This window comes from Nicoletella semolina, from assembly GCF_004345745.1.
In the GTDB taxonomy this organism is placed as follows: Bacteria; Pseudomonadota; Gammaproteobacteria; order Enterobacterales; family Pasteurellaceae; genus Nicoletella; species Nicoletella semolina.
Window position 1 is genome coordinate 1 of the sequence record NZ_SLXJ01000017.1, and the last position, 44,098, is coordinate 44,098.

37 protein-coding genes, 3 tRNA genes and 3 pseudogenes are annotated in these 44,098 nt (G+C 41.2%); 26 read left to right on the forward strand and 17 right to left on the reverse strand.

Features of this window, described 5'->3' with window-relative positions:
* Positions 1-95 precede the first annotated feature (95 nt).
* The 8 genes from EV693_RS08850 to rffC form a co-directional block, all read right to left on the reverse strand.
* Positions 96-172 (reverse strand) — tRNA-Pro (locus EV693_RS08850).
* Between the two features lie 32 nt (positions 173-204).
* A tRNA-His gene (locus EV693_RS08855) sits at positions 205-280 on the reverse strand.
* 33 nt (positions 281-313) lie between these two features.
* Positions 314-390 (reverse strand) — tRNA-Arg (locus EV693_RS08860).
* A gap of 135 nt (positions 391-525) precedes the next feature.
* Positions 526-1,248, reverse strand: coding sequence for a lipopolysaccharide N-acetylmannosaminouronosyltransferase (wecG, locus tag EV693_RS08865; protein WP_132502010.1), 723 nt, complete (start codon positions 1,246-1,248; stop codon positions 526-528).
* Positions 1,241-2,551 carry an ECA oligosaccharide polymerase gene (wzyE, locus tag EV693_RS08870; protein ID WP_207906504.1) on the reverse strand — a complete coding sequence of 437 codons (1,311 nt, stop codon included), beginning with the start codon at positions 2,549-2,551 and terminating at the stop codon, positions 1,241-1,243. The genes wecG and wzyE overlap by 8 nt, the downstream gene beginning before the upstream one ends.
* A gap of 4 nt (positions 2,552-2,555) precedes the next feature.
* A complete protein-coding gene (locus tag EV693_RS08875; RefSeq protein WP_132502012.1) occupies positions 2,556-3,668 on the reverse strand; it encodes a TDP-N-acetylfucosamine:lipid II N-acetylfucosaminyltransferase family protein in 1,113 nt (370 codons plus the stop codon).
* Positions 3,665-4,798, reverse strand: a complete 1,134-nt coding sequence (gene rffA, locus EV693_RS08880; RefSeq protein ID WP_132502013.1) for a dTDP-4-amino-4,6-dideoxygalactose transaminase — start codon at positions 4,796-4,798, stop codon at positions 3,665-3,667. Before rffA ends, EV693_RS08875 begins: the two co-directional genes overlap by 4 nt.
* Positions 4,795-5,475, reverse strand: a complete 681-nt coding sequence (gene rffC / locus EV693_RS08885; RefSeq protein ID WP_132502014.1) for a dTDP-4-amino-4,6-dideoxy-D-galactose acyltransferase — start codon at positions 5,473-5,475, stop codon at positions 4,795-4,797. Before rffC ends, rffA begins: the two co-directional genes overlap by 4 nt.
* A 204-nt stretch (positions 5,476-5,679) precedes the next feature.
* Here rffC and mnmE point away from each other — a divergent pair, with 204 nt between their 5' ends.
* The 4 genes from mnmE to EV693_RS08905 all read left to right on the forward strand — a co-directional run bounded on the left by mnmE (position 5,680) and on the right by EV693_RS08905 (position 10,095).
* Positions 5,680-7,053, forward strand: coding sequence for a tRNA uridine-5-carboxymethylaminomethyl(34) synthesis GTPase MnmE (gene mnmE, locus EV693_RS08890; RefSeq protein ID WP_132502015.1), 1,374 nt, complete (start codon positions 5,680-5,682; stop codon positions 7,051-7,053).
* A gap of 79 nt (positions 7,054-7,132) precedes the next feature.
* Positions 7,133-9,046 (forward strand): HsdM family class I SAM-dependent methyltransferase, encoded by a 1,914-nt coding sequence (locus tag EV693_RS08895; RefSeq protein WP_132502016.1) that lies wholly within the window; start codon positions 7,133-7,135, stop codon positions 9,044-9,046.
* A complete protein-coding gene (locus EV693_RS08900; RefSeq protein ID WP_165904889.1) occupies positions 9,039-9,593 on the forward strand; it encodes a restriction endonuclease subunit S in 555 nt (184 codons plus the stop codon). The genes EV693_RS08895 and EV693_RS08900 overlap by 8 nt, the downstream gene beginning before the upstream one ends.
* Positions 9,550-10,095 (forward strand): restriction endonuclease subunit S, encoded by a 546-nt coding sequence (locus tag EV693_RS08905; protein WP_132502018.1) that lies wholly within the window; start codon positions 9,550-9,552, stop codon positions 10,093-10,095. The genes EV693_RS08900 and EV693_RS08905 overlap by 44 nt, the downstream gene beginning before the upstream one ends.
* 76 nt (positions 10,096-10,171) lie before the next feature.
* On the opposite strand, the gene thrC is transcribed toward EV693_RS08905, so the two are convergent.
* The gene (gene thrC, locus EV693_RS08910; protein ID WP_132502019.1) at positions 10,172-11,449 is read right to left on the reverse strand and encodes a threonine synthase; all 1,278 of its coding nucleotides are present in this window, start codon (positions 11,447-11,449) and stop codon (positions 10,172-10,174) included.
* Between the two features lie 139 nt (positions 11,450-11,588).
* On the opposite strand from thrC, the gene mgsA reads away from it, so the two are divergent.
* The 10 genes and pseudogenes from mgsA (at position 11,589) to EV693_RS08965 (ending at position 22,374) form a co-directional block, all read left to right on the forward strand.
* Entirely contained in the window at positions 11,589-12,050 is a 462-nt protein-coding gene (gene mgsA / locus EV693_RS08915; RefSeq protein ID WP_132502020.1) for a methylglyoxal synthase, read from the forward strand.
* Positions 12,051-12,097: 47 nt separating this feature from the next.
* Positions 12,098-13,018, forward strand: coding sequence for a tRNA-modifying protein YgfZ (gene ygfZ, locus EV693_RS08920; protein WP_132502021.1), 921 nt, complete (start codon positions 12,098-12,100; stop codon positions 13,016-13,018).
* A gap of 2 nt (positions 13,019-13,020) precedes the next feature.
* The gene (gene rnhB, locus EV693_RS08925) at positions 13,021-13,635 is read left to right on the forward strand and encodes a ribonuclease HII (RefSeq protein ID WP_132502045.1); all 615 of its coding nucleotides are present in this window, start codon (positions 13,021-13,023) and stop codon (positions 13,633-13,635) included.
* A 50-nt stretch (positions 13,636-13,685) separates the two neighbouring features.
* Positions 13,686-14,561, forward strand: coding sequence for a metal ABC transporter permease (locus EV693_RS08930; RefSeq protein WP_132502022.1), 876 nt, complete (start codon positions 13,686-13,688; stop codon positions 14,559-14,561).
* On the forward strand, positions 14,554-15,393 hold the full coding sequence (locus tag EV693_RS08935; protein ID WP_132502023.1) for a metal ABC transporter permease: 840 nt from the start codon (positions 14,554-14,556) through the stop codon (positions 15,391-15,393). Before EV693_RS08930 ends, EV693_RS08935 begins: the two co-directional genes overlap by 8 nt.
* On the forward strand, positions 15,380-16,648 hold the full coding sequence (locus EV693_RS08940) for a paraquat-inducible protein A (protein WP_132502024.1): 1,269 nt from the start codon (positions 15,380-15,382) through the stop codon (positions 16,646-16,648). The genes EV693_RS08935 and EV693_RS08940 overlap by 14 nt, the downstream gene beginning before the upstream one ends.
* A 158-nt stretch (positions 16,649-16,806) precedes the next feature.
* A pseudogene (locus EV693_RS08945) lies at positions 16,807-17,469 on the forward strand (site-specific DNA-methyltransferase); the annotation flags it as partial.
* Between the two features lie 90 nt (positions 17,470-17,559).
* Positions 17,560-18,456, forward strand: coding sequence for a cation efflux transmembrane domain-containing protein (locus EV693_RS08950; protein ID WP_132502025.1), 897 nt, complete (start codon positions 17,560-17,562; stop codon positions 18,454-18,456).
* Between the two features lie 108 nt (positions 18,457-18,564).
* A pseudogene (locus EV693_RS08960) lies at positions 18,565-19,604 on the forward strand (IS481 family transposase).
* Positions 19,605-19,770: 166 nt separating this feature from the next.
* Entirely contained in the window at positions 19,771-22,374 is a 2,604-nt protein-coding gene (locus EV693_RS08965; RefSeq protein WP_132502026.1) for a restriction endonuclease, read from the forward strand.
* 230 nt (positions 22,375-22,604) lie between these two features.
* Here the strand turns inward: EV693_RS08965 and EV693_RS08970 are convergent, their stop codons facing one another.
* Positions 22,605-23,687: a calcium:cation antiporter gene (locus EV693_RS08970; RefSeq protein WP_132502027.1), complete on the reverse strand. Its 1,083-nt coding sequence runs from the start codon at positions 23,685-23,687 to the stop codon at positions 22,605-22,607.
* 236 nt (positions 23,688-23,923) lie between these two features.
* On the opposite strand from EV693_RS08970, the gene rraA reads away from it, so the two are divergent.
* Positions 23,924-24,421, forward strand: coding sequence for a ribonuclease E activity regulator RraA (gene rraA / locus EV693_RS08975; protein WP_132502028.1), 498 nt, complete (start codon positions 23,924-23,926; stop codon positions 24,419-24,421).
* A gap of 23 nt (positions 24,422-24,444) precedes the next feature.
* Here the strand turns inward: rraA and EV693_RS08980 are convergent, their stop codons facing one another.
* The 3 genes from EV693_RS08980 to EV693_RS08990 all read right to left on the reverse strand — a co-directional run bounded on the left by EV693_RS08980 (position 24,445) and on the right by EV693_RS08990 (position 26,665).
* Entirely contained in the window at positions 24,445-25,215 is a 771-nt protein-coding gene (locus EV693_RS08980) for a tRNA1(Val) (adenine(37)-N6)-methyltransferase (protein ID WP_132502029.1), read from the reverse strand.
* Positions 25,216-25,263: 48 nt separating this feature from the next.
* Entirely contained in the window at positions 25,264-26,154 is an 891-nt protein-coding gene (gene asd / locus EV693_RS08985; RefSeq protein ID WP_132502030.1) for an archaetidylserine decarboxylase, read from the reverse strand.
* Positions 26,155-26,311: 157 nt separating this feature from the next.
* Positions 26,312-26,665, reverse strand: a complete 354-nt coding sequence (locus tag EV693_RS08990) for a ComEA family DNA-binding protein (RefSeq protein ID WP_132502031.1) — start codon at positions 26,663-26,665, stop codon at positions 26,312-26,314.
* A 238-nt stretch (positions 26,666-26,903) separates the two neighbouring features.
* Here EV693_RS08990 and EV693_RS08995 point away from each other — a divergent pair, with 238 nt between their 5' ends.
* The 8 genes from EV693_RS08995 to recF all read left to right on the forward strand — a co-directional run bounded on the left by EV693_RS08995 (position 26,904) and on the right by recF (position 37,277).
* On the forward strand, positions 26,904-28,274 hold the full coding sequence (locus tag EV693_RS08995; RefSeq protein WP_132502032.1) for a LysM-like peptidoglycan-binding domain-containing protein: 1,371 nt from the start codon (positions 26,904-26,906) through the stop codon (positions 28,272-28,274).
* Between the two features lie 60 nt (positions 28,275-28,334).
* Entirely contained in the window at positions 28,335-28,733 is a 399-nt protein-coding gene (locus EV693_RS09000) for an MliC family protein (protein WP_132502033.1), read from the forward strand.
* Positions 28,730-29,758, forward strand: a complete 1,029-nt coding sequence (gene waaF / locus EV693_RS09005) for a lipopolysaccharide heptosyltransferase II (RefSeq protein WP_132502034.1) — start codon at positions 28,730-28,732, stop codon at positions 29,756-29,758. Before EV693_RS09000 ends, waaF begins: the two co-directional genes overlap by 4 nt.
* 73 nt (positions 29,759-29,831) lie before the next feature.
* Complete coding sequence (locus EV693_RS09010) at positions 29,832-31,709, forward strand: SLC13 family permease (RefSeq protein ID WP_132502035.1); 1,878 nt, start codon at positions 29,832-29,834, stop codon at positions 31,707-31,709.
* A gap of 136 nt (positions 31,710-31,845) precedes the next feature.
* The gene (locus EV693_RS09015) at positions 31,846-33,345 is read left to right on the forward strand and encodes a nicotinate phosphoribosyltransferase (RefSeq protein ID WP_132502036.1); all 1,500 of its coding nucleotides are present in this window, start codon (positions 31,846-31,848) and stop codon (positions 33,343-33,345) included.
* Positions 33,346-33,625: 280 nt separating this feature from the next.
* Positions 33,626-34,969, forward strand: coding sequence for a chromosomal replication initiator protein DnaA (gene dnaA, locus EV693_RS09020; protein ID WP_132502037.1), 1,344 nt, complete (start codon positions 33,626-33,628; stop codon positions 34,967-34,969).
* A gap of 9 nt (positions 34,970-34,978) precedes the next feature.
* Positions 34,979-36,082 (forward strand): DNA polymerase III subunit beta, encoded by a 1,104-nt coding sequence (dnaN, locus tag EV693_RS09025; RefSeq protein WP_132502038.1) that lies wholly within the window; start codon positions 34,979-34,981, stop codon positions 36,080-36,082.
* A gap of 109 nt (positions 36,083-36,191) precedes the next feature.
* On the forward strand, positions 36,192-37,277 hold the full coding sequence (gene recF, locus EV693_RS09030; RefSeq protein WP_132502046.1) for a DNA replication/repair protein RecF: 1,086 nt from the start codon (positions 36,192-36,194) through the stop codon (positions 37,275-37,277).
* Positions 37,278-37,387: 110 nt separating this feature from the next.
* On the opposite strand, the gene sodC is transcribed toward recF, so the two are convergent.
* Positions 37,388-37,963, reverse strand: a complete 576-nt coding sequence (gene sodC, locus EV693_RS09035) for a superoxide dismutase family protein (protein WP_132502039.1) — start codon at positions 37,961-37,963, stop codon at positions 37,388-37,390.
* A gap of 187 nt (positions 37,964-38,150) precedes the next feature.
* Here sodC and asd (EV693_RS09040) point away from each other — a divergent pair, with 187 nt between their 5' ends.
* Complete coding sequence (gene asd / locus EV693_RS09040) at positions 38,151-39,269, forward strand: aspartate-semialdehyde dehydrogenase (RefSeq protein ID WP_132502040.1); 1,119 nt, start codon at positions 38,151-38,153, stop codon at positions 39,267-39,269.
* Positions 39,270-39,311: 42 nt separating this feature from the next.
* On the opposite strand, the gene rsmB is transcribed toward asd (EV693_RS09040), so the two are convergent.
* The 3 genes from rsmB to EV693_RS09055 are packed head-to-tail and all read right to left on the reverse strand — an operon-like array spanning position 39,312 to position 42,042.
* Complete coding sequence (gene rsmB, locus EV693_RS09045) at positions 39,312-40,625, reverse strand: 16S rRNA (cytosine(967)-C(5))-methyltransferase RsmB (RefSeq protein WP_132502041.1); 1,314 nt, start codon at positions 40,623-40,625, stop codon at positions 39,312-39,314.
* Complete coding sequence (fmt, locus tag EV693_RS09050; RefSeq protein WP_132502042.1) at positions 40,622-41,575, reverse strand: methionyl-tRNA formyltransferase; 954 nt, start codon at positions 41,573-41,575, stop codon at positions 40,622-40,624. Before fmt ends, rsmB begins: the two co-directional genes overlap by 4 nt.
* A 41-nt stretch (positions 41,576-41,616) precedes the next feature.
* A complete protein-coding gene (locus tag EV693_RS09055; RefSeq protein WP_132502043.1) occupies positions 41,617-42,042 on the reverse strand; it encodes a universal stress protein in 426 nt (141 codons plus the stop codon).
* 243 nt (positions 42,043-42,285) lie between these two features.
* Here EV693_RS09055 and EV693_RS09060 point away from each other — a divergent pair, with 243 nt between their 5' ends.
* Both EV693_RS09060 and EV693_RS09065 read left to right on the forward strand, forming a co-directional pair.
* Positions 42,286-42,510 carry an ESPR domain-containing protein gene (locus EV693_RS09060; protein ID WP_165904890.1) on the forward strand — a complete coding sequence of 75 codons (225 nt, stop codon included), beginning with the start codon at positions 42,286-42,288 and terminating at the stop codon, positions 42,508-42,510.
* Between the two features lie 116 nt (positions 42,511-42,626).
* Positions 42,627-44,098, forward strand: a pseudogene (locus tag EV693_RS09065) (hypothetical protein); the annotation flags it as partial.

A 44,098-nucleotide genomic window follows, 5' to 3' on the forward strand; every position in this document is an offset into this window, starting at 1 on the left:
CTATTAAGTTATATTCAAAATATTCAATTATATATCTAAACTAACCCAAACAAGTGCCCACACAGATTGTCTGATTCTTTGTTAAAGAGCAAAAATGGTCGGCGAGATAGGATTTGAACCTACGACCCACTGGTCCCAAACCAGTTGCGCTACCAAGCTGCGCTACTCGCCGTCAATTACTCACTAAAAATGAGTATCGTTAAATGGGGTGGCTAATGGGACTCGAACCCACGACAACTGGAATCACAATCCAGGGCTCTACCAACTGAGCTATAGCCACCACTATACCATATTGAACATTGCTTAACCTCTCTGGCGCGCTCGACAAGATTCGAACTTGCGACCTTTGGCTCCGGAGGCCAACGCTCTATCCAACTGAGCTACGAACGCGTTATTCAGTAGTGCGTCGCAACGGAGGCGTATAATAGTGATTTCAGAGATTCCTGTCTAGCACTTTTTGTAAAAATATTTACTCTTGGTGCTAATTTACACAAAATGGTGAAAAATTAAGACTACTTGGCGATTTTATAACTTATTGAACCAGTAATAATAGGCATATTTGATGAGATTTAATTGACGCTTCCAACGTCTAGGTTGGGTTATGGCACGATACAGCCATTCCACGCCATATTTTTGCCACAATTTTGGTGCTCGTTTTACTCGTCCAGTGAACACATCATAGGTTCCCCCAACCCCCATATATAAGGCAAACGGATATTTCATATAGGCACGCTGGATAAAAAGCTCCTGTTTTGGCGATCCTAAAGCGACACTGACAATTTTTGCTCCTGAATGCTGGATTGCTGCAATTAATTCATTCTCATATTCAGCAGAAAAATAACCATCGTACTGCCCAACAACATTCACCCCCATGTATTTTAATTTCTCTACCGTGTCAGCCAACACAACGGGCGAACTGCCTAATATAAAAACAGGCACCCCTTGCCTAGCTGCCTCATTCATTAAAGCAAGCCAAAGATCTGCCCCTGCTATTCTTTCCATATTAGCCAATTCTGGATACTTACGTCGGATAGACAAAATGATACTAATGCCATCAGCATAGCAAAATTCAGCATGTTGCAAACATTCTGCCAAATCTGACCGCTTACCACTCAATATTACCTTTTCTGCATTGATCGCAAACAGCCGTCCAAACTTCACCCTATTATCTTCAAGTAGGAAATCGAGCAGATTCTGCTGATGAGCAGCTGTTATGACTGCAATATTACGAATATTGACCTTATTCATTCTGGTATTTCCTTGAGATCACATAAGCAACTGCCCAACAGCCCATAAAACAAATATTAAAGAAAACAAAACGAGAGACAAAGGCATCTGCCCCCTCTCGTACCAACACAACTAAGTTGAATAATTGAGCAAAACAATATGCTTGAATAATCGCTGAACGGCTCACCTGTTGATGTCTCTTACCATATGCAAAGCAACGATCTAAAATACAGATAATCACACCACACAGCATCATACCGAAGACAATCCACATCAGCCCCCCCATAATATAGAAAGAGCCTAAAATAGTCGGTGAAATCGCCAGCCCAGACTGATTGCCTAATACAACTTTAGTAAAGTAATTGGCACTATTCCACACAATATCAGGACGATCAACCCATATACTCTGTGGAATATAGACATAAAAATCACGAATAATTGGCATCACTCCCTGATATTCAATAGGTGCGTGTAAAATTTTGACTACATTTTCCCACGGAGAAAACGTATCTCTAGTCAAATATAAAAACGTGAACCAAGCCTCTCTTCCTTGTACATTCAAGTCATAGCGAACCAATGCCAAGATGAACATTCCCACTAAGACCGTCATTACCACAGCGACTAACCACGCTAGATTAAGGTATTTTTTATACAGTCCAATCAACACAAAGAAAAACACTGCCAGTGCCAAATTTGCTCGTGTTCCGCCCACTGCTAGATAACTTAATAGACCATACCCACTAGCCAGAATCAAAAAGTACCACCACATTCTTTTGCTTGGATACAGAAAAAAAACCAGCAACAAGGCAGGTAAAAAGAAATAGAAAAATCGCTTTAGGGGAATTGCTTCGACTTGCGATGAAAAAATCTGATGGTATTTTGTCAATTTAAACAGCAGCAATCCATCATTCAAATAAATAAAACCTCCCAAGCTGAGCAGTGCCAAGCCTCCCAACAAACAAGCGGTGAGATTTCCTTCTAATTTTGCAAATTGCGGATTCACAAGGCAGGCTTGAGACGACGAGTGCCGAGAAAGCGGATAAAAACGCACAACGAAACCGTATCCGATCTCATAACACAAATAGCCCACAAAACTTACCAATAACGCCTGTAACATCTGTTCTACTGAAATCATAGGTTGTGCAAACCCCATACCTAGCGACAAAGAAAAAGGGAATCCGAAGTAAAACGTTACCACATAAATCGCACTAAACAGTAGGCGAAAAGAAAAAGCTTGGGATCGGTAGGCGACTAACATTCGCCACGCAATACCACTCAAAGAAAGCAAATAAACGCCAAATAAAACCACATACTCCATTATCATTGTCCTATTCCATGTTTTTCTGGCATTCAAGCTCAACCAGCAATGCCGTCCAACGCTGACGATACCTCTCTGGGAAAAAGGGTAAAGCAGTCAGATCTTGCTGATGTAATATGGTCTTCACCTTCTCAACTGCCGCTTTGGAAAGCATATCCGCTACCAAAAATGGCACGCCAGTCGCTTGCAGATCCAACCTAAACGGATTTTGATCATTTAGCACAACAGGAATTTGCTGCGAAAGCAACAAACATATTGTGCCTACCCCTTGCTGACGTTTAAAATTGAAATAGCCTACATCACACTGCTTTAACAATGCAAAATATTGCTCAAAACTCACCGCTTGATCCAATACCATCACCTGTTCAACAGAAAAAAAACGCCTCGCTTCAGCCTCAACTTGTGCAATATACGCTGTGTTATTTGCTGGATAGCCCATTGGCACAATAATCCTGACTGCAGAGCCTAAACATTGATAAATCTGAGAAAATGCCTCCAGATGCAAATTAGTCGGATCACCAGAATTGCCTAACAACACGGTAAATGGACGATTTGATAAATATTGCTCATCGCATTGCACACTAGCAATATGACTATGTTCGATTTTCAAACCGCCTCCCATTTTTGTGGGAAAATAAACCACTTTATCTCGCCCAATTCTTCTAGGAAAACGTTCCTTTACCGCAGCAAGATCGCCCAAAGTTGCCCATATTTCAGGCAATTTTTGCTGTGCTAAGCGACGTATCGGATAAAATAGGCGAAATGTCCAGCGACGAGATTGCTCATACCAATCCGCCCCCCAAATATGCCAGATGCAACGATTTACAGGCAGCAATCCCAGCAATATTGCTATCCAAATCCAGCCATTAAACTGTCCGTGCAACAAACAGCAAGCGGTCGCATTACGGCGAAAATCTGCAATCAATCTCATTGCAGCCGCCCTTTTAGTCGGTAGTGCCACCAAATTGAGCTTGGGAAATTCAACCTGTAATTGACAATCGCCGACTACATAAAAGTGGTGTTGTTCTAATTTGAGATGTGGCAACAACTCACATTCAAAAAACTGCAACACTCGGCGGTTATGGTGTGGAATATTTGCACCGAGAAAATGAAAAATCATCATTGTCCAAAAAACTCGTAAATGGCTAAAATCACAGCCTGTTGCTCATCATCAGTCATATTGTAAAATAGCGGTAAACGTACCAACCGTTCGCTTTCTTGTTGGGTAAAACGATCCTCTCCTGAAAAGCGTCCCCATTTTTCCCCTGCAGGACTGGTATGTAAGGGCACATAATGAAAAGCAGCCAAAATATCACGTTCAGCTAAAAATGCGATCAATGCCGTACGCTCGGTAATATTTGCCAATTTAAGATAAAACATATGTGCATTATGCTGGCAATCGACTGGCACTTGTGGCAATTCACACACGCCTCGCTCTGCAAGCGGTCGAAAAGCACGAAAATAATGCAAATATCGCTGCATTCTCACTGCAAAAATTTGCTCAAAGGCGTCAAGTTGTGCAAACAAAAAACTGGCTTGTAACTCAGAAAGCAAATAGCTTGAACCAACATCTCGCCAACCATACTTATCGACCTGCCCTCGAAAATATTGACAACGATCTGTACCTTTTTCCTGCACAATTTCCGCTCGCGCCACAAAACGAGGATCATTAATGATTAACGCTCCGCCCTCGCCACCTGCCGTAACATTCTTCGTATCGTGAAAACTCAAACAACCCAAATGTCCGATACTCCCCAATGCACCTCCCTTATAGCTCGCCCCTATCGCCTGTGCCGCATCTTCAACAACATAAAGCTGATATTTTTCTGCCAACGCCATAATCCTGTCCATCTCACACGCCACACCAGCATAATGCACCACCACGATCGCACGGGTTCTTGGCGTTATTGCCGCCTCAATCAACTGCTCATCGATATTCATCGTATCAGGGCGAATATCGACAAACACAACGCTTGCCCCTCGCAACACGAACGCATTTGCCGTCGAGACAAAAGTATAGCTCGGCATAATCACTTCATCGCCCACTTGAATATCTAACAACAGTGCTGCCATTTCTAATGCGGCCGTACAAGAAGGGGTTAAAAGCACTTTGGGACTTTTCAGCTGCTGCTCAAGCCACTGCTCACAACGACGAGAAAAATCCCCACCGCCTGCTAAATTGGTATGAGCCAGAGCCTGTTGCAGATAATGGTGTTCCGTGCCAACTCGAGGCGATTGATTAAATGGAATCATCGATAAAACCAGTCAGATCGTGTACAAATTTGACCGCCCAAATGTTGATAAAGCCTGATTGCAGCTGAATTGTTACGCTGTGTTCGCACCATTAGCTCTGTTGCCCCCTGTACTACTGCCCAACATTTTGCCTGCTCCAGCAAAAATGCCCCAATCCCCTGATTGCGATATTTTTCAACAACCGCAAGTAAACCAATTGTCGCATAATCCCCCCTAGATCTCAGGCTAACTGCCCCCTGCAATTCGCCATTTTCAGTGCGTTTCAACAAGCAAACATCATCAAATTTACCTGCCATAGCCTGAGCAATCCAATGCTGATAAAACCGCTGATGCTCCGTTTTTGAAAACCACGGCTCACGAAAACGGCTTTGCGGAAATGCTTCGCCCATCAAGGCTTGGAGTTCAGGCAGATCTGCGTCTGTTGCCTGTTCGCAAGCGGTCGGATTTCCCTCATTTTTTGCAAGTAAAAAACGCAGCTCCACCTCACTCTCCACCCATTGGAAGCCACACTGTTGCAAAAAATCTGCCTCAGCCAACCTCTCTGCCGATACCTTTGCCCACAGCAAGCCACCCTCATATTCAGGCAATCTAAACGGAGCTTGCCCCAATTCAAGGCAAAAAATCGGACGCTGAAAAAATGCCGTTTCCCACTCACAGAGTATTATTTTGCTACTCATTCACATACTGATTAAGTTGAAATACACCGATTTTCGCACATACCTACAAACAAGTACATTACAGCTCAAGCCCAAAACACTTCCGTATTATCAGCTACGATTATTTCACTATTCAAGAAATGATACAAAAACCTATTATAACAATACCCCCATTAGAGTATAATCGCACCATTTTTGACAAATAGACAAAAAATGAGATTTCAAATGAAAGAAACCATCGTGGCACAAGCCACTCCGATTGGGCGAGGTGGAATTGGTATTTTGCGTGTATCTGGACCGCTAGCAAGCACTGTCGCTCAAACTGTTCTTGGCAAATGCCCGAAACCAAGGGTAGCGGATTACCTCCCTTTCCGTGATGAAAATAATGATATTCTTGATCAAGGGATTGCCCTCTTTTTCAAGGCTCCACATTCTTTTACTGGCGAAGATGTGCTAGAGCTACAAGGACACGGCGGGCAAGTGATTTTAGATTTGTTGTTGCAACGCATTTTAAAAATCCACGGCGTACGCATTGCCCGAGCAGGTGAATTCTCCGAGCAAGCCTTTCTCAATGACAAGCTCGATCTTGCCCAAGCCGAAGCAATTGCCGATCTCATTGATGCCACTTCAGAGCAGGCTGCACGCTCAGCCTTAAAATCGCTACAAGGCGAATTCTCTCACAAAATCAACCAACTCGTTGAAGCAGTCATTTATCTACGAACCTATGTCGAGGCAGCGATTGATTTTCCTGATGAAGAAATTGATTTTCTCGCTGATGGCAAAATTGAAAGCAAATTAAATGATATCATCGCCCAAGTCGATGCTGTTCGATACCAAGCCAAACAAGGTACAATATTGCGTGAAGGAATGAAAGTCGTGATCGCAGGCAAGCCAAATGCAGGCAAATCCAGCCTGCTTAACGCTCTCGCAGGTCGTGAAGCAGCGATTGTCACCAATATCGCAGGCACAACTCGTGATGTATTACGAGAACACATTCATATTGATGGAATGCCATTGCACATCATTGACACAGCAGGCTTGCGTGAAGCCAGTGATGAGGTGGAAAAAATCGGTATTCAACGAGCGTGGAGTGAAATTGAGCAAGCTGATCATATTTTGCTGATGATCGACAGCAATCAATCACAGGCAGTAAACTTTAAAACAGAATATGCAGACTTTTTGCAAAAATTACCACCAAACTTACCGCTTACCGTAATCCGCAACAAGGTCGATTTATCAGGCGAGAATGAAGGCATTGAAGCACTATCACAAACTGACAGAGCAAATACAACCGTGATCCGCCTCTCCGCTCAAACCCAGCTTGGCGTCGATTTATTGCGTGAACATCTCAAAAAATCGATGGGCTACCAAAGCTCCACCGAAGGCGGCTTTATCGCTCGCCGCCGCCATCTTGAAGCCCTAAACCTCGCCGCCAATCATTTACAACGAGGACACGTTCAGCTTACACAATTCTTCGCAGGCGAGCTGCTCGCAGAGGAACTCCGTCTCGTGCAAAACGCCTTAAGCGAAATCACAGGACAATTCACCTCCGATGATCTGCTCGGCAATATATTTAGCTCGTTTTGTATCGGGAAGTAGAACAAGATTATTTTATTTACTAGAGACATTACGTCCCTAAATTATAGCCTAAGTGTAATATATCAATAGAAATTAAATGATGGCAAAGAAAGAAGTTAAAACCGATTTATGGGTTTATGAATTACTTAAAGAAGCTGGGATTTCACTGGATCCACAAGGCAGTTCAATTAAGGAACTAAATGGTGCACTAAAAACGGCATCTAAGTCAGGTAAAGGCAAAGTAGGCTTTCCTGAATATTGCGGTATCGTACAAGACTTTGTGCTTGTTATTGAAGACAAAGCTGATCTTAGTAAACATATCCAGCGTAATAACGACCAACTTATCTGTCTTGAAACTAAAAGTGTGACTAATTTTGCAGTCAATGGTGCGTTGCACTATGGCATTCATTTATCACAAAATACCAGTTATAAAAAAATAATTGCCATCGGCGTGTCTGGCGATGAAAAACGCCACAAAATTTCACCTTTGTTTATCAATGAACGTGGCGAGTACAAAGAATTGGAAGATGTTGAAACATTTACCCTTTTCAACACTAAAAATATCAATGAATACTACACCAAATATATTCTCAGAGAACAAACTGATGACGAGAAAACTACCGCTGAAATTTTAAAAGATGCTAAAGAACTACACGAAGATTTACGCAATTATGGCAGCATTCAGGATAAAGATAAGCCCTTGATTGTTTCTGGTATTTTATTGGCTTTGCGTGAAATGGAGTTTCAAAATTTCAGTCTAGATAATTTAAATGGTGATGATGTCAAAACCGATGGACAAAAAATCTATGAAGCGATTGAAAGCAATTTAAAACGTGCCCAAGTACAGCCTGAAGTCAAAAAAGATAAATTGCTCAGTCAATTTCTCGTGATTAAAGACACCAAGGCGATTAACGAAGTGAACGTCACTTTGGGCAAAACACCACTTAAACATTACACACAATTTATTTACGAACATATCTATAAAAACATCAGAAATATTCAATCCTCTGAAGATTATTTGGGACGTTTTTACGGCGAATTTATGTCATATTCAGGCGGCGATGGACAAACTCTGGGCATCGTTTTAACGCCACGCCATATTGTAGAATTATTTTGTGAATTGGTTGATTTACGCCCCAGCGACAAAGTGTTTGACCCTTGCTGTGGCACGGCTGGTTTTTTGATTGCCGCCATGCATCATATGTTAGAAAAAACGGATAAAGAAGCCGAAAAGCGTCATATTCGCAAACAGCAATTACATGGTATTGAACTGCAACCTTATATGTTTACTATTGCGACAACTAATATGATTTTACGTGGCGATGGCAAAAGTAATTTAGAACAGGAAGATTTTCTTAAACAAAATCCCGCCCAATTGCAACTCAAAGGCTGCAATATTGGCATGATGAACCCTCCATATTCGCAAGGCTCAAAAAGCAATCCGAATTTATACGAAATTGCCTTCACTGAGCAGCTGTTAAATTCACTGACTGCAGACGGTAAAGCGATTGTCATTGTACCGCAATCTTCTATGACGGGGAAAACCAAAGAAGAACAGGCGATTAAAGAAAATATTTTGAAAAAACACACACTCGAAGGGGTAATTACACTCAATAAAAATACCTTTTACGGTGTGGGAACCAACCCTTGTATCGCTATTTTTACGACTGGTGTACCGCACGATAAAGATAAACTCGTTAAGTTCATCAATTTTGAAAATGATGGTTTTGAGGTGAAAAAACATATTGGTTTAGTGGAAACGGTGAGTGCAAAAGACAAAAAAGAGCGTTTGTTAGATGTATGGCACGGCAGACTGCCTGCGGAAAACAAATTTTGTGTAGAAACCACGATTGAAGCAGACGATGAATGGTTGCATTCGTTTTACTATTTCAACGATGAAATTCCTAGCGAAGCAGATTTTGAGAAAGTGATTGCCGATTATTTAACTTTTGAAGTTAATATGATTACACACGGTCGTGGCTATTTATTTGGATTAGGGAAAGATGATGAGTGAGTTGAAATTGACGGATCGAGAGTGGAAAGCGTTTAAAATTGGAGATTTATTTGACGTTAATATAAGGGGAAGAAGGCTTGTAGCTTCTAATAGACAACAGGGCAAAATACCTTTTGTTACAGCGGGAGAAAGTCAAAATGGAATATCATCATTTATCAACAATGAGGAACAAATCACATATTCTAATGCTATCACTTTGGATATGTTTGGTAATGCGTTTTATCAAAAATTTGATTTTAAGTGTGATGATAATATAACAGTATTGATAAATGAGAATATTAATAAGTATAGTGCCTTTTTTATTGTAACTCTTTTAAATAGGCTAAGAGAAAAATATTCTTATGGTAATCAAGTAAGACCCAATCGTCTCAAAAATGATAAAATATTACTGCCCATAAACCAAAGCGAAACCCCAGATTGGCAATTTATGGAAGATTTTATGCGTCAATTTGAAAAAGACAAAATAAAAACCATCCTAAATTACTATAACCCATTGAATAATAATGAAATTATGCGGGGGGGGGGGGGTAAAACAGAATCTGAATAAAGTCAAGTGGTCTGAATTTAAAATTGAAGATATTTGTGAAATTTTATCGGGTGTACGTTTAACGAAACAAGATATGATAAATGGCAAAATACCATTTATTGGAGCAAGTGATAGCAATAATGGCATTACCGCATTTATTACTAATCAAAATAGTAGTTTGGATAAAAATGTATTAGGCGTAAATTATAATGGCAGCGTGGTAGAAAACTTTTATCACCCATATGAATGTTTATTTTCTGATGATGTAAAACGTTTAAAAATTAAATCTGAATATCCAGATAAATACGCTTATTTATTCTTAAAAGCTGCAATTTTGCAGCAAAAATCCAAATATCAATATGGCTATAAATTCAATGCGACAAGAATGTCACGCCAAAAAATTCTATTGCCTGCCATAGATACTCAACAACCCAATTGGTCATATATGTCAAACTATATGAGACAAATTGAATTACGGCAAATTATACGTTATTTATCTTTCAAATCGCTAAATAATAAATAGTTTTTTTACATAAAAAACGGTAAGTTCTTGCAAACTTTTGCTCAATACTTACCGCTTATATCTGAAACTGATTTGCTTACTCCACCAACAAATACTCACGCAATTTCATAAAGTCTGCTGGCATGGTGTCGGACAATAATTCCATTTTATTGTGCTTGTCTAATGCTTCGGGCAACGGTAATTCAATGTCTAAAATACGCTCTACACTCTCTTTAAATTTAGCAGGGTGGGCAGTGCAGAGGAAAATGCCTGTTTCACCCGCTTGCAGTTGGTCTTTCAACACTTGGTAAGCGATTGCTCCGTGCGGTTCGCAGAGATAGCCTTGTGCATGTTGTGCTTTTAATGCAGCTTCCGTTTCTGCATCACTTAATGCATCTGAACCCAACTCACCCAACGCCCAGCCGTTCCGTTTAAATAACTCTTCCACTCGAGGCCAGTTATTTGGGCGGCTGACGTCCATTGCATTGGATAAAGTGGCAACAGTGGCGTTTGGCGACCATTCGCCTGATTTTAAATAGCGAGGCACGGTGTCATTTGCGTTGGTTGAGGCAATAAAACGCTTGATTGGCAAGCCAAGTGTTTTCGCAATTAGCCCTGCAGTTAAGTTACCAAAATTTCCACTTGGAACGGAAACAACAATCTCTGAACGCTTCTCTTTTGGTAATTGTGCAACCGCTTCAAAATAATAGCAAACTTGTGCCAATAAGCGACTGATATTAATTGAATTCGCAGAGTTTAATCCGATAGCTTCACGCAACTCAACATCATCAAACGCCTGTTTCACCAACGCTTGGCAAGCGTCAAAATCGCTCTCAATCGCAATCGTGCGAATGTTGCCACCTAGTGTGCAAAATAGTTTTTCTTGAAGAGGGCTGATTTTCCCTTTTGGGTATAAAATGACGACGTTAATATTTGCTAAACCGTAAAAAGCGTGTGCTACAGCTGCTCCAGTGTCGCCAGAAGTGGCAGTTAAAATAGTGATTTTGCCATCGCCACGCACCGCTGCTAATGCCTGTGCCATAAAGCGTCCGCCAAAATCTTTAAATGCGAGGGTTGGACCGTGAAAGAGTTCTAGAGCAAAAATATCTTCACTAACTTTCGCAAGCGGTGCTGGGAAAGTAAAGGCATTTTTGACCATTGCGTTCAATGTTTCTGAGGCAATTTCATCGCCGATGAGTGCCGATAAAATTTTCTGGCTACGTTCAACTAATGGTAGGTTTAACAGTTCATCAATATTCTCTAATTGAGGCAACACTTCAGGGAAAAAAAGTCCCTGATTTTTTCCTAAGCCTTGGCGTACCGCTTGGGCAAAATTGACTTGTTCTTCTGGGTGTTTAATGTTGTATAAGTTCATTCGCATTCCTTGTTATCCGTAAACTTATCAAATTCTAGCTATTCCCATCTTTTAGTCAATTGAAAGCTGTAAAATTTCCGCTTTCTCTGACCGCTAACAAGCGGTATGATTGCGTAAAAAATTTGCAAAAGGAGAAATTATGCAAACGACAACTCGCCAATTGGGTATTCATAAAAAAATTGCTCTTGTTGCTCACGATAGTTGCAAACAGGCACTCATTGATTGGAGTAAAAAACACAGTAACATACTTAGCAATCATACACTTTATGCCACAGGTACAACAGGGCATTTGCTCACTCGTGAAACAGGGCTAGTGATTACGGCGTTATTAAGTGGTCCAATGGGCGGCGATCAACAGCTTGGTGGCTTAATTGCAGAGAAAAAAATTGATATGCTCATTTTTTTCTGGGATCCGATGAATGCAGCTCCACACGATCCTGATGTAAAAGCCCTGATGCGAATTGCAACGGTGTGGAATATTCCTGTTGCGATTAATAAAGCAACCGCTGATTTTCTAATTCAATCACCGCCATTTTCTCAACCATTTACGATGGTAATTCCTGACTATGATGACTACCTTCGTTCTCGTTTGGGTGAGTAATTGCATTTAATCAAAATAATATCAATGACAAATCAAAAATAGAAAAAATGATGAAAGAACATTCCGAACAATTCCCTGCTTGTGTCGAGCTTAATCAATACCGTCTTATTGAAGCCAGCGGAACAGAGGCTGAAAAATACCTACAAGGACAATTAACTTGCGATGTTGTCAAGCTCGCTATAGGGGAACAAACTCTCACCTGCCATTGCGATCCTAAAGGTAAAATGAGTGCATTATTTCGTTTATACCGCCATACTCAAGAACAATTTTTCATGATTATGCCTGTGGATTTATTGCCTGAAGCACTCATTCAGTTGAAGAAATATGCCGTGTTTTCAAAAGTTACCTTTACAGAATACTCAACCCCATTGTTTGGCATAGTTGCAGATGCAAGCGGTGAGTTTTGCGAAAAAATTTGCAATCAGCTAACAACAGATAAGCACGTTATTTTTTCATTTGGTGATAATCCAAAGCGGGCTATTTTTTGGGGTGATGAGCAGCCAGAAAAGCAAACAAATGCGGATAGTCAATTATGGGATCGGTTAGATATTCAACAAGGCATTCCTCTGCTGTATAAAGCTAACCAATTTGAGCTGATCCCACAGGCAACCAATTTACAACGATTGGATAAAGCTATTTCATTTACTAAAGGGTGTTACATTGGACAAGAAATGGTTGCTCGGGCAAAATATCGAGGGGCGAATAAGCGAGCGATGTTTGCCTTCGAGGGAAAAATATCACAATGTAAAGCAAAAGTTGAATTACCCAACATCGGTACGAGCATTGAGATGCAAATTGGTGAAAACTGGAGATCAACAGGCACTATTCTAGCTTGTATTTATGATGGGAACAGCTTGTGGTTGCAAGTGGTGTTAAATAAAGACGTTGAGCTAAATACACAATTCCGAGTCAGTGAATGGCACTTAACACCTGTGTCATTGCCTTATCATTTGGACGAAACATTATGACAATGCTAACTTATCCGCCATTTGAATATCCGCAAGCACATCATATTGCAGGTGTTGATGAAGTTGGGCGTGGTCCTTTAGTCGGTGCAGTAGTTACGGCAGCAGTCATTCTCGATCCGACTCAACCGATTGCAGGCTTAACGGATTCTAAAAAATTATCAGAAAAACGCCGTTTGCAGCTCGCTGAAGAAATCAAATTAAAAGCACGCTGTTGGTCGCTGGGGCGTGCAGAGGTAGAAGAAATTGACCAGCTCAATATTTTCCACGCAACGTTGCTTGCTATGCAACGTGCGGTGGCAAATTTAGCTATCAAACCTGATTTTGTCTTAGTGGACGGCAATCGTCTACCTTCATTACCAATGCCAGCTCAAACCGTTGTCAAAGGCGATCTGCGAGTGGCTGAAATCAGTGCGGCGTCTATTTTGGCGAAAGTCGCTCGAGATGCGGAAATGGCGGAATTGGCTGTTGCTTTTCCACAATACGGTTTTGCTCAACATAAAGGCTACCCAACAAAATTACACTTGACCAAACTAGCAGAATTAGGTGCAACACCGTTTCATCGTACCAGCTTTGCCCCCGTAGCACGAGTGCTAAAAGCTCACGAAAAGAATCACTAAAAACTAAAACAAGCGGTCAATCCGCATACTATATTTACAAAGGAGACAATATGGTAGAACTTTTACTTGAACCTTTTTCTTACAATTACATGCAAAAAGCCATTTTTGTCAGTATGGCAGTTGGTGTTGTTTGTGCCTTCCTATCGGCTTTTTTGATGCTCAAAGGTTGGTCATTAATTGGTGATGCACTCTCGCACGCTGTCGTACCAGGGGTTGCTATTGCCTATGTTTTCAAACTCCCCTACGCATTCGGAGCATTCTTCTCTGGTATTTTAGCTGCTCTATCTATTTTATGGGTCAAAAGCCTCACCAAAATCCGAGAGGATGCAGTCATTGGCTTTATTTTCACCACATTCTTTGCCCTTGGTATGTTTATTGTGTCGCTAAATCCTACCTCTGTCGATGTAAATGGCATTATTATGGGGAATATTTTGGGGATTGCTGATGATGATTTAGGGCAAGTTTCCCTGATTATCGGCATATCACTCGTAGGGCTGCTTATCTTTTGGAAAGGCTTATTGTTGGTCTTTTTTGATGAAAATCACGCAATTTCAGTTGGTCTATCGCCACTGCGCTATAAAATCTTATTCTTTACCTTACTCAGTGCCTGTGTTGTAGTTGCACTCCAAACTGTTGGGGCAATTTTAGTCATCGCAATGGTAGTAACCCCTGGTGCAACCGCCTATTTGCTCACGGATAAATTTTCTCATTTAGTCTGGATTGCCGTACTGATTGGCAGCTTAACAAGCGGTGTGGGGGCTTATATTAGCTACTTCTTAAACGGTGCAACAGGCGGTGTTATTGTTTCTTTACAAACACTCATTTTTTTAATTGCTTTCATTTTCGCGCCTAAATATGGCTTACTCTCGCAGCGTGTTGGCAGACAAAAGCAACCTATTAATACTAAGGAGGTAACAAATGGTTAATCTATGGCAATGGTTCGCTGAACCTTTCAGTTTTGAGTTTATGCAACGTGCGTTATTCACCGCCATCATTGTTGCGACAGTCTGTGCCTTACTTTCCTGCTTTTTGGTACTCAAAGGCTGGTCTTTAATGGGTGATGCTATCTCACACGCTGTGTTACCTGGGGTAGTATTGTCAAGTATCTTCGGTCTGCCGCTCAGTTTGGGAGCATTCACTTCAGGTTTAGCTTGTGCCGTCTCTGTAGGCTATATTAAAGAGCATAGTCGGCTAAAAGAAGATACGATTATGGGCATTGTGTTTTCTGGTATGTTTGCTGCTGGCATCGTATTATTCACCGCAATAAATACAGGAGAACACCTCACTCATATTTTATTTGGCAATTTGCTCGGTATCAGCGACAGCGATTTCCAACAAACCCTAATGATTTGTATCATTACATTCTTTATCATTGCCTTAAAACGCAAAGATTTGCTGCTCTATTGCTTTGATAGCCATCACGCTAAAGTAATGGGATTATCCATTTCCCTACTCCATTATGGTTTATTGTCATTACTGGCTTTGACCATTATCAGTGCAATGCAGGTTGTGGGTGTGATTTTGGTTGTCGCAATGCTCATCGCCCCTGGTATCACAGCCTATCTGCTTTCGTCTCGCTTTGATAAAATGCTAATCATCGCCACTGTCATTGCCGTAGGATCATCATTGCTAGGGACAATTTTAAGTTATCACATTGACTCAGCCCCAGGACCTACGATCATTTTAATCCAAGCCACTTGTTTCTTAATCGCATTGTGCTTGACCAAATGGCAACAAAAAACCAATGAAATCTACTGATTACACTTTACAATCTAGTTATACCCTACAACGTTGCAATGAATGTCATACCCTAACAGGCATTGCAATAAATTTAACTGATCACACCGCTTGCTGCCCCAACTGCAATGCGGTGCTGCAAGCAGCACATCGTTGGAGCCTAAAACGCTGTACGATCATCGCTGTCTCTATTCTAATTTTATTGCCCTTTGCGTTATTATTTCCATTAATGAGCATTGATTTACTGGGTGTAAAAATCCACGCCTCTGTTTGGGAAGGTGTGTGGAAAATGGCCACTGCAGGTTTTCCCTATACTGCCTTTATGATCTTGCTCTGTTCAGTAATAATGCCTTTTGCATTTGTCTTACTGGTCATCACACTTGGTATACAAAAATGGTTTGATCACCGTCCATACTACAGTTTGCGATTATTAGGAAAAATCAAACAATGGGTGATGCTTGATGTCTATCTTGTGGCATTAGCCGTTGCAGCATTTAAAGTACGTGAATACGCCTCGCTAGAATTTGATATTTATTTACTTCCATTCGTCCTTACCACGCTACTGACGACACTTCTTTTTATCAAAATTGATACAAAACAGCTATGGAAAACCTTCTATCCTGAATATTCCGAATATACAGAAATATCACTCAATCACGCCTCCAATCTCGCTTTATGTCACGAATGTGGCTATACATTTGAGCCATCAATAGCTAAAGAGAAAGGAAAAGAGCCAACTCACTGCCCACGCTGCACCTCAAAGCTCAATATTTCTGACAACATAAAGCTGCAACGGGTATGGGCAACGCTCATCGCTGGCACAATTATGATGTTTCCTGCCAATATTTTGCCAATATCTTCCACAGAATTTGCAGGGACAACCTCTGCTGACTCTCTCATTAGCGGCGTGTTGTTATTCTTAGAAATGGGAAGCTACACTGTCGCAGCAATCGTTTTTATCGCCAGTATTGCCGTGCCAGTCAGTAAAATCGCTGTCATTCTCTACCTGCTACTGGCAATCCATTACCAGTGGAAACATAACATTCATTGGCAAATGAAACTGCTGCATTACGTTCATTTCGTTGGACGCTGGTCAATGCTCGATCTCTTTGTGCTTGCATTGATGATGTCATTGGTAGAACGAGGGCAAATTATCAATTTCTCGGTAGGAGATGCTGCATTTTATTTTGGGGCAGCCGTATTTTTAACAATGATTGCCTCAACAAACCTTGATGCCAAAATGTTGTGGAAGATTCACCAAAATAGAATAAAATAATCGGTTTTTATTTGACGTCATCAAATAAGGACACAAAATGCACAACAGCCAACGATAACCCAAACAATTTAAAAGACAACAATCTTTTAAAATTAAAATCGCTATTCCCCGAAATCTTCTGTGAAAACCAAATTGATTTTGAAAAACTCAAACTCATTTTGGGCGAAGACAATCTGGCTTCTCACAACGAACGCTATCAACTGAACTGGGCAGGCAAATCCGATGCCTACCGCACCCTACAAACCCCAACTTTCAACACCCTTGCCCCTTGCCAAGCCGAAAGCGTAAATTTTGATGGCACGCAAAATATTTTCATTGAAGCGGAAAATCTGGAAGCCCTGAAAATTCTGCAAAAATCCTACGCTGGCAGCGTCAAAATGATTTACATTGACCCACCCTACAACACAGGCAGCGACAGCTTCATTTATCCCGACAAATTTAGTGAGACCCGAGACGAGTACGCTAAACGGGTGGGCGACAAAGATTCAGACGGCTACCTAAAACGAGACGGCGTATTTCAAGGAGCATGGCGAAAAAACAGCAAAGACAGCGGACACTACCACAGCAACTGGCTTTCTATGATGTTGCCACGCCTGCATTTGGCGAAAACGCTTTTGCGTGATGACGGCGTGATTTTTATATCGATTGATGACAACGAACAGGCACAGCTTAAATTATTGTGTGATGAAGTATTTGGGGCGGAGAATTTTGTTACAACTATTCACGTTGAATTATCTGCAACCCAAGGAATGAAAGTTAAAGCTGCAAAAGATGGAAATATTGTTAAGAATGCTGAATATATTTTGGTTTATTCAAAAAATCAAAAGAAGAGTATTGCAAAACTCTATTGACTTTATAGTAGCTTTATAGTTTAAAATGGTACCACAACATTGTTCAAGTGGAGTCGTATTATGAGCAAATCCTGTGGTGGCGCCTGTGGCGGTGATGCAACGTCCGCAGCGGATACCGATATACAGGCCTCCTCCGAGGCGCCAGGGAGATGGGTCAGTGTTTATGCCGTGCCGAAGATGGACTGTCCATCAGAAGAACGAATGATTCGCCTAGCCCTGAACGGCTTTGAGGAGATTCGGGCGCTGTCCTTCGACTTGTCGAACCGCCGGCTGAAGGTCGTGCATGACGGCGAGGTCGAGCCCGTCACCTCGAAACTGAAGACCTTGGGGCTAGGCGCCTCGCTTCAGGAAACCGTCGCTGCAAATCCAGAGACCATCAAGGCCGCCGAGTTTTCGGCAGCTTCTGCTAAGCAAGAATCCGGGACCCTGCGCTGGTTGCTCGGCATCAATGCACTTCTGTTCGTGGTGGAAATGACTGCCGGTCTGATCGCCCAGTCCACCGGCCTGATTGGAGAATCCCTGGACAATTTTTCCGATGCGGCGGTGTACGGGCTTGCCCTTTATGCGGTTGGACATAGCGTGAAAATGCAGGTACGTGCCGCGCATCTTGCTGGTGTACTGCAACTGATCTTGGCTGTGGGCGTGCTCGTAGAGGTGGTGAGACGCTTTGTATTCGGTAGTGAGCCTGAATCGCTGGTGATGATGGCTATCGCATTCGTCGCATTGATTGCCAATACCAGTTGTCTGCTGCTCATATCCAAACATCGGGAAGGCGGGGCGCACATGAAGGCAAGCTGGATATTCTCGGCCAACGACGTGGTGATCAACCTGGGGGGTATCACCGCCGGCGCCCTGGTCGCGTGGACTGGTTCCAATTATCCGGATCTGATTATCGGCACCATCGCGGGGAGCATTGTACTTAACGGTGCCAGACGCATTTTGGCGTTGAAGGGTTAAATAATATGCAGAAGATCAGACTTGATCTGACAATTCACTCTAAAAAGTGAGAGTTTCCCGTTTAGAATATGAGTGTCAAAAATCAATCTAAACAAAAAGGAAACTCTCATGTTTTATTCTAACAACCCTCTCATTAAACACAAGACTGGTTTATTAAATTTAGCAGAAGAACTGGGTAATATTTCTCAAGCCTGCAAAGTAATGGGAATGAGCCGAGATACATTCTATCGTTATCAACAAGCGGTTGAGCAAGGTGGTGTTGAAGCATTGCTGAATCAAAATAGACGCGTTCCCAACTTAAAAAATCGTGTTGATGAGGCAATAGAGCAAGCTGTTGTGAAGTTTGCTCTTGATAACCCAGCATTTGGACAGGTGAGAGTGAGTAACGAACTCCGTAAACAAGGCATCTTTGTTTCAGCAGGAGGTGTACGCTCGATTTGGTTACGTCATCATCTTGCCAATTTTAAGCAAAGATTAATCGCCCTGGAAAAACTGGTTGCAGAACAAGGTATTATACTCAGTGAAGCACAGGTACAAGCCTTAGAGCGTAAGAAAGAAGATGAGATTGCCTGTGGTGAAATTGAAACGGTACACCCTGGCTATCTTGGCTCACAAGATACTTTCTATGTGGGCAACCTCAAAGGAGTGGGCCGTATTTATCAACAAACGTTTATTGATACTTACAGTAAAGTGGCGTTTGCAAAACTTTATACAATGAAGACCGCTATCAGTGCTGCGGATATGCTGAATGATAAAGTGTTACCTTACTTTGAAAGCCAAGGTTTACCGATGTTACGCATATTAACTGACCGAGGAAGTGAATATTGTGGCAAGGTAGAAAATCACGATTATGAGCTTTATTTAGCGATAAATGATATTGAACACAGTAAAACCAAGGTAAAACATCCGCAGACTAACGGCATCTGCGAACGGTTCCATAAAACAATCTTACAAGAATTTTACCAAGTGGCATTTAGGAAGAAAATTTATACGGTTTAACGACATTACAAGCGGATTTAGATGAGTGGTTAATGTATTATAATCACCATCGAACACATCAAGGAAAAATGTGCTGTGGCAGAACACCGATGGCAACCTTACTTGATGGAAAACGGATTTGGGTGGAAAAGAATTTAAGCTCAAATTAATCTGACAGACACGGTAATTTAAAACGGGGGACTGTCAGATTAGGTTTGATCTTCTACATTTGCGTTGGACAAGGTTTTTGCGGGCAATGACGCACTAAAGGCAAATTTGGCGTTGCAATTAAAAGACGCTGATGTGGCGTTTGAGACGCTATAAGGTGGGGTAGCTATGCAGTTAAAATTTGAAAAACTGGACTATCAGCTTGATGCCATTTCTGCAGTAGTGGATTTATTTCAAGGCGAACCTAATCACGCCCAAGCATTTGAAATGACGGCAAGTGGCACTTCGCCTGTGGTGGGCAATCATCGTGCCTTGCCTGTAGACGAAATCGGTAAAAATTTAAATGCGGTGCAAAAACAGTTCGGGCAGCCTGAAACGCAAATCGGCGAACACGGTTTGAATTTTTCCATTGAAATGGAAACGGGGACGGGCAAAACCTATGTATATTTGCGAACGATTTTTGAGCTAAACAAACGCTACGGCTGGCAAAAATTTGTAATTGTCGTGCCAAGCGTAGCGATTCGTGAAGGCATTTTGCAAAGTATTCGGGCGATGACACCGCATTTTGAAGCGGAATTTGACAAGCCGATTTTTCGCCATTTTGTGTACGACAGCAGCCGTCTGAACGCCTTGCGTGGCTTTGCAACCAATCAGAATATTGAAATTTTGGTGATGAATATTCAGGCGTTTAATCAAAAAGATAACGTGATTAACCGTGTGAACGAAAGTGGCGAAGCTCCGATTTTGCATATTAGCCAAACGAGTCCGATTGTACTGGTTGATGAACCGCAAAATATGGAAACCGAGCTGGCAAAACAGGCGATTGATTCGCTTAATCCCTTGTTTGTGCTGCGATATTCCGCCACGCACAAGCAGCCGTATCACAAAATTTACAGTCTAAATCCGTTAGATGCGTATAACAAAAAACTGGTAAAGCAAATTGAAGTAGAGCCAGTTTTGGCACAAAACGATGTCAATGGGGCGTATGTGGCGTTGAAGGAATTTGTGTCGGGCAAAGGCAGCCTGAAAGCCAAAGTGGACATTCATTTTGTTGATAAAAAAGAGACCAAGAAAAAAACCGTTACCGTCAAATCAGGCGATGACTTATTTGATAAATCAAATGGTAACGAGAGTTACCGTTTCGGTTATTTAATCAATGGCTTGGACGTTGAAAACGGCGAAATCGCATTGTCAGGTGGGCAGATTATCCGCTTGGGTGAAAACGATGACGCTATCCGTGATGAAATAATGAAAAAGCAGATTGAACGGACGATTGTGGAGCATTTGGAGAAAGAAAAACGTCTCAACCCCAAAGGCGTGAAGGTGCTGTCGCTGTTTTTTATTGATAAAGTGGCAAATTATCGCAATGACGGCAAATTTGCACGCTGGTTTGCCGAGATTTATGAGCAAAAAACAGGCGAAAAAGCGGACGGCGTGCACGATGGTTATTTTTCAGAAGACCGCAAAGAAAAAGGTTTAAAAACCGATAAAGCAAAAGAAGAAGCGACTTACAATTTGATTATGAAAGATAAGGAAAAATTGCTGTCGTTTGAGTCGCCGTTGCGGTTTATTTTCTCGCATTCCGCCCTAAAAGAAGGGTGGGATAATCCGAATGTTTTTCAAATTTGCACACTGAATGAAACTCGTTCGCCGATTAAAAAACGCCAAGAAATCGGGCGAGGTTTGCGTTTAGCAGTAAACCAAAAGGGCGAGCGTGTGCGTGATGACGGCGTGAATATTTTGACCGTGATTGCCAACGAAAGCTACGAAAGTTTTGCTGCCAATCTGCAAAAAGAATATGAAGATGAATGCGGTATTCAATTTGGCAACGGCGGTGTAAAATCCAAAGCAAAACGCCAACAACAAACATTCCGCAAAGGCTTTACAATTGATCCTATTTTCTTAGCAATTTGGCAGAAATTGCAGCATAAAACACGCTATGAAGTGCAATTTTCCCGTGATCAGTTGGTACAGAGTGCGTCGCAACATATAAAAAATATGACCGACATTCAAAAGGCACAAATCATGGTGCAAAAAGCGACTTTGCATCAAACCCAAACCGATGGTATTTGGGGCGAGGAAAGAAATTCGTGGACGGAACAAACAGCGATAGATTGGCAAATTCCCGATGTGTTGGGTGAAATCCAAAAGAAAACGCAATTAACCCGCCAAACGGTTTATGAAATTGTGCAACAATCGGGGCGGATTGCCGATATTGCCAATAATCCGCAACGTTTTGTAGATTTGGTTAGCGAAAAAATCCTCTTGGCGTTACACGACTTGATGATTGATGGCATTAAATATTTCAGACTGCCTGAAAATGGGGAAAATTACGCACAAAGTTTAGCGAAATGGCGTGATTTGGAACAAAACGGCACGGAATTTTTCTTAAATGAATATTCATTTTCGGTGCAAAATCCAGACAAAACGATTTTTGCCGATTTTATTTCGCTGGATTCGCAAACCGAAAAAACGTTTGCCGAGCAATGCGAACACCACGATGATGTGCAGTTGTATTTTAAATTACCAGGCTGGTTTAACGTACCAACGCCAATTGGCAATTACAATCCCGACTGGGCGATTGTGATGAAAAATCGTGAACAAGTGTATTTTGTTGCCGAAACCAAAAACACAGGCAAAGGCATTCAAGACGGCGTGGATTTGGATAAATTGCATTGGTCGGAACAACAAAAAATCACCTGTGCGAAGAAGTATTTTGCGGTGTTTGATGGCGTGAATTATCGGATTGTGGAGAAATTATCAGAACTTTAGTTCTCCGTCGTATATTGACTGGATCAGCTTGACTAGTTCAAGACAGCACGAGAAACCTACAAGAAAAAGCGACAAAATGTCTATTTTGTCGCTTTGTTTTTTTTAACAATAACACTAGTAGTTGAGCTATAAGTTTCCTTTGTACAACCGCTACGCTATACCGTATTTTTTACAAATTTTAAGTGAATACTCACCGCTTGTTATCTGTAAATATATTCCCCAAACGTCAATTATGGGACGATCACCGTAAAAACATAAGCCGAAAGATTAACCAACAATACAATGCCATATAACATATTGGTTTTCCCTTGGTTTAAGGACAACATTGCCACAAAAGCTGACAGGCAAAGTAAGACCATTGATTTCCAATCTAAGCCTAATACTAGATTAATATCGTAAATTAAACACACAATCACAACAGCAGGAATAGTCAGTCCGATACTTGCTAGTGCAGAACCTAATGCAAGATTGACGCTGGTTTGCAAACGGTTACGGTGGGCTGCGGTTAATGCTGCTAAACCTTCTGGCAGTAAAACAACTGCCGCAATAATCACCCCAACTAAAGCCAATGGAGCGCCTGCTCCTACGACCATTCGTTCAATTACTGGCGATAGGGCTTTAGCTAAGAGGACTACGATTCCTAAACAGATAATCAGGAATAGAAGGCTGGTGAGTGCCACTTTATTTGAGGGAGGTTCAGCGTGGTGAGCGGGGTTATTATCATCAACCAAAAAGTAATCACGATGACGCACGGTTTGCATCATAATAAATGAACCGTAAAGCACTAATGATGCGATAGCCACAAAAATAAGCTGTGTAGAGCTGTAAGTTGGTCCTTCAGTTGATGTCGTAAAATTCGGTAACACTAACGTTAAAACAAGGATAGAGATCAAGGTAACTAATGCTGTTGAGGCAGATTTTTGACTAAAAAATTGCTCGTGGTGTTTCAAGCCGCCAATCATCAAACACGCCCCTAAGATCCCATTTAAAATTAACATAATTGCCGCAAAAACCGTATCTCGAGCCAAATAAGCCGCATTATCGCCGCCAGCAACCATTAATGAGACGATCAACGCCACTTCAATCACGGTAATGGCTAACGCCAAAATAATCGTACCAAATGGTTCACCCACTTTGTGAGCAACAACCTCTGCGTGATGAACAGCAGATAGCACGCTACCGATCAACAATATTCCGCCCACAATTTGCAACAACGTGCTTTCTTGCACACCGAAAAAATAAAGCCCCCAAGCCAAAATTGGAAAAACTAAAGACCAAATTGGTATTGGGGCATGTGCCTTTTGTGTTGGCATAAAAACTCCTTAAATTTAAGATACCTTGTCATAGACGAGCAAGGAAAGTGAATCTAGGTTATGGATAATCAATTAGTTATAACATCGAATACCCTTTTTTAGCAAAACATTTTTTCATGTTTACTGTTGTAAAAACAATCTAACAAGCGGTTGAATTTGAACAAATTTTTGCAAAGGTTTATACTCTTCCATAAATCTTATACTCTCCCCTAAATCTAGGTAAAAAGGAGCAAGCTATGCATATTGACACTTCAACATTGTGCGATATTTATTCTGATCAGGTTGATGTCGTTGAACCTATTTTTTCAAGTTTCGGTGGTCGTCCTTCGTTCTATGGAAAAATTACCACGATCAAATGCTTTGAAAATAACGGATTAATCGCCGAAGTATTAGAAGAGAACGGACAAGGCCGAGTGCTATTAGTTGATGGCGGAGGTGCAGTTCGCCGTGCATTACTTGATAGCTCACTGGCACAAATTGCCGTCGAAAACGACTGGGAAGGCATTATTATTAATGGTGCCGTTCGCCAACTTGATATACTTGAAACACTTGATCTTGGGATCCAAGCTCTTGCCCCTATTCCCGTTGGTGCCGATGACAATACTATTGGTGAAATTGATACGCCCGTTAATTTCGGTGGCGTTACATTCCTGCCTGAAGATTATGTTTATGCCGACTTAACGGGTATCGTACTTTCACCAGATCTACTTGATCTCAATGACGAGCTTGCATAATAGCTGTGATTGTAGATCCTTCTTTACATTTTTAAATAAAACGATTTTGTCAGAGCAATAAAATCCTCACTGTATTTACCATTGCTCTGATAAATATTTAATTGGTATTGTGCATAAGAGTTGGGTGTTGTAGAGCGAGCAAAGTCTACGTTTTGAACTATCGGATTAGCAACTATCGGATTATCAGCCATCGCAAAAACCATTACCCACCTTTTGGGTGGTCTGTCCGCTTGAGTATGGATTTTCCATAACTGAGTACAATACAACCCAATTTCGTGGCTGCAAGCAATGAGTTTTTGCCCTTCTTCAATCGGTAAAATCCACCAAATTTCTCCGCCAAGTGCCAAGCATTCTTTTGCTTTTTTCAGCCACATCAAATGAGGCTGCACCGCACTGCGAGCAAGCGTCCTTTCATCACTACGGCTCGCCAAACTATTTGAAAAATACGGAGGGTTAGCAACAACCAAATCAAATTTAGTTTCAGTACGAAACTGCAACACATCTTGGTTTAAGACACAAATTCGCTCCGACCAAGGGCTTTGCTGAACGTTCTTTTTTGCTTGCATTGCTGCATTGGCTTCCAATTCCAGTGCAACTATTTGACAATCGGAAGCGGTGCGTTGTGCCAACATGATTGCAATAAGTCCAGTCCCTGTTCCCAAATCCAGAACACGTTTAGCATTTTGCACATCAGCTATCGCACCAAGTAAAACCCCATCAGTATTTACCTTCATTGCACAACGATCGTGTGCAATGAAAAACTGTTTAAATTGAAATCCCAGTGAGTTGCTCATTAGTTAAAATAAGTGAATTATTCGCCAAATATAACGATTAAGGTATATTTAAATCACTGTTCCTAAACGCTCTCCCATTCTAGTTTCTGTACCTGCTGCCAATCTATCCTCAAAATTAATCGCATTTTGAGGGAATAAATTAATGACTGTAGAACCAAGACGGAAAGCTCCCATTTCCTGCCCTTTCTCTAAATGTATCGCTGTTTCATCTGTTGTAGAATATTCATAAACCACCACTTCATTTATTCTTGGTGGATTAACTACCCCAGCCCAAACCGTACTTATACTCGCAGTAATGGTTGCTCCAACCAAGATTTGCACCATCGTACCGAACACTGTCTCAAATTCACAAATAACACGCTCATTACGAGCAAATAAATTGGGAATATGCTCTGCAAGAAATGGGTTCACCGAAAATAGATCACCAGGTACATAAATCATCTTGCGTAATGTACCATCGCAAGGCATATGTACTCGATGGTAATCTCGAGGTGATAGATAAGTTGTGATGAACTGCCCATTTTGGAATGAGCTTACTAGTTTCTCATCGTGAGCCAAAAGGGTTTCAAGGGTGAAATTATGTCCTTTTGCCTGCAATAACCGATTTTGCTCAATCTTTCCCAATTCACTAATTTTGCCATCAGCAGGCAAACAAACTGCTTTTAAAGCTTGATCAATCGGACGAGTATTTTCCTTTAGTGGACGAATAAAAAATTCATTAAAACTGGCATAGTCGGAAGGACTCGTTTTCTCAGCTTCTTCCAGATTAACACGATATTTGTGAGCAAATAATTTAATGATAAAGTGTGTTAGCGTTCCCCATTTTTGCTCCGCTAACCAACCTGCCGCTCGAGTAATGGCTAACTGAGGTAATAGGTAATGAAGTGCGATCTTTACCCGAGTCCAATAATTAGGGGTTGGGTAGCCTTTTAATTGCATAATGTTTTCCTCTGTAAATTGCTTTTTGCTATATAAATTTTCTATTATATAAATTTCTGCTATACAAAACTTATCAACGAAGTATAGCAAAAGCGACAAACTTTACAATCTGGCGACCGCCCCTACTCATCCCAGTAAACCGCTAACCTAATACTATCTACTCAAGAACAATACGATCCTGATTTTTCTGTAATGTTGCTTTACCAATACCTGAGACCTCCGTCAGTTGCTCTAGACTTTGGAACTTACCATATTTCTCACGGTATTCTACTATCGCCTGTGCCTTCTTCGCCCCAATACCAATTAATTTATCTTGAATTTCTGCGGCACTTGCGAGATTAATGTTTACACTATTCGCTGCTAGAATAGTATTTGTTACCTCTTCTCTTTTTTGTTCAGCAACACGGCTTTGCACAGATACTTGCTCAGTTGCTAAGCTAGGCTGCACAAAACTGAATGCAGAAAATAGTCCAATGAATGTACAAAGTACGGCACGAGTGAATTTTTTCATAACGCCTCCTAAAGCAATAAAAAGATAAATAACAAAAATAAATCATTGTGTGAGATCAAAACACCTGCCTACCTTATCTGTTCTTTGCATAAACACAATTTGCGGACACTATTTTTGCGATCAAGATCGAAAAAATAGACCGAGGGAAAGGAAAATTTTTCTAAAAACCGTGCCGTTCAGTGAGAAATCCTTTAGAATGTGCTTAATTTTATAATTAAATTCTCTTTTGGAACTTAAAATGAGCCAGCATAACTCACGCAAAGAGCCGACTTTTGGTTACACAAACGACAAAAATACGGTAGACCCAACACTATCATCACTATCTGAAAACCACCACTTGACTCAAAATGATCAAGTGGCAACAAGCGATGAGACAAAAACGGTCTCCATTTCACTTCATTCCAATGCTGCCCCTAATTACACTTTTACCCCCGTGGTTAAACGCCCTGCTAGTATGCAAGAAAATAAGAATAAGACAGTCCCTTCTCAACCTGTGGTACAAGATACCACTTATCAGTCTGCAAAAACTGGTTTTAATTTTGCACCTGCTGTCTCAGATGAAGACAAAACGAATAACGCACAAGCAAAGCTGACCAAATCAAATAACACAAATAATGCTGCTCCTGAAGCTCAACACCAAAATGAATCCTCCCCTGTTGAAGAGGTAGCGATGGCTAAATCACCTGAAATTGAACGAGTCATTCCTGCACAAATACAAACTGCGGTAACCAAGACAATTTTAACGGATAAAATATCACCAAAATTCCGCCGTTTGTTGGTCGTAATCCTACTCGCCTTAGCATTGCTACTCGTATTCTTCTTTTTAAAACCAAACACGCCTAAAAGCGTGGAACAATTGCAAGAACAAGGCACAACACTACCAATAGAATTCCGCCCTGTTAATGAAGAAGAAGCCAAACGAGCAGAAGAGCAAGCCAAAGCATTACAGGCGGAACAAAACCAAGTGATTGCACCTTCATCAACGGCTCAAACCACCCCAGACGCTCAAACCTCGCAAGTTGCCGAGCCATCAATAGCGATGAATAGCACGCTTGCAGCAGCCGAGCAAACCCAACCAATTGTATTGACACCTCCCCCCTCAGCAACTGAAACGGTACAAAAACCAACCACACATACGAATGTAATCTATCAACCTGAAACAAAAATATCTGAAAATACTAATCAGGCACAACCTACACAACCTAAAAAAGTAGTCAGCCAAACTCAAGAAGATAAAGCACAACTAGACAAATTGATTAAATCAATCGATAGTAAATCAGTTGATAACAAAGCAACAAAGGTAACCTCTGTTGCGAATGTAAAACCAGCGAAAGGTTCAACCGCAAGCAGTTCAGCAGCAAACACAAATGCAATAACTACGAAAACCTTAACCGTGTCTAAAGGCGTTTCATTAATGCAAGTGTTCCGTGATAACAACCTAAATATCGCTGACGTAAACGCAATGAGTAAAACTAATAAAACGGTCAATAACCTAAAAGCTGGACAATCCGTTACTGTGCATCTAGACAAAAATAACCGTGTCGTTGAAATGAATATCGGCTCTGGTAAATTCATTCGCCAAGGCGATGGTAGCTATACGTTTAAATAATATTCATACAAGAGCAACCTTCTCTAGGTTGCTCTTTTTCTTCAATACATCGGAGAAAAAATGGCTTATTTATCCCTCCCTCTATTAATTTCCACCACTGTGATGCTCTGTTCCTGTGTTGCATTTGTTTCACCCGCCGAACAGCTAGTTTTACAAGAAAGTCTAACACCACACCAAGCACATAGAGTGGTCGAACACGATCACAAAGTGGAAAAATATCACTGCCAAAATAACAAAGTTATACAAATCCAACGAACAAAAGCAGGAACAGGTAACACGATTACACTCACATTCAATCAGCGTACACACACTCTTTCTCGTTCAGTCTCTAAAACAGGTAAACAATACAGCAACATTCGCTGGTTCTGGCGAGAAGAACAAAATAATGAAGGCTCATTACGCAATAACCGCAATCAATTTCTAGCCAAAAACTGCATTAAAAAGGAGACTGGAAAATGAATATTCTTATCATCAGCCCATCTTGGGTAGGAGATATGATGATGTCTCACGCCCTCTATCAGCAGCTAAAAACCAACTACCCTCACTGCACCATTGATGTTATCGCTCCCGATTGGTGCCGTCCGCTTCTCTCTCGAATGCCAGAGGTCAATAACGCTATTTCAATGCCTATTGGACACGGCGAATTTGCCCTCTGTAAGCGGTATCATTTAGCTAAAAATTTGCAAAATCAGTACGATCTCGCCATTGTTTTACCAAATTCCTTCAAATCAGCGTTTATTCCGCTGTTTGCCAACATTCCTGCTAGACGTGGCTGGAAAGGCGAGATGCGTTATGGTTTGCTCAACGATCTACGCAACAACAAACACGAATACCCAATGATGGTACAACGCTATGTCGCATTGGCATTTGATAAAGAAAATATCCCCAATGCCGATAATTTACCTATTCCCAAACCACACCTTTTAACTTCCGCAGAACAGATTGCTCAAACGGCTGCAAATTTTTCGCTTCAATCAACCGCTCCTCTCATCGGTTTTTGCCCTGGAGCAGAATTTGGACCTGCGAAACGCTATCCGCATTATCACTTCGCAACCCTAGCCAAAATGCTGATTGCACAAGGCAAGCAAATCGCACTGTTTGGTTCACCAAAAGATGTAGAAGCTGGCGAACAAATTCGAGGGTTGCTAAACAAAGAAGAACAAACACATTGCATTAACCTAGCAGGCAAAACAAGCCTAGAACAAGCCATCGATCTGATTGCACATTGCCAAGCGATCATCAGTAATGACAGCGGTTTAATGCACATCGCAGCCGCACTTAACAAGCCTCTCGTGGCACTGTACGGTCCAACCAGCCCAAACTACACGCCACCACTTTCAGATAACGCCGTTATTATTCGAAAAATCAAAGGCGATCTGATTAAAATCCGCAAAAGCAACCAGCCCAATGGTTACCACCAAAGCCTAATCGACCTCAACCCTAATGATGTGCTAGAAAAGTTGAATGGGTTATTACAGGCTTGAAAAGGGCAGCGTGATAAAATACCTAACAAAAATTTCATTTAATCTCACCGATTGTAGGAGGAATGTTTATACAATGAATGACTCTTTTTTTAACTCTCTGACTTACGTTCTACCTAGTTTTTTGCTGCACCCACTTTTTTGGGTTGTAGCAATGTTGTTTTTTGCGATTTGGCAATTTATTCGCAATAAGTTGCGTATGGATATTGTGGCATTGTTGGTGATTGCATTTTTTAGCTTGAGTGGCATTCTGACCGTGCAAGAAGTGTTTGCTGGACTAAGTGATCCTAATATAGTGTTGATTGCATTGCTATTTGTTGTCGGAGAAAGTTTGGTTCGTACAGGCATTGCGTATCAAGTCAGTGATTGGTTAATGCGAGTGTCTGGGGCAAATGAAACAAAAGTGTTAATCTTATTGATGCTGTCTATTGCTGGATTGGGTTCATTTATGAGTTCGACAGGGATTGTAGCGATTTTTATTCCTGTTGTTTTAGCAATTTGTTCGGGTATGGGGATTTCGCCAAAACGTTTGATGATGCCATTGAGCATAGCGGGACTTATTAGCGGTATGATGACGTTGATTGCCACACCGCCGAACTTAGTTGCACACTCTGAAATCGTGAAAGCAGGGTTGGAGGGGTTTCACTTTTTTAGTTTTACGCCGATTGGTGTCTCTGTTTTAATTCTGGCTATTGGTTATATGTTAATTGCTCGCCGTTGGTTGGATAATGGTGAAGTCATACAGACTGAATCACGCAAAAGCTCGTCAATGCCGCAGTTGATTAAAGAGTATCAGTTGGAAGGACGGGCAAAAATGGTGTTGATTACGCCGACCTCGCCATTTGTAGGGAGAACGATCAATGAGTTGAACTTACGTAGCGAACACAATTTGAATATTGTAGCGATTCAGCGTGTAAAGCATTTTCGCAATATTTCAATGAGTGCTTATGGTTCAATGACATTACAAGCAAAAGATATTTTGCTCTTGGATATTGGCAGTTCGAGCGGCTATTTTGATCAGCAATGTACTCAATTCCATCTTAAACCTATCACGTTAAAAGGGGAGTATTTTTCTGATCACGCTAAATCTGTGGGTATGGCGGAACTTTCGTTGATGCCTGATGTAAGCACGGTTGGTAAAACAATTGGCGAACTCCATTTCCGCTCTCGTTATGGATTAAGCGTGGTGGGTTTAAAGCGTAGTGGAGAAATTATTCGAGATGATCTGCTTAACACACCGCTTCAATTTGGTGATATTGTGCTGGTGATGGGGGTGTGGAATCAAATTCTTGCATTGGATAATCAAAATAAAGATTTCTTTCTACTTAAAACGCCAGAAGAGAGTAAGCACGTTGCCCCAGCTATTAACCAAGCTCCGCATGCTATCTTCTCTGTGCTAACAATGGTTATTTTGATGATTACAGGGCTTGTTCCAAATGTGATTGCAGCCTTAATTGCTTGCCTGATGCTTGGGAAATTTCGCTGCATTGATATTAAAAGTGCCTATGATGCTATTCATTGGTCAAGCCTAATTTTAATCGTGGGTATGATGCCATTTTCAATCGCTTTGCAAAAAACAGGTGGAGTGGATTTGATTGTTGGAATGCTACTAGAGGTAATGCAAGATATGGGTATACACGGTGTGCTGGTATTATTATTTGTCCTGACAGCAATCATTGGTGCATTTATTTCTAATACAGCGACCGCTATTTTGATGATGCCTATTGGTATTGCCATTGCACAGCAATTAAATTATTCGCCGATTCCCTTTGCAATGATTGTCGCCATTTCAGCCTCAGCCGCTTTTATGACCCCAGTTTCATCGCCAGTCAATACGATGGTATTGTCCCCAGGGGGCTATCGTTTTATGGATTTTATCAAGGTAGGCATACCATTCACGGTATTAGTGATGCTGTTATCTGTCTTTTTGGTGCCGCTGTTATTCCCTGTCTAACAGATTACAGAAAATAGCAAGATTGAATGGCGTTGATATAAGCGGTTACTTTTGACTAAAAAATTACAACCGCTTTTAAAATGATGCATATATGCTACAATCCTGCTTAATTTTCATATTGATATTGAGAGAGCAAATGAGCAATTTATCGGTAATGTCCCCTTATATGCAGCAGGCAACAGCAGTTCCTATGTTACTCTGTGATTTTTATAAAATTACACACCGCAAGCAGTACCCCATTGGCTCACAAGTCATCTACAGCACATTTACCCCTCGCAGTAATGACCTTGCTCCACATATTGATCGTGTCGTCTCCTTTGGGATTCAAGCGTTCTTACAAAAATATTTAATCAACTATTTTAATCAGAATTTTTTTGCTCGTCCGAAGCAAGATGTCGTTGAGGAATACACGGATTTTGTAAAGCGTACATTACATATTAATTGCAGTGGATCGCATATTGCTCAGCTACACGATTTAGGCTATCTGCCGTTAAAAATTAAGTCCATTCCAGAAGGGCTTTCCGTTGGGCTGAAAGTGCCAGTAATGACGATTGAGAATACCCACCCCGATTTCTTTTGGCTGACTAACTATATCGAAACGCTCGTTAATGTTTCTTTATGGTTACCTATGACCTCTGCCTCTGTGGCAAGAGTGTATCACAAGACTTTAACTGCATTTGCTCACGAAACCTGTGAGAATCTTGAGCATATTCCTTTCCAATCTCACGATTTTAGTATGCGAGGAATGAGTTCGTTAGAAAGTGCAGAAGTTTCTGGTGCTGCACATCTTATTGCATTTAGAGGAACAGATACCATTCCAGCTATCTCTTACATTGAACATTACTATGGATCTAGCCAACTGATCGGCACATCAATCCCTGCCAGCGAACATTCAGTAATGAGTGCACACGGCATTGATGAACTCTCGACTTTCCGCTATCTAATGGCACAATTTCCACACCATATGATCTCAATTGTCGCAGATACCACCGATTTTTGGCACAATATTTCCGTTAATCTGCCGATATTAAAAGCTGAGATTATGGCTCGCTCCCCACAGGCGAAAGTCGTTATTCGCCCAGATAGCGGAGAGGCTATGGCAATTTTATGTGGCGATCCAACCGCGACCACTGCCTATGAACAAAAAGGGTTAATTGAATGCTTATGGGATATTTTTGGCGGTCGTCTAAATTGCAAAGGCTACAAAGAACTTGATCCTCATATTGGCGTTATCTATGGCGATGGGATTAATTTTGAAAAAATGAGCCGTACTCTTGCAGGGCTAAAAGATAAAGGATTTGCTTCTAATAATATTGTCTTTGGCGTAGGATCTCGCACTTATCAAACCCATACCCGAGACACCCTCGGTTTTGCCGTCAAGGCTACCTCCATTACCATTAATCATCTCGAAAAAGCCATTTTTAAAAATCCCAAAACAGATAATGGGTTAAAAAAATCTCAAAAAGGGCGAGTAAAAGTGCTGACACTCGACCATTATGTTGATGGACTTACGGCAAATGATGATTTTTCTGATGATCTCTTACAGCCTGTTTTTGAGAATGGACAACTGCTCAATCACACTAACTTTGACCAAATCCGTGCTAATTTTTTTAGCGAGCTTGAACAAGAGAATTAGCGTTATATTACTCAAGTGCCTAGACGTCATACGAAGGGGCTTTGCTAGCTCGGTAATCACGATTTTTTCGATCACAAGAGGCTATCGCAGAGGAAATTCTAGGCTTTTTCATATTACCGAAATTTAACAAACTATTCTCTTTAGCAAAGAAGTTGCATTTTTCTCTAAAAAAGCGACCGCTTGTATTTTTAATTGGCGATAAACCGCAAAAATTTACAAGATCTTGAGCCTATTTTCGAGTATTATAGTCGATCTTATTTTATTCTTTTTGGAGCGAGTTGTGTCTTCTCTTTGGTCTGATTGTTTAAGCCATTTACAAACAAAAGTATCGCCTACAGATTACAGCACTTGGTTGCGTCCTTTGCAGGCAGATTTTCGCCAAGGGGAGCTTGTGCTTTATGCTCAAAATAAATTCGTTGCCGATTGGGTACAAGATAAATTCATTAATGAAATTATTGGTTTAGCTCGTTTTCTGCATAAAGATGAGAATCTAAACGTGCTTATTCGAGTTGGAACAAAACCTGCCGAACAGGCTACTCCATCTCGCTCTTCAGATAATCAGTCTACAAATACAACTCAAGAAGTCGTTTCGCAGGCTCCACACTCAGGGCTGACAGAATCACTAACCTTTGATAATTTTGTACAAGGTAAGTCAAATCAATTGGCGAAAGCAGTTGCACAGCAAGTAGCGAGTAACCCTGGAGAAAGCCATTGCAATCCGTTCTCTTTGTATGGCGGCACAGGCTTGGGGAAAACTCATTTACTACACGCTGTGGGGAATGAGATTTTGCGTCTCAATCCAAACGCTCGCGTGGTGTATATTCATTCTGAACGTTTTGTACAAGATATGGTAAAAGCCTTAAAAAGCAACACGATTGAAAACTTTAAAAAATTTTACCGCTCTCTTGATGTGTTGATGATCGATGATATTCAATTTTTTGCCAATAAAGAGGCCACGCAAGAGGAATTTTTCCATACCTTTAATTCACTATTTGATCGTAGCCGCCAAATCATTGTTACCTCCGATGTATTCCCTAAAAATATTGAGAACATTGAGGAAAGAATTCGCTCTCGCTTAAGCTGGGGGGTAAATGCAGCGATTGAGCCACCTGAATTAGAAACCCGTGTAGCCATTTTGATGAAAAAGGCGGAAGAAAGAGGTATTGTCTTGAGCGAAGAAGTGGCTTTTTTCCTTGGGCAAAAATTGCGAACGAATGTGCGTGAATTAGAAGGTGCATTAAATCGAGTGATCGCTTGGAGCAACTTTACCAAGCGTCAAATTACCGTTGATGCAGTCAGAGAAGCATTAAAAGATCTTATTTCATCTTATGATCATCTAATTACGATCGAAAATATTCAAAAAACCGTTGCCGAATACTACAATATTAAAATAGCAGATATAAAATCAAAAAGTCGCACACGCTCTGTCGCACGACCTCGTCAGATGGCAATGGCATTGGCAAAAGAACTCACTAATCATAGCCTACCTGAAATTGGGCGTGAATTTGGTGGTAAGGATCATACCACGGTGATGCACGCCTGTAAGACCATCATTGAAAAACGTAATAGCGATCCCGTTATACAAGAAGATTATATTCATTTAACACGCAAACTTTCGTCTTAAGGAATTGTTATGCAATTTACTATTTCTCGTGAACAATTACTCAAACCATTACAGCAAGTATGTGGCGTGCTAAGCAGTCGCCCAACTCTGCCTGTTATCAATAATTTACTATTGGAAATTGATGGCACACAACTTTCAATGACAGGGACAGATTTAGAAGTAGAATTAACCACCCAAGCAGAGCTTGCACAAGCGGTCAGTTCCAGCGGAAAATTTACCATTCCAGCGAAAAAGTTTCTTGATATTTGCCGTAGCCTACCAGAAGATAGTTTAATTTCTGTTCAATTTGAACAAGATCGCGTATTAATTCGTGCCGATAGAAGCAAATTTAATTTAGCTACACTACCAGCTTCAGACTACCCAAACTTGATGGATTGGAATCCTGAAGTGGATTTCTCTATTGAACAATCCACGCTTGCTCGACTTATTGAGGCAACACAGTTTTCTATGGCAAATCAAGATGCTCGTTATTTCCTCAATGGAATGAAATTTGAAACAGAAGGTAATCTATTACGAACTGTCGCCACAGACGGACACCGCTTGGCGGTTTGTACGATACCTCTGACACAAGAGCTACTCACTCACGCAGTGATTGTGCCACGCAAAGCGGTACTCGAACTGGCGAGGCTTGTTAATGCAACCGATGAAACTATTCGCCTTGAAATTGGTACAAGCAATTTACGTATTTCAATGAATGGGATTGTATTCACCTCAAAACTGATTGATGGACGTTTCCCTGATTATCGCCGTGTATTGCCCCGCAATGCAGATCGTATTTTGGAAGCAGATGCAGAATTGCTGAAAAAAGCGTTAGTGCGTGCGGCTATTCTCTCAAATGAACGATTTAGAGGTGTGCGTCTAACACTTAGCTCAAATTTACTCAAAATAACAGCAAACAATCCAGAACAAGAAGAAGCCGAAGAAATTATTGATGTATCTTACCAACACGATGATATGGAAGTTGGTTTTAATGTGAGCTATTTATTAGATGTATTAAATACGCTTAAATGCGAGCGTGTGCGTGTGAGTTTAGTTGATGCAAACTCAAGCTGTTTGATTGAAGATTGTCAAAACAATACCGCAGAATATGTGATTATGCCGATGAGATTATAATTGGCTATTTTTACCACCTCTCATTTATTTTATCCCTCTCAAGCGGAGGGAGAGTGAGGTGGATTTCACACTCTATGTCGCTTCTCTACCCAATTTTAATTCCTACTTTATGTCTTTAAAACGCCTCGTTACCACAAATTTTCGCAATATCCAGTCAGCAGACTTACGATTTAGCCCAAACTTTAATTTTATTATCGGCGAAAACGGCAGCGGTAAAACCAGTTTGCTTGAAGCAATTTTTTATCTCGGGCACGGACGTTCATTCAAAAGCCATATTAGCAATCGAATTATTCATTACGAACAAGATCAATTCACACTGTTTGGTGAAATTGATGAACAAAAATATGAATGGTCAGTTGGGTTACAGAAAACACGCCAAGGCAATACCACACTCAAAATAAATGGCGAAGATGGAAAAAAAATTTCAGATCTTGCCTTATTATTGCCAATGCAAATGATCACCCCAGAGGGATTAACACTTCTTAATGGCGGCCCCACCTACCGCCGAGCATTTTTGGACTGGGGGCTATTTCACCAATACACCGAATTCCACACTCACTGGGTAAACTTAAAACGACTATTAAAGCAACGAAATGCTGCCTTAGCACAAGCCAATCACTATGATGACTTACGCCATTGGGATATGGAATTAGTCAAAATTGTTAATATTATTACCCAAATGCGTCAAGATTATGCACAGGCACTCTACCCTGAGATTGAAAGAACTTGCCATTTTTTTCTACCTGAAATAACCCTTCAAGTCAGCTTTCACCAAGGCTGGGAAAAAGGGCGTGATTATGCCGAGATATTGGCAGAAGGCTTTGAGCGAGACAAAATGATGGGCTATACGATGGTGGGACCACAAAAAGCGGATCTGCGATTTAGAGCCAATAGCTTACCGGTTGAAGATGTGCTTTCTCGTGGACAGCTAAAGTTACTGATGTGTGCATTGCGTTTAGCTCAAGGTGAATATTTTTCACGCCAAAAAGAGCGTCAATGTCTGTATTTAATTGACGATTTTGCTTCAGAACTTGACCCAAATAAAAGAGCATTATTGGCACAACGTCTGCGTGAAAATGGCTCACAAGTCTTTGTGAGTGCCATTACCGAAGATCAACTCAATCAAGTCCAATGGAAAAGTAACGAATACGATCAACGGTTTTATATCCAGCAAGGAATAATTGTAAGAAAGTAGGACTTTTTTCTGCGTATTCTACAAAAGGTAAATGTATGAAAAATCAATAAGAGTGCGTAGCAAAATAAGAAAAAAGAGGACATAAAATCCTCCTTTTGTATGACAAGTCACTATCGGATTACGCCACAAGCTACACGACTACCTCCGCCACCAAGAGGCATTGGGTGATCAGAATGATTATCTCCACCTGCATGAATCATTAATGAGCGTCCTTTTATTTCTTCCAATTTCTTCAAACGTGGAGCAAGAACAGGGTTCGTCGCTGATCCATCTTGTAATACCGCTAGAGCAGGTAAATCACCTAAATGTGCTTGATCAGACCAAGGGTGTCCGTGTTGTTTTACCCCTTTAGGATCCCAATGCCCACCAGCGGCTAACCCTGCAACTAATTTACCTTCTTTTTCTTTTGATTCACAGCTTGGATTTTCATGAATATGAAAACCGTGAAAACCCGCTTCTAAATGACGTAAATTAGGTGTAAATACCAATCCATAGGGTGATTCGGTAATTTCTACATAGCCAATATTTTTATTGCCTTTTTCTGTATCAAGTTGATTAACCTCTACAGTAAGCTTTTTAACCGCACTGGTATCACTAGATGACTGATGATCTCCGTGTGCCGATGCAATTGTTGATAGACCTAATAACGCCATTGATGCTATCAATTTTGTCAAGTTTAGTTTCATAATGTCTCCGATTGTCTAGTAGTAAAATTGATAATCCATACTGTCGAATAATCCTACACTGGAGTTTAAAGAATATCATCTAAATTCATAAATAGGTTAAAAATAATTGCTTTTTTGTATAAAAAATTATAGTAAAATTCGTATTATACTTAACAAAAATCAAACACAACATCGAGGAGCGTTATCAATGCAAAATGTAGGTTTTATCGGCTGGCGTGGTATGGTCGGTTCGGTTTTAATGGATCGAATGGAACAAGAAAATGACTTCGCCAATATCAATCCCATCTTCTTCACCACTTCCCAAGCAGGGCAAAAAGCACCAACCTTTGGCGGAAAAAAAACTGACGTGTTACAAAATGCCTTTGATATTGAGGCTCTCAAGAATTTGGACATCATTGTTACTTGCCAAGGTGGCGACTATACCAATGAAGTTTATCCTAAACTGAAAGCGGCTGGCTGGAATGGTTATTGGATCGATGCCGCTTCTGCTTTGCGTATGAACAAAGATGCGATTATCGTATTAGACCCAGTGAATCAGCACGTCATTTCAGAAGGTCTTAAAAATGGCGTAAAAACGTTTGTCGGTGGAAACTGCACTGTAAGCCTAATGTTAATGGCAATTGGCGGTTTATTTGAAAAAGATTTGGTCGAATGGGTTTCTGTTGCCACTTACCAAGCAGCTTCTGGAGCAGGTGCTAAAAATATGCGTGAGCTTCTCGTGCAAATGGGTAAATTAGAAAAGAGTGTTCAAGCTGAACTCGCTGATCCTGCTGCCTCCATTTTAGATATTGAACGCAAAGTAACCCAAGAAATGCGAGCAGATCACTTTCCAATCGATAATTTTGGTGCAGCATTAGGCGGTAGCCTAATTCCTTGGATCGATAAACTATTACCAGAAACAGGACAAACCAAAGAAGAATGGAAAGGTTATGCGGAAACCAATAAAATCTTAGGGCTAAGCGACAATCCAATTCCTGTTGATGGATTGTGTGTGCGTATTGGTGCATTACGCTGCCATAGCCAAGCCTTTACCATTAAGTTGAAAAAAGATCTACCATTGACCGAAATTGAACAAATTATTGCCGCTCACAATGAATGGGTCAAAGTCATTCCAAATGATAAAGAATCCACATTGCGTGAATTAACTCCTGCAAAAGTAACAGGTACATTAAGCGTTCCTGTCGGTCGTTTACGCAAATTAGCAATGGGCGGTGAATACCTATCAGCGTTCACCGTGGGCGACCAGCTATTATGGGGAGCCGCAGAGCCAGTTCGCCGTATTTTGGTACAATTAACCCAGCAATAAATAGCAAAACCTCAAGCCATAGCTTGAGGTTTTTTAGTCTAGCTAACTCATTTTAATTAGCTTCGCATAAAAGAAACCATCTCCACCCTTTTCAGTTGGCAAAAATTGTTTCTCCATGACTTTTTCGCCAGCAAATGTCATCTCAAACGGTTTTGCATCAGGCATATCTGCTATAAACTGTTGAATTTGCAAGCTATTTTCTTCTGGTAAAACTGAACAAGTAGCATACAGTAGAACGCCATTTGGTTTGAGGCGTTGCCACAGAGCATCTAAAATCTTGCGTTGTAGCTTGACTAATTCTTGAATATCGCTTTCTTGACGTAACCATTTTATATCAGGGTGGCGACGAATAACGCCTGTTGCAGAGCAAGGTGCATCAAGCAAAATTCGGTCAAACATCACCGATTTATCTAACCAACATTCTGGTTGGCTGGCATCGCCACAAACCACCCTTGCCTGCTGCCCTAAACGTTTGAGGTTTTCTTCTACACGTTGCAAGCGGTGCTGCTCAATATCGAGTGCGGTAACTTGTGCTTGCGGTGCAATCTCAAGAATATGTGTCGTTTTCCCCCCAGGGGCTGCACAGGCGTCAAGAACCACTTCGCCATTTTGAGGAGCAAGTAACCAAGCTGCCCATTGTGCGTGAACATCTTGTACAGTGACCCAACCTTGTTCGAAATGAGGTAATTGATTGACTGGCAAAGGTTTAGTCATCAAGATAGCCCCTTGAGGAAGGTTGTCCACTAAGCGACAAGCGGTCATTTTTTCGGAATTTTTTGCATTATCCCCAAGTAAATTGGCATATTCCTCTGGCGTTGCAAACTGCGAATTCACTCGAACCCACATCGGTGGGTGCTGGTTATTCGCTTTAACAATCTCTCGCCAATTTGGATATACACTTTTCAAGCAATTGACCAGCCATTCTGGGTGCAACGTTTGCCAGTTTTTATCTACTTTTGCCAACAGCGATTCCTGCTCTCGTAAAAAACGGCGTAGTACTCCGTTAGTTAATGCTCGAAATTTATCTACATTAAGAGCTTTAGTCGCATTCACCACTTCATCAACGGCAGCAAAGGCAGGTATTCGCAAATAGAGCAATTGGTAAAGTCCAACCAATAACAGACAATGCACAATGCGAGTTTTGCCTTTTAGTGGTTTCTCAACCAATAACCGAATAATTGCTTCAAGACGAGGCAGCACTCGACACACCCCAAAGCAGATTTCCTGCATCAATGGCATATCCCTCGTTGCAATCGGATACGTTTTTTCTGCCAATAAGCTTGAGAGCGATTTCCCCTCGTCCAATACTTGTAGCAGTAGCTGTGCAGACAAGGCTCTTGCGGAGAGCTTTTTCATTGTAATACCTCGCCCAGCTCAAACCAATGACTACGCCCATTTAAGAAATCTTGCACCGACATTACTTTTTTGCCAGCAGGTTGCAATTGCGTCAAATTTAATACGCCCTTTGTGGTAGCAATTTGAATGCCATTTTTATTGATATTTAAAACTGTGCCCGCCGTTGCATCTTGATGAGGCAACACCTCTGCTTGATGAACTTTTACTCGCTCCTCATTTCCATTAACAACGAGTGTTAAAAATGCCATCGGAGCAGGATTAAAAGCACGAATATTCCGTTCTAGCTGACAGGCGGTCAAATGCCAATCCAATTTCGCTTCTTCTTTGCTCAATTTCTGTGCATAATTGGCGTGTTCGTCTTGTTGTTTTTCAGGCAGAAACTGACCGCTTGATAGCCCGTCTAACACCGTTAATAGTGCAGGGGGAGCAATAGTGGCTAACTTTTGGTAGAGTGTGGCGGAGGTTTCACTTTTAGCAATAGGCGTACTGACTTTATACAGCATATCACCTGTATCCAGTCCGCTGTCCATTTGCATAATCGTAATACCTGTTTCACTATCACCTGCCCAGATTGCACGCTGAATGGGAGCCGCCCCACGCCAGCGAGGCAGTAAAGAGCCGTGAACATTCAAACAACCAAAACGAGGAGCATCTAACACGGCTTGTGGCAAAATCAAACCATAGGCCACTACCACCATTACATCAGCATTTAACGCTTGCAGCTCTTTTTGTGCCTCAAGTTGGCGTAGGCTTTTTGGTTGATAAACGGGGATTTGATGGTGTTCGGCTAGCTGCTTAACAGGACTAGCTTGTAACTTTTTACCTCGTCCAGCAGGTTTATCTGGTTGAGTGTAAACGGCGATTACATCGTGCGGTGAATCCAACAATGCTTGCAAATGCACAGCGGCAAAATCAGGCGTGCCAGCAAAAATAATCCTTAATTTTTCCATTTTCTATTCTTTATCGTTTTTTAAGGCGAATCCAAGATCGATTAACGTAGCACTAAAATTGGCTTTTTACTGTTACGAGCTACTTTTACCGTATTGGAACTTAACCCTTTAGCATTTGGCTTACTGCTTGCCAGCATCACAATCAGATCCACCTCTTTCTCTTCAGCAATGCGATTCACTTCTTCATAAATCGTGCCGTGTGCCACAATATGCTGAACTTTCGCCCCTTCAGGGAAATGGCTTTTTGTGAATTCGTGCAACGTTTTATTCGCTTCTTCAATCACTGATTTATCGAAATTCTTCGGTAAAAAGGCAGAAATAAAGCTATCATCAATCGGCTCAATAATGGTGACCACACGGTAAATCGCATTGGGATTTCTTGCGGTGATTTGCAATGCGGTATCAACCACAAATTTCGCACTCTCAAGATGACTTAAATCAACTGCGATTAATAATTTGCTATACATATTTTATCCTTAATTCACACTTTTACTCATTTTAACCTGCGGCAATTTAATCAAATTGTATCCTCAATAGAAAGAACCGTACACAAAAAACGAAGTGGAATATAGTATTTTTATTTTTTAATTCTATTTTGTATACAAAATAAATTATAATGCCATTGTGCCATTGTGCCATTGTGCCATTGTGCCATTGTGCCATTGTGCCATTCAGTATTTTCAATGTTATTTGATATTAAGGAAACCCCTATGAATAAAATATTTAAGGTCGTTTTTCATTCGGCAAGCCAATCTTGGGTCGTTGTCTCTGAACTCGCCCGTTGTGCAGTAAAATCGACAACCTCCGTAGATAAACGTCAGTCAGTCAGTCAGTCAGTCAGTCAGTCAGTCAGTCAGTCAGTCAGTCAGTCAGTCAGTCAGTCAGTCAGTCAGTCAGTCAGTCAGTCAGTATTCTCTCCTCGCCTACTAAACTAATCAATCCTATTTCTTTAGCTATTTTTGCTTTTACTATATTCACTCCTAATATATCGGCAGCAAGTTGGGCAAATGGTTTAGGTAACATTGACGGTCGAGCTGAAAGAAGAGGAGATGTGGCTAAAGGAGAGGATTCCTATTCAGATCAAGAGTCTGTCGCACTTGGACAGTATGCAAGGGCTGGTCAAGATGGAAACTACGCCATCGCTATTGGTAAGTACTCTTACTCTATTGGACATAATTCTATCGCAGTTGGTTATACCTCAGAGGCACTAGCTCAAGATACTATCGCTTTCGGTCGCCGTGCAATCGCAGGAGACCGTAATGCAATTGTAATTGGTAAAACTTCCTTTGCTTATAGAAACTCTCTCTCTTTAGGACAAAATACATTCTCTTATATAGATGCTATAGCTCTCGGTAGTGAGGCCAAAGCAAACGGATATCGTTCAATGGTTTTCGGATACAATGCATCTGATTCTTGGAACAGTAGCCACTCCGTTGTAATCGGTCCATTTGCAACTCTTCAAGGTAACAGCACAAATGGCACACTCTTAGGTACTAATACTTTTGGTAGTGGCATTGGTGTACTTGCTCTTGGCGGATGGTCAAGTGCTTATTCAAACTATGCTATGGCTCTTGGTTACAAAGCACTAGCAAACGAACAAAATGCTATTGCAATTGGTCGTAATGCGAAGTCATTAAATCGCAACTCGATCGCTCTTGGTTATGATGCTTTAGCCTTAGAGCAGAATTCGATCGCAATTGGTCAAACTTCATTTGCTCTTAGAGATGCTATCTCTGTGGGTAAAAACGCTCAAGCTAATGGATATCTCTCACTCGCCTTAGGATATAAGGCTCAAAACAGCTTAAATAGTATTGGCTCTATCGCCATTGGACCGTTTGCAAATCTTCAAGATAATAGCCTAGGCGGCGTACTCTTAGGCTCTCGCACCTATGGTCGTGGCATTGGCGTACTCGCCCTTGGAGGAAGAGCAACTGCTCAATCAAATTATGCAACGGCGATTGGCTATAATGCATTTGCCAAAGAGCAAGATACTATTGCCATTGGACATGATGCTAAATCATCATACCGTAATGCTATCTCTGTGGGTAGAAATGCTCAATCTCACCTAAATGCTGTATCACTTGGTCTAAATGCTAAATCAAGCATAGATGGTATTGCCATTGGTAGACAAGCACAAGCTTATGTCAATAGCATTGCTGTAGGTCCAAATGCAAAAGCACTTAAACAATTCAGTGTAGCTCTAGGCGATAAAGCGGTGGCTCGTGGTGCTTACTCCGTCGCCATTGGTGCAGGCTCTCTCGCTGACAATACTGGAAAAGCAATCAATAACGCTAAAATTGACGACTACACCTTCAACAACTTCTTTGGTGCTATCAAAAACAGTGGACACATCGTCTCATTTGGTCGTTCTGACTTCACTCGCCAGCTTAAATTTGTGGCGCCAGGTGAAGTCTCTGAACAATCTACCGATGCAATTAACGGTAGCCAGCTATATTCTATCGCTAAAACCATTATTGAAAAAATCACCGCCTCCACAGTCTCTGCTGCTCCTGCTCTCACTGT

Excerpts from the sequence above, each read along its gene's own strand:
- rffC (WP_132502014.1), bottom strand. The coding sequence starts at position 5,475 with ATGAGTAGCAAAATAATACTCTGTGAGTGGGAAACGGCATTTTTTCAG.
- EV693_RS09055 (WP_132502043.1), bottom strand. The coding sequence starts at position 42,042 with ATGTATAGCAAATTATTAATCGCAGTTGATTTAAGTCATCTTGAGAGT.
- EV693_RS08940 (WP_132502024.1), top strand. The coding sequence starts at position 15,380 with ATGAAATCTACTGATTACACTTTACAATCTAGTTATACCCTACAACGT.
- mnmE (WP_132502015.1), top strand. The coding sequence starts at position 5,680 with ATGAAAGAAACCATCGTGGCACAAGCCACTCCGATTGGGCGAGGTGGA.
- EV693_RS09010 (WP_132502035.1), top strand. The coding sequence starts at position 29,832 with ATGAATGACTCTTTTTTTAACTCTCTGACTTACGTTCTACCTAGTTTT.
- EV693_RS09060 (WP_165904890.1), top strand. The coding sequence starts at position 42,286 with ATGAATAAAATATTTAAGGTCGTTTTTCATTCGGCAAGCCAATCTTGG.
- EV693_RS08930 (WP_132502022.1), top strand. The coding sequence starts at position 13,686 with ATGGTAGAACTTTTACTTGAACCTTTTTCTTACAATTACATGCAAAAA.
- recF (WP_132502046.1), top strand. The coding sequence starts at position 36,192 with ATGTCTTTAAAACGCCTCGTTACCACAAATTTTCGCAATATCCAGTCA.
- EV693_RS08875 (WP_132502012.1), bottom strand. The coding sequence starts at position 3,668 with ATGATGATTTTTCATTTTCTCGGTGCAAATATTCCACACCATAACCGC.
- EV693_RS08980 (WP_132502029.1), bottom strand. The coding sequence starts at position 25,215 with ATGAGCAACTCACTGGGATTTCAATTTAAACAGTTTTTCATTGCACAC.
- wecG (WP_132502010.1), bottom strand. The coding sequence starts at position 1,248 with ATGAATAAGGTCAATATTCGTAATATTGCAGTCATAACAGCTGCTCAT.
- EV693_RS08950 (WP_132502025.1), top strand. The coding sequence starts at position 17,560 with ATGAGCAAATCCTGTGGTGGCGCCTGTGGCGGTGATGCAACGTCCGCA.
- EV693_RS08970 (WP_132502027.1), bottom strand. The coding sequence starts at position 23,687 with ATGCCAACACAAAAGGCACATGCCCCAATACCAATTTGGTCTTTAGTT.
- EV693_RS08935 (WP_132502023.1), top strand. The coding sequence starts at position 14,554 with ATGGTTAATCTATGGCAATGGTTCGCTGAACCTTTCAGTTTTGAGTTT.
- mgsA (WP_132502020.1), top strand. The coding sequence starts at position 11,589 with ATGCAAACGACAACTCGCCAATTGGGTATTCATAAAAAAATTGCTCTT.
- rsmB (WP_132502041.1), bottom strand. The coding sequence starts at position 40,625 with ATGAAAAAGCTCTCCGCAAGAGCCTTGTCTGCACAGCTACTGCTACAA.
- asd (WP_132502030.1), bottom strand. The coding sequence starts at position 26,154 with ATGCAATTAAAAGGCTACCCAACCCCTAATTATTGGACTCGGGTAAAG.
- EV693_RS08900 (WP_165904889.1), top strand. The coding sequence starts at position 9,039 with ATGAGTGAGTTGAAATTGACGGATCGAGAGTGGAAAGCGTTTAAAATT.
- EV693_RS08965 (WP_132502026.1), top strand. The coding sequence starts at position 19,771 with ATGCAGTTAAAATTTGAAAAACTGGACTATCAGCTTGATGCCATTTCT.
- wzyE (WP_207906504.1), bottom strand. The coding sequence starts at position 2,551 with ATGATAATGGAGTATGTGGTTTTATTTGGCGTTTATTTGCTTTCTTTG.
- fmt (WP_132502042.1), bottom strand. The coding sequence starts at position 41,575 with ATGGAAAAATTAAGGATTATTTTTGCTGGCACGCCTGATTTTGCCGCT.
- EV693_RS09000 (WP_132502033.1), top strand. The coding sequence starts at position 28,335 with ATGGCTTATTTATCCCTCCCTCTATTAATTTCCACCACTGTGATGCTC.
- EV693_RS08990 (WP_132502031.1), bottom strand. The coding sequence starts at position 26,665 with ATGAAAAAATTCACTCGTGCCGTACTTTGTACATTCATTGGACTATTT.
- EV693_RS08905 (WP_132502018.1), top strand. The coding sequence starts at position 9,550 with ATGAAATTATGCGGGGGGGGGGGGGTAAAACAGAATCTGAATAAAGTC.
- ygfZ (WP_132502021.1), top strand. The coding sequence starts at position 12,098 with ATGATGAAAGAACATTCCGAACAATTCCCTGCTTGTGTCGAGCTTAAT.
- sodC (WP_132502039.1), bottom strand. The coding sequence starts at position 37,963 with ATGAAACTAAACTTGACAAAATTGATAGCATCAATGGCGTTATTAGGT.
- thrC (WP_132502019.1), bottom strand. The coding sequence starts at position 11,449 with ATGAACTTATACAACATTAAACACCCAGAAGAACAAGTCAATTTTGCC.
- asd (WP_132502040.1), top strand. The coding sequence starts at position 38,151 with ATGCAAAATGTAGGTTTTATCGGCTGGCGTGGTATGGTCGGTTCGGTT.
- waaF (WP_132502034.1), top strand. The coding sequence starts at position 28,730 with ATGAATATTCTTATCATCAGCCCATCTTGGGTAGGAGATATGATGATG.
- EV693_RS08995 (WP_132502032.1), top strand. The coding sequence starts at position 26,904 with ATGAGCCAGCATAACTCACGCAAAGAGCCGACTTTTGGTTACACAAAC.
- dnaN (WP_132502038.1), top strand. The coding sequence starts at position 34,979 with ATGCAATTTACTATTTCTCGTGAACAATTACTCAAACCATTACAGCAA.
- rnhB (WP_132502045.1), top strand. The coding sequence starts at position 13,021 with ATGCTAACTTATCCGCCATTTGAATATCCGCAAGCACATCATATTGCA.
- EV693_RS09015 (WP_132502036.1), top strand. The coding sequence starts at position 31,846 with ATGAGCAATTTATCGGTAATGTCCCCTTATATGCAGCAGGCAACAGCA.
- EV693_RS08895 (WP_132502016.1), top strand. The coding sequence starts at position 7,133 with ATGGCAAAGAAAGAAGTTAAAACCGATTTATGGGTTTATGAATTACTT.
- rraA (WP_132502028.1), top strand. The coding sequence starts at position 23,924 with ATGCATATTGACACTTCAACATTGTGCGATATTTATTCTGATCAGGTT.
- rffA (WP_132502013.1), bottom strand. The coding sequence starts at position 4,798 with ATGATTCCATTTAATCAATCGCCTCGAGTTGGCACGGAACACCATTAT.